This window comes from Rhodobacter sp. NTK016B, from assembly GCF_017303295.1.
Lineage (GTDB): Bacteria > Pseudomonadota > Alphaproteobacteria > Rhodobacterales > Rhodobacteraceae > Pararhodobacter.
Window position 1 is genome coordinate 1 of record NZ_JAFKOK010000001.1, and the last position, 54,973, is coordinate 54,973.

Genomic DNA, 54,973 nt, shown 5'->3' on the forward strand with positions numbered 1-54,973 from the left:
CGGCGCCGCAGCGGCGGGCGCGGGCTGGGCCGCCGGCGGCTCGGCCGCGGGTTGCTGGGGTGCAGGGGTGGCGGCAGGCTCGCTGTCGCCGGTGGTGCGGCTCGACAGCCCCAGCCGGTGGACCTTGCCGATCACCGCGTTGCGGGTGACCGAGCCAAGCTCCTTGGCGATCTGCGAGGCCGATTTCCCCTCGGCCCACATCTTCTTGAGCAGTTCGACGCGTTCGTCGGTCCAGGACATTCGGTAGGCTCCGCAAGAATGATGACGGCACAATTACCCGGATCGGAGACTTCCGCCGGGGGGCTGGCCATCGTTGTTCCCTATTCTATCTGGCAGCGGGTGAGATACAAGCGGGTGCGGGCAAGAACAAGGGCCGTGGGCAAGGCCATGCCACCCAATCCCGCCCAAGCCCCCTTTCGCCCCGTCACCGGGTTCCGCGAACAAGAATGGAGTTAACCATGGACCAGACCGCGCAGCACGCCGGCACTTCCACCCCAGCCGAGCGCATCACCGCCGTGCGCGAGATGGGCGCGCGCCGTTTCGGGCGCACCAACTGGCGCGGTTGCGCCGCGCTGGCCAAGCGCGAGTCGCAGCGCTTTCTTGCGATCTGGCAGCAGACCATCGCTGCACCGCTGGTCACCGCGGGGCTGTTCATCGGTGTCTTCTCGCTGGCGATGGCGGGGCGGCCGCCGGTGATGGGTGTGCCGTTTCTGCATTTCCTCGTCCCCGGGATCCTGATGATGTCGGTGATCCAGAACGCGTTCGGCAATACCTCGTCCTCGTTGGTAGGCGCGAAAGTGATGGGCAATATCGTCGACACGCTGATGCCGCCGCTTTCGCCCGGTGAACTGGTCGCGGGCTATCTGGCAGGCGGCGTTGCGCGCGGCGTGGTGGTGGCGCTGGTGATCGTGATGGGCGCGGGTCTGGCGCTGGGGGTGTGGCCCGCGCATCCGCTCTGGCTGCTGGTCTTCGTGGTGATCGGCGGCGTGCTTCTGGGCGCGCTGGGGATCGTCGCGGGCGTTCTGGCCAACAAGTTCGACCAGATCGCGGCGATGACAAACTTCGTCGTCACGCCGCTCTCTTTCCTGTCGGGCACCTTCTATTCGGTCGAGGCGATGCCGCCAGCGATGGCGATGCTGAGCCATCTCAACCCGTTCTTCTACCTGATCGACGGGGCGCGCTATGGCTATCTGGGCACGTCTGACAGCAGCGTCTGGCTGGGACTGGGGGTCACGGTGTTCGCCACTACGGCGCTGGTTCTGTTGTCGTGGAGCTGGTTCAAACGCGGCTACCGGCTGAAGCCCTGAGCGCTTCGCTAACAGGCAAGATCACCGGCAAGATCGGGGGGCAGGCAACGGACAGGCCCGCCCTTTCCGTCTGTGACAAATCGCTGCATTCCCTAGACCCGAGCCCCCCGGACGTCATATAGCGGAACAAGCCAACCGCGTGGCCTCAAGGCCCCGCAAAGCCGGAGGACCCCGATGAAACACACTCTGATCCTTGCCGCTGCCGCGCTGATGTCGCTGGGCGCAAGCGCCGCCTTCGCCGATGACCACGCCACCGCCGCCAGCGGTGACCCGGAAGCCGGTGAAGCGCTGTGGCGCGGCTGCCGCAGCTGCCACTCGATCGTTGCCGATGACGGCACCGTCATCCAGCGCGGCGGGCGCACCGGCCCGAACCTGTACGGCGTCGCCGGTCGCCAGCCCGGCACGCAGGCCGATTTCGGTCGCTACAGCGAGTTGATGACCAGCTTCGGCGAAACCGGCGTCGTCTGGGACGAAGAGCATTTCGTCGAATATGTCGCGAACCCGGTCGATTACCTGATGCATCACGGCGGCGAAGGCAGCCGTCGCGGCACGATGTCCTTCCGTCTGGCCAACGGCGCGGAAGATATGTGGGCCTATCTGGTCAGCGTCGGCCCCGAAGGCGAAGGCGACAGCGAGTAAGCGCCGCCGCGCTGTGCCCTGGCAATCCCGACGCCCCGCCCCACCGGCGGGGCGTTTGCGTTACAGCGGCCCCGGATCGCGCAGCGCGTGATGGCGCAACGCCGCCATCCGCGCGAATTTCAGCGTCAGCGCCTTGCGCCGGGCGCCGGCAAGCGGGGTCTCACCCGGCATTGTGACGATCTCGCCACCATAATCATCGGCGACGATCAGACCCGCCCCGTCGCCGACCGGCAGGATCTCGGACGGGAAATCGGGCGGCACCGCCCAGAAAAACCGGTCGCACCATTCCAGATAGCCCTGCCATTTGCGGTCCGACTGGTAATCTGCGCGGCTCGATTTGCACTCGACCACCCAGATCTCGCCTTTCGGTCCCAGCGCCATGACGTCGACGCGCAGACCCGGCTTCGGCACCACCTCTTCAAGGCAGGCGAAATCGTGGCTGCGCAGCAGGCGACTGACGCCGCGCGCGATCCTTTGGCCGGGCATGAGCAGATCATCGGGCATGCGGTTAGAATAAACCATGAACAACTTACGTCCAAGCCCATAAACTCCGGTCGTACGGACAAGAATATCAAGCACTTGCGCACCCGGGGTGCCGTTGACTTGTCGCGCCCGGCAGAGGATCCGGAAGCGGTGCAAACTGAAGCAATCCGGGGATCGCGCGATGCTGACTGACAGTCTGGTTCGTTCGGGACACTTCCTGTTCCGCTGGCGCAGCTACGTCCTGCTGATCTTCGCGCCGTTGTTCTTCCTTGCGGCCGCGCAAGGGGAGAGTATCGAGACGCAATACGGCCCGTGGGCGGGCGAAACGCTTGAATGGCTCGCCATTGCCTTGGTCGTGCTGGGCGAAACCATCCGCATCGCCACGGTGGGCTTCGTGCCCGTGGGCACGTCGGGGCGCAATACCGACAAGGGCCAGATCGCCACGCGGCTGAACACGACCGGGTTGTATTCGGTGACCCGCAATCCGCTCTATCTGGGCAATTGCCTGATGTATCTGGGCGTGGCGCTGTTCACCCAGCATCTGGCGCTGACCGCGCTGCTGGGCCTCACGCTGGCGCTGTATTACGAGCGCATCATCGCCGCCGAGGAAGACTTCCTGTCCGGGGAATTCGGCGCGCCCTATCGCGACTGGGTGGCGGTGACGCCGGCCTTCTGGCCGCGCCTGTCGCGCTGGGAAGCCCCTGATATGGCGTTTTCGCTGCGCACGGTGATCCGGCGCGAACATGTCTCGATCCTCGGCGGAGTCCTGGCGCTGTATCTGGTCGAGCTGGGCCTGCACCGGCTGCCCGAAACCGCCGACGTGATGGACGCGGGATGGCACTGGGTCGCCGGGGCCGTTTTGGCGCTGGCTGTGGCTGCCAACCTTGCCAAGCGCGCGGGTGTGCTGCGGGTCGCCGGACGCTGACACTGGCGGCTGACAATCGCTGAGGGCGCCCCTTGAAGCAGCGCCTGCCCGGCCCTAGATTGTGCAGCGGCGGGTTCTGCTCTTCTCGTGGACGGCACTTTTCCAGTGGCCGATAAGCATTTCCGAGGGGGCTGGCTCTGTCGGGGTCCTGGCCTCGATATCTGGCTCCCACCTGATAACTCAGGCTCTCGGGAATTTTCGCCTGATACGGTCGCTGCGGGCCCGCCACTTTTCCCTCTTTGCTGACGAAGAATCCCCGCCTCGGCTTTCGGGGCGCCCCGCCCTGCCCGGTAGCGTGCGGGTCAGCGCCCGGTTGTCACGCGCAGGGGAATCGGTTGGGCGTGACGAACGCTTTGACGATGGCCACCCTTGGGCCCCTGATCGTCCTTATCCGCCATCCGCATGATCGAGATGGCGAATTGCACGCCCGCAAAAACGAGGCCGTTAAAGAAGAAAAGCAGGAAAGCCGCGATATAGCCGCCCTGCGTCGATGCCATCAGGCCGCGCAGATTGGCAACGTTGAAGCCGATGAGCAGCCCCACGAACACGGCGGACAGGCCGAAACCGATGGCGACCTGCCGGATATACAGCCGCACGAGCTTGGGCAGGCCGGTTTCGGGCGCGGGATCGGGCATCATGGTCATGGCGAAGATCTCCTTGCCCTTTAGAATAGGCGTCCGCGCGCGGAAATCCAGCGTGGCGGCTTGTCACGGGCCACGGCAGGCGCGGCCCGCGGGATCAGAGGCGGGACGAAGCGCTAAAGGCTCTCGTCGGGGCCAAGAATCTGGCTGGCGGCCGTGGCGATGATGGCAAGCGCCAGCGCGCGCAGGGCCGAGTCGCTTTGCGGCTGCGGCTGGGTTTCGAGCCGGTCGAGCCGGTCGATCAGCGCCGTGAGATCGCGCTGTGCCTCGGGATCCTGCAGGCGCGCCATGGCCTCGGCGGCGCTGGTGCGGGCGGCGTCGATCTGCGGCGCGAGCGTCGCGATCTCGGCCCGCAGGCCAAGACGCAGATCCTGCGTCAGGCCGCGCAATTGCCAGACCAGAAGCACACCCAGCAGCAGGATCAGCGCGACCAGCATCAGCGTGGCGTTGAGCAGCGCCGCACCGAGTTTGCGCCACGGGCCCGGCCCTGTCTCAGACGGCATTGGGCAGCGCCTTGCCGTCCTTGAAGGCGACCGCGTTGGCCACCGCCATCAGCCCCATCTCGGTCCGCACCTCGAGCGCGGCAGTGCCCAGATGCGGCAGCAGCACGACATTGTCGAGCGCGCGCAGGGCCTCGGGAACCTTGGGTTCGAATTCGTAGACATCGAGCCCGGCACCGCCGATCCGACGCTCTTGCAGGGCGGCGATCAGGGCGGCTTCCTCGACGATGTCGCCGCGCGCGATATTGACCAGATGCGCGTGGGGCTGCATCGCCGACAGCGCGGTTGCGTCAATCAGGTGATGCGTCTGCGGCGAGGCGGGCACGGCCACGACCACGACATCCGCCTGCCCCATCAGCGCGTGCAGATCCGCGACCGGCCGGGCGCCGGGAAGATCCGGCAAGTCCTTGGGCGAGCGGGTGAAATAGGCCACCTGCATGCCGAAGCCATGCATCGCGCGCTTGGCGATTGCCTGCCCGATCCGGCCCATGCCGACGACGCCCAGCACCTTGCCCGACAGATGCAGACCCAGCATCTGCGTCGGGTGCCAGCCCTCCCACTGACCGGCGCGCACCAGACGTTCGCCCTCGCCCGCGCGGCGGGCACTCATCAGCATGAGCGTCAGGGCGATATCGGCGGTGGCATCGGTCACAGCACCGGGGGTGTTGGTGACGGCAATGCCTGCGGCGCGCGCGGCATCGACCTCGATATGGTTATAGCCCACGCCGAAATTCGCGAGCAACCTGGCGCGTGGGTTGGGCACCGCGTCGAACACAGGGGCCTTGAACAGATCGCCCAGTGTCGGCAGCACGATGTCGTAATCGCGCAGCGCCGCGACCATCTCGTCTTGCGACAGCGGCGCGTTCGTCTCGCGCATCGTCACGTCGAAACCGGCGCGCGCGGCCTCGGCCACGGGATCGGGCATGGGCCGGGATACGAAGAGCTTCATCAGCACATCCTCGCGCCGTTGGGAACCGCGCGTTCCGGGCCGATCACCACCACATCATTGCCCGTGTCGTGAAGGCCCAGAACCAGCACCTCGGACATGAAGGGGCCGATCTGGCGCGGCGGGAAATTCACCACGCCCAGCACCTGACGTCCGATCAGATCCTCTTTGCCGTAATGCGCGGTGATCTGCGCCGACGAGCGCTTCACGCCGATCTCGGGGCCGAAATCCACCGTCAGTTTCCACGCGGGCTTGCGGGCCTGCGGAAAGTCCTCGACCTCGGTGATGGTTCCGGCGCGGATATCGACCTTCATGAAATCATCGAAACTGATCGTCATTGTCCAAGCTCCTTCGAGCGTTCCGCCGCGGCGGCGACCGCGCGCTGCATGAGGGGCGGCAGGCCGTGGTCTTCGTCCATCAGCACGCCCAGAGCAGCAGCGGTGGTGCCACCCGGCGAGGTTACGTTGATGCGCAGCTGTGCCGCGCTCTCATCCGATTGATGCGCCAGCTCGCCTGCTCCGCAGACGGTCGCCCGCGCCAGCTGCATCGCCATGTCGGCGGGAAGGCCCTGCGCAGCCCCGGCGGCGGCGAGCGCTTCGATCATGTGGAAGACATAGGCCGGGCCCGACCCTGACACGGCGGTGACCGCGTCCATCTGTGCCTCGGTTTCAAGCGTCACGGTTTCACCGACCGCTGCCATCAGCTCGCGCGCCAGCGAAAGCTGCGGGTAATGCACCTGATCGTTGCCGATGAGCGCGCTGATCCCCCGGCCCACGGCGGCGGGCGTGTTGGGCATCACGCGCACGACCCGGCTGCCCGCGCCCAGTGCGCCCTCGATCGCCCTGAGCGAGGTGCCTGCCGCGATTGAGATGAACAGCGTGTCCGACCCGCCCAGCGCCTGCAGCGCGGGCAGCGCCTCGCCCATCATCTGCGGCTTGACGGCCAGCAGCGCCACGGCGGGGGTTTCGGGCAGGCCCGCATTCAGATTGACGCCCGTGGCCTGCAGCCAGTCCGACGGCTTGGGTTCCAGCACCCAGATCGCGCTGGGGGGCAGCCCAGTGGCCAGCCAGCCTTCGAGCAGCGCCGAGCCCATCTTGCCGCAGCCCAGAAGCACCATGCCGCGCGCGGCGATATCGTCCATATTCATCGTGAAATTCCCGTGGTCTGGCCCTCGTCCCCGCGCACCCTAACCGTCCCTTGGGGGCGCGAAAAGCCCTCAACCGCCGGTTAACTCGGCGCCCAGCACCCGGTCCCAGTCGCCCTGCGCCCGGCGCATCTCGGCCAGAAGCCAGTCGCGAAAGCGCCGCACGGCGGGCTTGCGCGCGGATTGCGCGGTGGTGACGAACCAGAAGGCCTGTCCGCTGGCCACCCGCATGGGAAAAGGCGCGGCCAAGGTCCCGCGCGCCACGGCATCGGCAGCGACCGTTTCCCAGCCCATGAAAAGCCCCTGCCCCGTCATCGCCGCATCAAGGCACAGAGCCGCATCGCCATAGGTCGGCCCCGGTTGCAGCCCGTCAGCCTGTCTTCCCTGCGCGGCGAGCCATGTCTGCCAGCCCGACAGCGCGTCGTTTTCGCGGATCACCGGCAGACGGAACAGATCGTCGAGCGTGTCGATCCGCTCGGCCAGAGCCGGGGCGCAGACCGGGAACAGGCCCTGATCGACAAGGTGAATCGCCTCGACGCCAGCGCCCGGTTCGGTCGCCACGCGGATCGCCGCATCGACACCCGCCGCGTCCAGATCGATCCGCGCGACCTTGGGGTCGAGCCGCAGGTCGATCTCGGGATGTGCGTCGGCAAAGGCGTGCAGGCGCCAGATCAGCCAGCGGCTGGCAAAGACCGGCGCCACGGACAGCGTCAGAACCCCCGGCTCGCTGCCCCTGAGCGCGCCCGCAGCGGCATCGAGCCCGGCCATATGCCGGGTCAGACGCGGCAGGATCTCGGCCAAGGCCTCGGTCGGGGTCAGGCCATCGGGGTGGCGCGAAAAGAGGGGGCGACCCAGCGCCTCTTCGGCCTTGCGCAGACGTTGACTTAGCGCGCCGGGGGTCACACCCAGCTCGGCGGCGGCGGCGGTCAGGCTGCCAGCGCGCCCGGCGGCTTCGATCACGCGCAAAGCAGAAAGCGGAAGGACATTCAGGTGGCGCATTCAGGAAACCTAAAAGCCGCCGCTCGATTCGTCAATTTTTCAACGCACAGGGTTCAGGCAAGCTGACATCAGTCACAGGAGAACCCGATGTTCGGAAAACCCCGCTTTCACCCGCACCGCCAATGGTTTCGCGATCCGCTCAGCCATCCCGACATCGCCCGGATGAGCGAGCGCGAACGCGCGGACCTGCCATGGGAGCCGTCGCGTATCTGCCCCGAACCACAGCCGATCCCGGCGTCCAAAACGCCCGGCGCGGCTTGTCAGGCGCGGCCGTAAGCCTTGGTGATCGCCAATTTCAGCGCGTCCTCGGGCGCGCGGTCGGCCCAGGCGACAAGCTGAAAGGCTGGATAGAAGCGTTCGCAGGCATTGACCGCGCATTGGATCATCTGGTCGATCTGCTCGCTCGACGCGATCTGCCCGCCCGTCAGCATCAGTCCGTAGCGCCAGACCATCAGGTTCTGCTCGTCCCAATGGGTGAAGCCGCCCGACCAGACAAGGTCGTTGGCGCGGTTGATCACCTCGTAGAAGGCGGGCATGCGGGCGGCGGGCGGATCCATTTCGAAAGTGCAGATCAGCCTCAGCGTTTCGTCGCCGGGTTGCCACGCAAGGCTCAGGGAATAGCTGCGCCACTGCCCCTCGACCGCCATGGCAATCTGGTCATCGCCCACGCGGTCGAATTCCCACGCGCGATGTTCGGCCAATGTCTCGACGATGTCGATCGGGTGGATCTCATCGACAAGCTGCTCGTGCTCGGACAGAGTCATGTCCTGCTCTTTCCTGTTATAGCCCCAACAGGCGCCTGGCCCCCTAGGATTGCGAGACCCGGCAAGGTGCGGCGGTCTATCGCCACCGTCATTACAAGATATGGTGGTTAAATTCGGGAGTTGTGTAAAGGACCTTTGCCCGGCATTGCACGAGGAAATGCCGGGTTTTTCCGAAATAGATGTGGATAAGTGATCACTTAGGCGGGAGTGATCGCCTCGACGCCGCTCAATGCCGCCAGATCGGCCCATTCGGTAAGATAGCCCGCATCCAGCGCGTCGAGCCGCTGGCGAATCCATTCGGGCAGCGCCTGCGCCGGATCAGGCGGACTGGCCCGGCCAAAGCGGCGCGCAAATGCCGCGCAGAGCCTGCGCAACTGTCCGGCGCTTTTGGCGGCATGATCCGGGCGGGCGATGTAGCGCTCAAGCCGCAGCCTTGCCTCGGCGCTCAGATCGGCGGCCGCAAGGTCCAGAAGGCCCACGGGCGGCAGGGCCGCATCGGGACCCACCAGATCGCCCAGCACCTGCGGCCAGACGTGTGGCAGGTCTTCATGCCGCCAGACGCGCAACCGCGCCTGTGGCAGATGGTGGCGGATGGTCATCGCCAGCCGCGCCCATGGCAGCGTATCGTCCGACAGGATCGGCACGCAGGCTTCCTGCCCTGCCGGATCCGGGGGCAGCAGCGCGGGCAGCACGCGCGACGGCGCGCCCACCGCCATGAGCAGCGTGAGTTCGGCGGTCGGAAACAGCGTGCGCAGCGCGAAGAGCCGCCGCGCGACATCGCGGACATAGAACCCGTCAGCAGCAAGCGCGTCGCAGACCGAGCCCAGAAGCCCCGGCGCGCTGACAATCACCCGCCCCGTGTCCCCGTCCGCGCCAAGCGCCTGAAACAGCGCCGCCTCGCGCGTGACGGGATCTTCGTCGCGCCCGAGATCCAGCGCCTCTGACAGCCGGTCCAGAAAAAGCCGGGGCGGCGGTGCAAGAATGCCCGCCGCCCCCAGACTTGTTTCGTTGCGCGCGATCCACTGCGCGATCGCGCCGCTGTCGGTGCCATGCGCCCCGATGTGAAGGGCCAGCTTCATGCTGCGGGCGACACGGTTACAGCCCGCTCATGATCCCGCGCACGGACGCGAGCGCAGCACGGGTTTCATCGGTCGACAGCTCGTTATTGAGCCGGGTGAATTCCTCGAGCGCCTGCTGCGGCTGGTCGTTGTTGAGATAGGAATACCCCCGCAGCATCGCCAGATCGCGGCGCAGGTTGCCCGCAAGGGCCTGCAACGCGTTGAAATACGAAATCGCCTGCCCGTATTCACGCTGCAGATAGGCCCGCACGCCGCGCTGGTCGAGGATCGTGGTCTCGACCTCGAGCCGCTGGGTCTGCGTGAGGTTGGTCGACGCGGCAAGGCGCGCGGCCTCTTCGGTCATGTTGAGGTTGAGATAGGCCAGCATCATGCCGAACCGCGAATCCCGGGGTACATCGCTGCCCAGCGACCCGCCGCGTTGCGCTACGGCGGTAAAGCCCGCCAGCGCTTCGCCCGTGCGGTCGAGGTTATAGGCACACCACGCGCGCTCATAAAGCACGTCGAGCGAGCGCGGCGTGGCGGATTCGGCCAGACAGGCGCCCCAGTTTCCCTGTTCTTTCAAAGCGCGCACGCGCGACGCGCGGCCATCGCCCCGCAGCGGCAGGCGCGTCACCGGGATGCCCGCATTCGCCACCGGCGCGTTGGTGCTGGGCGCAGGCGCACGCGGCGCTGCAGCCGCTGCCGCCGTCGAGGTCGAAGCGCTGCCCGAGCTCGATGTGGACGAACGCCGCGCGGCGCTGCCGCCCCGTCCGGCGCGCAGACGCTCCTCAAGCTGATCGAGCGTCGCGCTGTTCGATGGCGCGGTCTGGCGCGCGACGGCGAAAAGCTGAAGCATCTCGTCCCAGCTCGCGACCTCGTTGGCCTTTTCCAGCGTCGAAACCGCATCCGCCGAGCGCGAGCACGAGCCCAGCACGCCGCGATAGGTCGTCACCGCGTTACTGTCCTGATCGGCATTGGCGTAAAGCTCGGCCAGCCGCCACGCATTGTTGATCCGGTCGCAGCGCATCAGCGCCGGTACCCGGCGCACCGCGGCGATGGCGCCGTTCAGGTCGCGCGCGGAATAGGCCGCGTCGAACGCCACCTGCTGCTCGCCCGTTTCCATCACGCGCAGCATCTCGGCATCGGGCGTCCACGAGGGCACCCGCGCCCGCGCCGCGTCGATCAGCGCCCGCGCGCCCGCGTAATCCTGACGTTCAAGCCGCGCCCAGATCGGCTGCACATCGACCGAGGCTGTCGTGGTCTGCCCCACCGCGCGCAGATCGGCCACGTCCGTGGGCGGCGTCCATTGCGGGAATTGCGCGCGCAGGCGGCGCATTTCGGCCTGAACCGCGCGCTGGTCGTTATGGTCGAGGTAATAGATCAGCGCGCGCAGATCGTCGGCACCCGGCACGCTCTGGGCGAGACCGGGGGCGGGAAAGGCGGCGCTCAGCGCAAGGGCCATGGCGGCGCAGGCGACCAGCGGGCGCAGACGCAGCCAGAAGCTCGGGCGGGGGGCGGGAAGGGTCAGATCGGCACGCATTCGGGGCTCACCTGGTTTGCGGCGATCATCGCGAACATCTGCAACGTCGCCGGGTAATACGGTTGGGACGGGTCGAACGGGGGCATGTCCGATCCGACGGCGCCGGTATCCCCGGCGCAGGAAACGAGCGCGGCCAGCGCGCGGTAGCCCGGATCGTTCGACGCTTCAAGCACGGTGCCCGACAGCGGATCGATACGGGTGGGCACCGGCACACCGGGCTGCACGGTACGGTCGTAGACGCGCATCATCTGCGTCACCGCCGGGTGCCGGTTGAGCCCCGACCACACAAGGTAAAGCGGCACACGCATCGCCTCGTAGCCCGCATCAGTCGAGAAACCCTCGGCCGGTGCGATACCGCTTTCGGTCATCTGCACCCAGTCGGGCACGGGACCCGAGGCGGCAAGACGGCTCAGCAGCGCCTCGGCATGTTGCGCGGTCTGCGCCAGTTCGACCACGCCGGTGGCCGAGGCGACTTCGCGCATGGCGAGCGGCATGATGTAGCTGGGATTGAAGACCACACGGTCTTCATGCACGAAGCCCTGCGCCGCCGGCAAAAAGACGGTGCCGCCCGCGCTGTCCATGGCGGGCGCGATACAGGTCTCGGCCAGCGCCCGCGCGACTTGCTGGGCGCGCACCAGATAGCGGCGGTCGTCGAAACGGGCCGCAGCCCGCACCAATCCCCACGCATAGAACAGGTCGCCGTCCGAGGCGTTGTTGAGATCGGGCACATGGACCGTCTCGTCAGGCAGGTAGCGCCATGCCAGAAGACCGTCCCCGCGCACGGCAAGGTTCGCCTCGCTCCACTGCACGATGCGGTTGAACGCCTCCTGATCTTCGAATTCGGTCGCCAGAAGCGCGCCGTAGCCCTGCCCTTCGGAATGGCTGGCTTCGCGTTGCAGCGTATCGACCACCCGGCCATCGGGTTGCAAATACGCGGTTTTCCACGCGTCCCAGACCGGCGCGGCGGTTTGCGACAGATCGCCCGTCGTCAGATAGCCCTGCGCCCCGGCCGAACCGCCCGAGGCCGCAAGGACCGGCATCGCGCCGAGAAGCGTCATGAAATCGCGTCGGTTCATACTCAGTGTTCCCGTGTTGCGATGACCAGTCTAAGCGCGAAAAGTGCCGAGACGAGGGCAAGGAAAAACAGCCCGGCAACGTAGCGGATCGGCATCGCCGAGACGATGTTGCCGACGACGTGGCGGATATTGCCCAAAGACAGGCTCTCGAGCAGGACGGGCTGGCGATCCGGCGCGACCCAGCTTTGCCAGTTGCCGCTCCGGTCAAGGACCGAGACCTGCCCGCGCGGGCCTTCGGCATTGGTGCGCGCGGCCACGAAGGCCGAGGCGATGGCGCTGACATCGCTGTCGGGCGCCCGCACCATCCAAAGCTGGTTCGGGCGCGCCGGATCGAGCTGGATCAGGATCGCCTGAGCGTCCTGCTCTTCCAGCCAGTTCTGCAGACGCAGGCCCGAGCGCGGTTGCAGCCAGTCCAGCGCACGCCAGAAGCCCTGTTGCAGCCATTCCCATCCCCGCGACAGCAGCGCGGTGTTCTGCTCGCTCTGATCACGGAACCGCAAGAGCGCGTGTTCCGGCTCGGTCTGCGGCGCGAAATTGGTGGCGACGGCATCATGCATCAGGGCCGCGTCAATTGCCTGACGGTTCAGCTGATAGCCGCCCATCGGCACCGTGCCCAGATCGTCGAGTGCCAGAAGGTGAAGCTGCGTGTTAAGCGCTGCTGCTTCCGGGCGGGCACCGGCGGTCAGGGCCGCGCGCAGCGTCACCACGTCATCGGCATCAAAAGCGCGCTGCGACATGTCGTTGGTGACGACGCTCGTGGGTGTCAGGCCGGCAAAGGCGATCTGCATGTCGGGCAGATACATCGACGGGCTGAACGGCACGGTCAGGGTCGAAGCCTGCCCGATACCCAGAATGGGCGTGTCGTTGAAGGCGCAGGGCATGTCTGCGGGATTGCCCGGGATCAGCACTTCGAAGCTGAGCGTGTTGATACCCGCGCGCAGGAACCGCGCTTCGAAACGGACCGGGAACTGCTCGATCAGCTCGCCGCCGCCGCGCCACAGCGGAAGCAGGCGCACATTGGTGTCGTTGATATGCAGCAGCAGTTCCGAGCCTTCGGGCAGGTTCGGCACGAAAATGTAATCGAGCGCGATCTCGGCCTTCAGGTTGGTCAGCACGACGTAATCGTCGGGCAGCCGGAAGCGCGTGTCGATGCGGGTGTAATGGTCATAGACCTCGGTCGTCTCGAACCCGAAATCCGAGAACGGCACAGGCGTCTGGGTGGCGATCAGCGTGGGCTGGGCCTGTTCGGCCAGACGCGGCAGAACGGTATCGAAGACCGGCAGCGCGCGCGGCCGTTCGCCGGGCACGAATTCCACCACCATCACATGCGCCCCGTCCCCCGCGATGCGGAAGGTCACGCGGTTGGCGGCGGACGGCAGGAAGGTAATGCGCGCGGCCGAGCGCGCGGCGCCCTGCACGCTCCAGTATTCAGAGAAACGAAACGGGATCGGGTCGCCGCCCAAAGCCCCGCTGATGCGCTGGGTGATGTCCGAAACCCACGCCTCGCGTTGCTCGCCAAGACCGGCGGCGCCCCGGATCTCGATCCCCGCGCCGGTCGCGGCGGCGGCGGCGAGCCCCATCATGAAGCCTTCCTGCCCCGAAATCCCCTCGGCCGAGGCCAGCACAGCGCCCGAATTGGCCAGATCGATATCCGACCACAGCGCGAACGAGGCTTCGGGCCCGCAATAGATCCGGTGATATTGAACCAGTTCGATGCGCACATCGTTCTGGCCGGGCATGACGCTTGCCTCACCCAGCGGAAAGTCGATGGTGCCGAAGCCGGTGAAGTTCTCAAGCTGCCCCTCGCCCACCATCGTGCCGTTCACATAGACGCGGTAATGCGAGCGCTCGGGCAGGACGTTGATCGACGACATGGTCGAGACCCGGATCGCGCGGACCTGATCGGGTTGGGGGATGAACAGCGCGAAATCCAGCGTGCGGCGCTCGCCGTCGAAACGGATCGCGCTGCCTGCCGGACGACCGCGCGCGGCGACAGGGCGAAGCGGGCTGACCACCGAGGGATCAAAGGCCAGATCCTCGACGAAATTCCCGCGATGGCGTTCGGCTTCCACGCGGTCCGAATTCAGCCGGTCGATTTCGGCATCCGAGATCACCGGGCTGCCATCCTCGGCCAGCGGAAGCGGGATGAAACCGTTATCCTGCGCGTGAAGAGGAAGGGTTCCAAGAGCGAGCACCAGTCCGGCTGCGCCCATCAGGCTGCGAAAGCTGGCCATCAGTAGCCCTCCCCGTGCCGATTGGGGCCGCCGGCAAGATGCGGGTCCTGTCCCGTTGTGTTCTGTGCCAGAGCCGCCTGCAGAAGCGAGATCGGCCGTTCGCCCGCGGGCGGATCGAAGGTCTCGCCAAAGGCCATGGCCTGGATCGGCTTGCGGGTGACGGCGACATCCTCGTTCTCGCGCGCCTTGGCACGGGCCAGCCGCGCGGGTTCCGCCGCAAGCGCGCGCGTCGTCGCGTAGATCCCGCCGAAAGACAGCTTGAGCACGTAATACATGCCGCGCAGCAGACCCATCTTCTTGTGACGGCTGGCGCGGATCGTCTCCCACGAGGCGCTGTCGCCGAAGATCATGTGAGCGATCGACTCGCGCACGCGCATCGGCTGGCTGGGATCGAACTTGACGCCCAGTGCGACGCTGTCGCCTTCGCGAGTGACCGACATGACCTGCACACGGATCGCGTTTTCCAGATGCGGCGATTTCGGGAATTCGGGGGTGAAGTAGAATGTGTCGGTGACGCGCGGGATTTCCGGGGAGACGCCCTCGGCATTGGGCTTGTTGCGCACGATCATACGGCACCCCGAGGTCGAGGCATCGACCACCGTCGCGCCCAGGAAAACCGGGTTCTCGGTGCCGAAGGCAACCATGGCGGGCACGTTGACCGGCACACGGGGCACCGCGCGGCGCTGCTGACGCTCGGCAATCGACCGCAGGGCGGCGCCGACCAGCAGGAAGTTGTAGATCGCCCAGCCGCCCACGACCATGATGATATTGTGGTCGCCCGGGAACATCACCCAGCGCACCGCCGCCGCGACAACCCCCAGCAGCGTCAGCGTGAAGATGAACACCATGGGCTTGTAGATCGGCGAGACGAAATCCTCGATCAGGACCTCGTCCTTGGCAGTCACGTTGAACTTCGCGCCGCGCGGGTTCCAGAAGGTCTTGAAGATCGCCGCCGCCAGATAGGGCGCCTGCGCGGTCTCGTAGATTTCAGAGATCAGCGGCCAGCGAACGCGCCCGTAAAGCGCGTTCTGGATCATGAAGTTCACCGCCATGTAGCTGGTCATGTAGACCGCGACTTCCTCGATCGTGGCGACGAAGATCTGCAGGCCGAAGAACAGGTACATCAGCGGCGCGATGATGAAGGTCATGCGCACCAGCGGGAACAGCCAGAACGTCATCGAATTCAGGTAGCACAGCTTTTGCGTGATGCTGAGGCCGCGGAATTTCAGCGGGTTCTTCAGGATCAGAAGCTGCATCATGCCGGTCGCCCAGCGGCCACGCTGTTCGATGAAGGACACGTAGGTTTCGGGCTGCAGACCGGCGATCATCGCGTGATCGACATAGATCGACTTCCAGCCGCGCGCGTGGATACCCAGCGCGGTCTCGGCATCCTCGGTGATCGTATCGCCGGCGAAACCGCCCGCCTCGTCCAGCGCCTTGCGGCGCAACAGCGCCGCCGAACCGCAGAAGAACGCCCCGCCCCAGCGGTCGAGCCCTCGGTGGGACAGGTGATAGAACATCTCGTTCTCGGGCGGGCAATCGGCGGCGAACCCCACATTCCGGTCGATGGGATCGGGGTTGAGAAAGAAGTGCGGCGTCTGCACGAGGAACAGCTTCGGATCCTCGACGAAATACCCCACCGTGCGCGCAAGAAAGTCGCGGGCGGGAACGTGGTCGGCGTCGAACACCACAACAAGGTCGCCGTCGAGCTTTTCAAGCGCCGCCGACATGTTGCCGGCCTTGGCGTGCACGTTCTTTTCGCGGGTCGAGTACATCACGCCCAGCTCGTTGCACAGTGCGATCAGGTCACGGCGGCGCTTGCGCGCCTTCTCGGCCAGTTCGGGATCGTCGCTGTTGCAGCGCTGGTCGGTGCCGCCGTCATCGCACAGCACAACCGTGCGCTTGTGGTCGGGGTAATGCATGTTCTTCGCCGCCGAGAGCGTCACCGCCAGCATCTCGGTGGGTTCGTTGTAGGACGGCACAAGGATATCGACGGTGGGCAGGTCGGCAGCAGCCACGCGCGGCGGCAGCGAGCGCTTGACCGGGTCCGCGGTCATGAAGGCCGACAGGAAGAATACGCCGATGGCGTAGGTTTCCACGATGAACAGCACCAGCGCGGGAACAAACGACACAACGTCGCTCACCGGCGGCAGCGTCTCGGTCGCGCGCCACGCCCAGTAGCGCAGCACCAGCGTCGAGGCGATGGCCATCATCGTGAAGCGCGCGACCATATTTTCCGAGGCGACGGGCTTGAGCATCGCCACGGCAATGAATGCCGCGATTCCCAAAGTCGCCTGAACCTGAATCGAGGTCGGAACGCTGACGAGCCCCGCAACCAACGCCAAAAGACCGAACCAGAACAAGAGGTTGGTACGGTCTTTCAACGAAAGTTTTCGTGTTCCGATCATTCTACTCATAATAAGATCCCTGCTGCACCGCGTACTCGTTAACCAGGAAAAATGTCCTTAATAGGTCAGCTCCGCGGCGCAGCATGGGGCGAAAGTGTGTAAACCGTGCCCTGAGCGCCGCCCACGGCCAGCGCGCGGTCACTCATCGGCGACAGGGCCTCTTCGACGCCGCCATTGACGCAATTGCGCATCACCACGTCCAGCGCCTGCGTGCCCCTTGGCAGCGGGCGCGCGCCCACGCCGATCCGGCGCAGGACCAGCACGCAGACCGCGCTCGGCCCGGCGCTTTCCGTGGCGTAGACGTAAGACCCCATCGAGTCGCTGCCCGAGGTCAGGCTCGATTCCGTCAGCCGCTCGAAAGGTGAGGGAAGGCCGCCGAACCGGGTCGAGATCTCGTCGAAATCCAGCCGCGTCAGCTCGGCGCTGCTGGCGGTCTGGGCGCGCACCAGAAGCACGTTGTCGCCGCGCACGGCGGTGTTGTTGGGCAGGACGATCCGCTGCTCCACCGCCGACCCCAGATTGCGCTCAAGCACGACCAGCGCCTGCGGGGCGTTGACCATTGCGCGGGACGGATCGACCACCGCGTATTGCACGGTGCTTTCGAGTGTCTCCATCCCCGGATTGCGGTCCGAGTTGAAGAACCGGTAAATGCCGCCCGCCGCCGCGTCGCCCGATTGCTGCGCGCAGCCCGCCAGCACGGCCAGCCCGGCCAGAGCGCCCAGCAGCGATGCGCGGGACCGCCCACGCTCGCCAGAAAACGCCGCACGACGAAGCGGGGCTTTCGCCCGAGAAATATCGATCATAATGCCTGCTCTGCCATTTGTGCGAAGCACGGACGGCCACGCACCCGACGACACCGCCTTCAGGGGCCGTCGTTGCCCGCGCGGCGCTTCTGCATCGCCGTCACGGATCGCGTTTCTGCCTGTGCCTCGGTTTTTTCTTTTGTGTTCAAGAGTAATAAATTGAGGCAAATCGCGCAATGCACTTTATCCCCAGCCCCACTCTGCGCCCGAAACGCGACATTCGCGCCACGCGCGAGTCCATAATTTGCGCCGCCAGCCGGATCCGGGGGCAGACCTTGTGCGCCAAACGGGCAGGTTGTGTTTGCCTGCGTCCGTTCTAACGCCGGAGCGCGGCAAAAAAGTCACGCAAGAGCTGCGCGGCCTCGCCCTCGGCGATGCCGTCATAGATCTCAGGCGCGTGGTGGCATTGGGGATGGGTAAACACGCGCGGCGCCTGTGCCACGCCGCCCGATTTGGGGTCCGACGCGCCGTAATACAGCCGGGCGATGCGCGCGAAACCGATGGCCGCTGCGCACATCGGACAGGGCTCCAGCGTCACCCACAGCGCATGATCGGGCAGCCGCTCGCCACCATGGGCCGCGCAGGCGCCGCGCAGGGCGAGAATTTCGGCATGGGCGGTCGGGTCACTCAACTCACGCGTGCGATTTCCGGCCTGCGCCACGATCGTGCCGTCGGGCGCCGTGATGACCGCGCCCACCGGCACCTCGCCGCGCGCGGCGGCGGCGCGGGCCTCGTCCAGCGCGACCTGCATCGGTGAGAAAAAGCCGGGCTTCATGGTCGGGAATACCGAGCCTTCATTGACATGACGCGCATGACGCGGTTGATGGGGTCTGGATGCCCGTTGAGGCGCAGCAACGCAAGAGGGCACGCCCCTCGCCCCCTTTCAGCCCCATACTGCAGGCTCGCCCCGGAAGGCCAGATGACCAAACCGCCCCACAAATCCCAAGCGACCGATCGGCCCGACACCAAGGCCCCGGCCAAGCCCGCCGAATCCCGCACCGGTGACCGCACGGGTGACCGCATCGCCAAGGTGCTGGCGCGTTCGGGCGTGGCCTCGCGCCGCGCGGCCGAGGCGATCATTGCCGAGGGCCGCGTGACGGTGAATGGCGAGCGTATCGACAGCCCCGCGCTGAACGTCACGCCGCGCGACAAGATCGCCGTCGACGGCAAGCCGCTGGGCGCCAAGGAACCCACGCGCGTCTGGCTTTATCACAAGCCCCTCGGGCTTGTGACAAGCGAGCGCGACGAAAAGGGCCGCACCACGGTTTTCGACAGCCTGCCCGAAGAGATGCCGCGCGTGATGTCGGTCGGGCGGCTCGACCTCAATTCCGAGGGGCTGCTGCTGCTCACGAATGACGGCGAGCTGAAACGCCGCCTCGAACTGCCCTCGACCGGATGGCTGCGCAAGTACCGCGTGCGCGTGAACGGCACGCCGACCGAAGCGATGCTCGCGCCGCTCAAACAGGGAATCAGCATCGACGGCGAACGGTTCCAGCCGATGCTGGTGACGATCGACCGTCAGCAGGGCGCGAATGCGTGGCTGACGATCGGTATCCGCGAAGGCCGCAACCGCGAAATCCGCCGCGCGATGGAATCCGTGGGGCTCAGCGTCAACCGCCTGATCCGCGTCAGCTACGGGCCGTTCCAGCTGGGAAATCTGGAACAGGGCGCAGTCGAGGAACTGCGCCCCCGCGTGCTGCGCGATCAGCTGGGCCTGTCGGCGGATGAAATCCCCTCGGGCCGTGCCGCGCCCCCTGCCCCGCCCGCCGGGAAAGTCGCTGGAAAACCCGCGACCGGAAAACCCGCGACTGGCAAGCCTGGCACCGCCAAACCGCCGCGCAAAGCCGCCGATGGCAAGCCCGAGCGCCGGTCCTGGGGATCGAAATCGCATGGCGGCGCGCGCAGCGACGAAGATCTGGAGACCCGCAAGCCGCGCTCGTGGGGCAGCAAATCGGCGCGCGGCGCCAGCGATACCAAAGGCGGCCCACGGGTCAGCAAGGACTCGCCCATGGGCGGAACGCCCCGCCCCGGCCCCAAGCGTTAGGACGCCTTCGGTTCTTCCATTTCGCGCCTGTCGTGTCTTATAGTTTCGCAAATCGCCTCTATATCGGGGCGAGACCACAGGAAGCCCTCCCGCCGAAACACCGCGCGGCGCTGCGGCATGGATGAGACGGGGACCACGACGTGACCGCAACCGGCCTTCAGAAAACCGCTTACGCGCTGCTTGTCGCGCTGATCGTGTATTCATGGATCGTGGGGGGCTGAGAGATGGCACGACGCTTTGGCGGCCCCAACAGCCCCGGCGGTGATCCTCGCCCCGTCACGGACCGCGCGCAGCCGTCACGCTCACGCTCGGTCCGCAGAAGGGTGATGCCTGCGGGCGCGCGGGTAAACCTGCTGTTCGTTCTGCCGTTCCTGTGGGCCTTCAGCGCCTTTTTCCGCGATCCCGCCGGAATGGCGCAGCATCTGGGCGTCTTCGCCCTGCTGATGCTGGCCGCATGGCTGACCCGCGAAGGGGTGATCGCGCAGGATGCCTACGATTCCCGCAAGGTCGCCCGCCGCCCCGCGATTCCGCGCAAGATCTTCGGCTCGGTCATCACCGGGCTGGGCCTTGCGCTGGCCGGGCTGGGCAGTGGCTTCGGGCTTGCAACACCGATCATTCTGGGCGTGCTGGGCGCGGGGCTGCATCTGGCCTCGTTCGGTCCCGACCCGCTGAGTGACAAGGGTATGGAGGGGATCGACGAATTCCAGACCGACCGCGTCGCCCGGGCCGTCGAGGGCGCCGAGGCCTATCTGCGCGCGATGTCCGACGCGATGCTGCGCGCGCGCGACCGCAAGCTTCAGGACCGGCTGAATTCGTTCCAGATCCACGTCCGCGAGCTTCTGCGCGCGGTCGAGGACGATCCGCAGAACCTGACATCGGCCCGGCGCTATCTGAGCGTCTACCTGCAGGGTGCGCGCGACGCGACCGTCAAGTTCGTCGATCTCTACGAGCGCAACCGCGACGAGACCGCGCGCGAAGATTACGTGGCGCTGCTCGACGATCTGGAACAGAATTTCATGCTGCGTACCGAGACGCTTCGCGATTCCGACCGTCAAGAACTCGATATCGAGATCGACGTGTTACGCGAGCGGCTTGAACGCGAAGGGGTTCGCCCGGCGATCCCTGCCACTCCGACACGCTGATATTTTCAAACCGTCTCTTTACCCGGGAAAGGATCCCTCCATGTCCGAACAGGTTCGCCAGCAGGCCACGCAACTGACCACCGCGATCGAAGAAGCCACGCTTGTGCGTCTGCCCGATCCGGGCGGCGAACTGGCCCCGCTCGATCAGGCCGACGAACCCGTGGCCGCTGATATCCGCACCCGGATGAGCGAAATCGACATGGAATCGACCAGCTCGATCATCGGCTTCGGCGCCCGCGCGCAGCTTGAACTGCAGACGATCAGCCAGGCGATGCTGAACGACGTGCGCAACAAGGATGTGGGCCCGGCGGGCGACAGCCTGCGCCAGATCGTCACCACCATTCGCGGCTTTTCGGTAAGCGAGCTCGACACCCGCCGCGAGCGCAGCTGGTGGGAGCGCCTGACCGGCAAGGCCGCGCCGCTGGCGAATTTCATGGCCCGCTACGAGACTGTGCAGGACCAGATCGACAAGATCACCGAAACCCTGCTGGGCCATGAGACGGTGCTGCTGAAAGATATCAAGTCACTCGACCTGCTCTACGAGAAGACGCTGAGCTTCTATCAGGAGCTGGCGCTTTATATCGCCGCCGGGGAAGAAAAGCTGAAAGAACTCGACGCCACCACGATCCCTGCCAAAGAGGCCGCGGTCGAGGCAGCCGCCGAGGATCAGAAGATCGTCGTCGCTCAGGAACTGCGCGACCTGCGCGCGGCGCGCGACGATCTGGAGCGCCGGGTGCATGACCTGAAACTGACGCGTCAGGTGACGATGCAATCGCTGCCCTCGATCCGGCTGGTGCAGGAAAACGACAAGTCTCTGGTGACCAAGATCAACTCGACGCTGGTCAACACCGTTCCGCTTTGGGAAACCCAGCTTGCGCAGGCGCTGACGATCCAGCGCTCGAAAGAAGCGGCGGAATCGATCAAGGCCGCGAACGACCTGACCAACGAGTTGCTGACCAAGAACGCCGAGAACCTGCGCGAGACGAACCGCACCGTGCGCGAACAGATGGAGCGTGGGGTGTTCGATATCGAGGCCGTCAAACAGGCCAACGACGCGCTGGTCGCGACGATTCAGGATAGCCTGCAGATTGCCGACGAAGGCAAGGCCAAGCGGGCTGCGGCCGAGCAGGAACTGCAGAAGATGGAAGGGGAATTGCGCGATTCTCTGGCAGCGGCAAAGGCGCGCGAAGACGGTGCGGCAGCGTAACGGCGTCCGGGCTTTCCGGGCAGGGTTCAGGGAAAAAAGCAGGGTGCGGCTCAGGACGCGCAGCTCTTCCGCGCTGGTTCTGACCGCCGCGCTGGCATCGGGCTGCGCGTTGCTGCCGCAGGACCCGCCGCCCGAGCCGCCGCGCTCTGCCCCCGGACGCCCGGTCGAAGTGCTGCCCGACGATCCCCTCTCGGACGATCTGCGGGCCTATTACGCCGAGATCGAAGACGACCGCATCGCCGCCCGGCTGATGCGCATTGATGACGGCGCGGATGACGTGGTGATCACCCCTGCCCGTCTGGCCGAAACCTATATCGATATCGCGCTGCACGAAGAGCATAGCGGCCCGTTCAACCGATCCGGACGCTCCAGCGTGCTCAGACGCTGGGAAGTCCCGGTGCGCTACCGGATGGAATTCGGTGCCTCCAGCAGCCGGCAGGCGCGGGTCGACGATTACCGCACGGTGCGCGAATTGACGGCGCGGCTGGGCACGGCATCGGGGCACGCGATCTCGGTCGCGCCGCTGGGCCAGTCCGAAGGCAATTTCCACGTCCTGACGCTGTCGGAAAGCGAACGCCGCGACGCGGGCGCGCGCATCCGGGAACTGGTGCCGGGGATCAGCGACGGCGCCGTGCGGCTGATCACCGATATGCCGCGCGAAACCTTCTGTCTTGTCATGGCCTTTTCGCGCGACGGCTCGGCCGAGTATTCCGAAGCGCTCGCCATCGTCCGCTCGGAGCATCCAGACCTAACCCGCGCGGCCTGCTATCACGAGGAACTGACGCAGGGTCTGGGCCTTGCATCCGATTCCAGCCGCGCGCGTCCGTCGATCTTCAACGACGATCAGGAATTCGCGCTTCTGACACCGTTCGACCTGCTCTTGCTGCGCATCCACTACGATCCCCGGTTGCAGCCCGGCATGACAGAACGTGAAGCCCGCCCGATCATCTTTTCCATTGCGTCCGAACTGGTCGCGGGTGCAAGTTGACCGCAGATTTTAGAAAGTTACTGCAGGAGTGAACCATGGTCTTCAATTTCCTTAAGGGCCAGTTCATCGATGTCATTGAATGGCTCGACGACAGCCGCGATACGCTCGTTTACCGGTTTGAGCGTTACGGCAACAACATCATGATGGGCGCCAAGCTGACCGTGCGCGAAGGTCAGGCGGCGGTGTTCATCCACGAAGGGCAGATGGCCGATATTTTCGGCCCCGGCCTGTACGAGCTTGAAACCAACAACATGCCGATCATGACCGCGCTGCAGCACTGGTCGCATGGCTTCAACTCGCCGTTTAAATCCGAGATCTATTTCGTCAACACGCGGCGCTTCCCGGGCCTGAAATGGGGCACGCAGAATCCGATCATGCTGCGCGATCCGGAATTCGGCGCGCTGAGGCTGCGGGCCTTCGGCAGCTACGCGATCCGCGTCACCGATCCCGGCAAGTTCATGACCGAGATCGTCGGAACCGACGGCGAGTTCACCGAAGACGAGATTTCCGGCCAGATCCGCAACATCGTCGTCCAGAAAGTCAGCCAGTCGCTGGCGGCCTCGGGCATCCCGGCGCTGGATATGGCGGCGAATACGGGCGATCTGTCGACAATCGTCTCGGAAGCCATCGCGCCCACGCTCAGCGATTACGGCCTGTCGATCCCCGAACTCTATATCGAGAACATCTCGCTGCCGCCCAATGTCGAGAAAGTGCTCGATCAGCGCTCGTCGATGGGGATCGTGGGCGACCTGAACAAATACACCCAGTTCTCGGCCGCGCAGGCGATGCAGAACGCCTCCGAGAGCGGCGGCGACAATGCGATGGGCGCCGGAATGGGCATGGGGATGGGCATGGGCATGGCGCAGGCCATGGCCAACGCGATGGGGGGCATGGGCGGCAACCAGCAACAGCCGCAGCAACCCGCCGCATCCGCACCGCCGCCTCCGCCCCCGCCGCCTGCGGCCCCGCAATTCCATGTCGCCAAGAACGGGCAGACCACCGGCCCGTTCAGCACGGCACAATTGCAGCAGATGATGGGACAGGGCCAGTTCGACCGCGACACGATGGTCTGGACGCAGGGCATGGCCGGCTGGGAGAAAGCCGGCGATGTGCAGGCGCTGTCGAGCGTCTTCGCGTCGATGCCCCCGCCGCCCCCGCCCGCGGGGTAAGCCGCTATGTGCCCCTCGGACCACACGCCGCCCCCGCCGCCAGGAACGCCCGCGGCTGCGCCGCCTATCCCGCCGGCCCCGCCGCACGACGCAGCCCCCGAGGCTGCGCTCAGCGAAGAGCATCGCTTTCCGTGCGAGAATTGCGGCGCGCAGCTGCGCTTTTCGCCCGGTCAGCGCAGCCTGACCTGCGAATATTGCGGCCATGAACAGGACATCCCGCATAGCGAGCAAGAACGCGACGCGGCGCTGGAAACCTATGATCTGCGCGAGGCGCTCGCCAATCACCTGCCGCCCGAAGCGATCGAGGAACACCGCCTGCTGAGCTGCAGCAATTGCGGCGCGCAGGTCGATTTCGATCCCGCCCAGCACGCCGCACAATGCCCGTTCTGCGGCTCGCCCGTGGTGACCGATACCGGCCTGCAGCGACAGATCAAGCCCGGCGCCGTTCTGCCCTTCAAGCTGGACGAAAAAGAAGCCCATGCGCAGATGCACAAATGGCTCAAGCGGCTGTGGTTCGCACCGGGAGAGCTGAAGAAATACGCGCGCTCGGACGGCTCGCGGCTTGACGGGCTTTACGTGCCGTACTGGGCTTTCGACAGCGACACACGCTCGCGCTATACCGGCGAGCGCGGGGACGCCTATTACGAAAACCGCACGGTGATGCGCGACGGCAAGAAGACGACCGAACGCGTGCGCAAGATCCGCTGGAAACGGGTCAGCGGTCGCACCGCGCGCGATTTCCGCGACGTGCTGATCATGGCCTCGCAATCGCTGCCGCGCAATTACGTGCGCGCGCTGGAACCCTGGATGCTGGGGGAACTCGCGCCCTACAGCCCGCAATTCCTGTCGGGCTTCCGCGCCGAAGGCTACACGGTCGAATTGCCCGAAAGCCACGAGATGGGCATCCAGCGCATGGACAACGTGATCCGTCAGGACGTGCGCCGCTCGATCGGCGGGGATGAACAGCGCATCCATTCGGTCGATACCGACCACGCGAACGAGCGTTTCAAGCATGTGCTGCTGCCGATCTGGATGGCGGCCTACCAGTATCGCGACAAATCCTATCGCTTCGTGGTGAACGGCCAGACCGGCAAGGTGCAGGGCGAACGCCCGTGGTCGAAATGGAAAATCGCCTTCGCGGTGCTGGCGGCAATCGTGGTGGTGGTCGGCGTCGCGCTGATCAACCAGAACCGCTGATGCGCGCGCTGGTTCAACGCGTGACCGCGGCCTCGGTCGCGGTCGAGGGCCGCGAGATCGGGGCGACTGGTCCGGGCCTGATGATCCTGATCTGCGCGATGCAGGGCGACGGCCCGGACAAGGCGCGCGCGCTGGCCGAAAAGATCGCCAAGCTGCGCATCTTCCGCGACGAAAGCGGCAAGACCAACCGCTCGCTTCTGGATGTGGGCGGCGGCGCGCTGGTCGTGTCGCAATTCACGCTCGCCGCCGATACCTCACGCGGGAACCGGCCCGGCTTTTCGGCCGCGGCCCCGCCCGAGGAGGGACGCGCGCTTTATGAGCTGTTCGCCGACCACCTCGCGGAGCAGGGCGTGCCGGTCGGGCGCGGCGAGTTCGGCGCGGAAATGGCCGTCTCGCTGGTCAATGACGGGCCGATGACGATCTGGATCGAAACCTGACCGCCCTGCTCTGCGCGCGTCGATCCCTTTTGGGCCCTGCGTGATCGGCAAGGCAGGGTTTCGCCCTCATCCCCCGCGCTGACGCCCGGGCGCTTCGCGCGACCGGGCGCGCCGCCTGCGGCGGCGCGCGGGGCGTTGCACCTTCACCGACGCCGCAATCGGGGTTCGGCGGGCAGTGGTCGGAGTGGGCAAGCATCGCCTTTTCCGAAAGGCCTACCAAGGATCGAAGCGTCGCGGGGGGCTCTGCCCCCACGGCGCTTACGCGCCGCTCCCCCGGGATACTTCCGGATTAAAGATAAGGACTGCGGCAGGGTCTTTATCGTCAGGGGGGCGATGCTTGGGGTTCGTCGGGTAAACGGCGCCGGTCAGGAGCGATGCGATGCGAATGCGCGGCGAGTTCACGGCTCTCGGTTTCTGAAATCCACAGGGTGAGGCGGCTGCGGCCACCATGTTTCGACGCATAGAGGGCGACATCGGCGCGCGCGAGGGCGGTATCGCCGGGTACCGGCGCACCCGCGGGCACGATGGCGGCCCCGATCGATAGCGCGACGTGGCAACGCTGCGCAGCGAAGGTAATCGGGTGCTCCATCTGAGCGAAAATGTCGTTGCCCAGCCGCGCAATCACGTCTGGCTCGGTAACACCGGCAATGAGCAGAACGAATTCGTCGCCGCCCACGCGCGAGACACTGTCGCCCGCACGCACGGCGTTGCGCAGGATGGCGGCGATGCTGCGCAGAACGTGATCGCCCGCGGCATGGCCCATCGTGTCATTGACCTGTTTGAAATAATCGAGATCGACATGCAGGATCGTGAAGCCCCCACCCACGGCCAGCAGACGGGCAAGGCTGTCTTCCATCGCGCGGCGATTGCCCAGCCCGGTCAGCGGGTCTGTGAAGGCCTGAATTTCGGCCCGCGCCTTGGCGGTTTTCAGCCGCTCGGCCGTTCGCCTGAGTTCGGCCATGACCGCGGTTTTCGCCTCATAGAGGTAGAGGAGTTCCATGGCGAGATCGGTGCCGGCGAAATCGGACGACGACAGGGCGTGATCACGAACCGCGTCGCGTAGCCCCACCCCGAAGGACAGGTTAATCAGCACGCCGCCGCTGCCCGCGATCGGGACCGGAACGCCCTTGAATGTGGTATGCGGCGAAGCACGCAGCGTCAGCAGCAGGCTGGGCCTTCGCAAGAGCGAGGCACGGGTGACCTTGAGCGGGCTGTGGCGCAGGAAGAACACCTCGTCTATGCGCTTTCCCATCGCGGCGGGGCCCAGCAACTTGGCGAGCGTCGGCCCGGCTTCGGACAGGCGACAGGCGGCGTCGAGAGACAAGAAAATCGGCATCAGCCGGCCCAGAGCATCGGGCGTAAGGGTGAACCCGGATGGACGCAGCTCACCGTCCATCAATAGTGTTCCGATGCAAGTTCGAACCGTTTGGCGGCCTGATGCGCCGGATCGTGGACCTTGATGGTGATAACCTCGAAACAGCTCCGGTTGGTGCGATGAACGCTGCAATCGTTTGTGTCGCAGTGTTCCAGCACCGCCAGCACGCCATAATCGTCGGCCATAGCGCGCAGAACGCCCAGCATCACATGCCCCAGCCCCGGCCAGCCCGGCCCACACGTGAGCGCAAAACTGTCTTCGGCATTGCAGGTGATCGACAGGACCGGCATTTCCAGATCGGGGACAGCGAGAACGCTTCGGCCCTGCAATTCATCGAGCGAATAGAGGAAGTCGGTGAAAGTCATACCGCCGAAGCGCAACAGACGGCGCAGCGGATTCATCCTTTCACTGGAAACCAGATATGTGCCCAGATCTTCGAGCAGTGAATCCACCGGGCGGCGCAGCGTGTCGCCCGCCGCGGCGAGGATTTCCTGCGTCCAGCTGCCGTCATAGCGGTTCATCGATTCGAACCCGTCGGGATCGAGCCGATGGACCAGACCTGCGCTGAGCAGAACCTCGTTCCAGGTCTCCTGACCGAACGAATCGCAGATGAAGTTCTGCAAGGCCTTGTTTATCAATCCGTGCATCGCCGCCGCCTGTGGTGCCCCGTGAGCGGAGCTTGGCGGCAAACTGCTAACAAATTGCAAACGCAAGCGGGCACGCGGGATAGGGCGTCCCCGTCAGGCGAGCGCCAGAAGCTCGGGCAGATGACCGATATCGGGACGCACAGCGTCGGCGAGATCTTCCAGATCGGCCTCGGTCGCGACGCCCGTGAGAACGGCGAGCGTGCGCATCCCTGCCGCGCGTCCGGCCAGCAAATCGTGACGCGAATCCCCGACCATCAGGATCTCGTCGGGCCTCAGCCCGCAATGCTCGGCGAAGGCCAGCAACATGCCGGGCGCGGGCTTGCCGCCATGGCCCGAATCGAAGCCCGCGATCAGATCGAAGAGATCCGCTTCGGCCGCAAGATGACGGCGGGCGACGGCCTCGTAATCATTGGTGGCGACGCCCAGACGCAGCCCCGACGCGCGCAGACGGGCCAGAAGCGGGCGCAACGGCACCGCCGGGACAAGCGGCGCCTCGGCGGCGGCGCCCGAGACCAGCGCCGACAGCGCCGTGCGGCTCATCCGCGCGTAAGGGGCGAGCAGATCGACCACCTCGTCGCCGGTGCCGGCAATCACCGGCGAGGCCGGGTCAAAGCGCCTTGAGGCCAGATCGAAGCGCAGCACCTCGGCCATGGCTTGCGCGCGGGCTGGATCCTCGCCCGCGAGACGGTTCAGAAGATCACGCGCCCAATTGCCCCAGGTCGCCTGAAAGTCGAACAGCGTGCCATCCTTGTCGAACAGAATCCCGCGCAGGCCCTGCATCGTCATGTCCAATGCACCTGTTCGCCGCCCGGCAGAGCGGCACGCGCCTGCCCCGGGGTTTCCGGCGGCACGCCCAGATCGGTACAGGCATCGAGCAACTGGCGCTCATCGCTCATCAGGAACTCGATCACGGCCAGAAGGAAGCCGGGATCGGTCATCCGCTCGCGCAAATTCGACGGCGATTCGCCCGACCAGGCGAGGAAAGCGGAAATCCGCGCATGGTCTTCGGCCAACCAGCCCAGAACCCGCGCGGCGAAAGCCTCGGCGGCCTCTTGCGATGACAACATTCTTCGCCGCCCCCCGGTTTCTGAAAGGTTTCGTTAACTAATCGATGTGCATTCTGATTAGCGTTCGCGGTGGATTGGGTTCAAGCGAAATCCCGTCACGCGCGGAGGCACAAAGAGCCAAGCGAGGCATAATAAAAAGAGCGGTACATGAGATGAACGGATGCATTCTTATTGTTGATGATCTCGCAACAAACCGGATCATCCTCAAGGTCAAGCTCAACGCGGCTTGCTATCAGACCCTTCAGGCCTCGACCGGGGCCGAAGCGTTGCGGCTTGCGCGCGAAAAGCAACCAAAACTGATCATGCTGGACATGGTCCTGCGCGATATTCCGGGCCTCGATGTCTGCCGCCAGCTTCGCGCCGATCCGGCCACACGGCATATCCCCATCGTCATCGTGACCTCGGCCCGGGACCGGGTGAGCCGTATTGCCGCGCTTGAAGCAGGGGCCGACGAATACCTCACCAAGCCGCTCAACGACGTGGTGCTGCTGGCGCGTATCCGGTCGATCATGCGTGCGCGTCAGAACGAGACCGAGTTGCAACTCCGGCTGGAAACCTGGGGCGAATTCGACCTGAGCGAGGGCGACACACCCTTCGTGCTGCCCGGCCGCGTCAGCCTGATCGCCGCGGACAAAGCGACCGCCGAGCGATGGCAAACATCACTGATCCCCTATGTGAGCGAGCAACTCGAATTCCTGTCGCCAGCGGAGGCGCTGGCGCCAATGGCCGATGGGCCGGTGCCGGACCTTTACCTAATTGCCGAGAATCTCGGCGCGTTCGGGTCCGGTCAGCGGCTGGTCGCGGATCTGCGGACGCGCCCGGCCAGCCGCCACGCGGCGATGGCGCTGGTCTTGCAGCGCGCCGATCCCGACGCGGCGGCGATGGCGCTGGATTTCGGCGCGACCGACCTGCTGAATGACCCGTTCGATCCGCAGGAAACCGCGCTCAGAATCGCGATGCATGTCAGCCGCAAGCAGCGCGCCGACAAGCTGCGTCGCGCGGTCAGCGACGGGCTGCGGCTGGCGGTGACGGATGCGCTGACCGGGCTCTACAATCGCCGCTACGCGCTGTCCTATCTCGACCGGCTGGCGCTGCGCGCCCGCGAAAGCGGCAAGCGCTTCGCGGTGATGGTGCTTGATCTCGACCGCTTCAAGACGGTGAACGATACGCTCGGCCATGCGGCGGGCGACCGGGTGCTCGAAATCGTCGCCCAGCGTTTGCGGGAGAATCTGCGCCCCAGCGACCTGATCGCGCGGATCGGCGGCGAGGAGTTTCTTGTGGCGCTGCCCGATGTCACGTTCGAGGCCGCGCGCAAGACTGCAGAGCGCCTGTGCCGGGCGGTCGGCGCGGACCCGGTGCAAATGTCGGGCCCGCATGAACCGGTGGACATCACGATCTCGGTGGGGCTGGCCATGGGCCCCAGCCTTGCCGCGCATGACAATGCCGAGATCGGGCGCGAGACGCTCGCACGCGCGGATGCCGCATTGCTGGCGGCCAAGACCGACGGTCGCAATCAGGTGACGATCGGCAGCGCGGCCTGAACGGCAAAAGGGGCACCGATTGTGCCCCTTTGCTTATCGAACGCAGCGATGCGCCCCTTCCTCAATCGTCGTCGTCATCCCGGTGATGGCGATTTTCCCAGATCTCGCTCAGGCGTTCGGCCATCGCCTGCCGCTCGGCCGGGCTCAGCGCTTCGAGCTGATGCGTGAAGGCAGCGTTTGCAGCGCCGAGCCGCTCTTCGATCATCGCCCGGTCGCCATCGAGCAACGCCACGAACGCTCCGGCGTCGAACGGCTCGCTGCGCAGCGCGGCGAGGATCCGCTCGTTGAGCTGACGACTGCGGGCGCGGCGTTCCTCACGGCTCAGACGTTCGCCACCAAAGCCGTGTTCACGCGCGGCTTCCCGCATCTCGCTGCGCATCGTGCCGGGCATGGCCCGCCACATCGCGCGCATATCGACTTGTCCGAACGACATCGACGGGGGCCTGTGGCGGATCGCCCCGCCCACCATCACGCCGATCACCAGCACGTTGACCATCACCGACACGATCAGCGCCAGTCTCATCCGGCGCAGCCGTTTTTCCGGCGGCAGCGGGCGCGGCGTGGGATTTTGCGAGTCACTCATCGCGGCCTCAATCCGTTTCGCTGTCGAGCAGCGTCAAAAGTTCGGCCCCGGCAAAGTCCAGCCCGGTTCCATCCGTATTCCATGCCGAGGCACCGGCGGTAACGCTGGACGCGCCCTGCCAGAACGAGGTGACCAGATCGGCGGTCGGCCCCGGCGCGGCAATGCCGATCCACAGCCCGGCAATCCCGGCAGCCCCCACCCCCGCAAGCGAAGGACCACCGCCGAAATCGGCCAGCATCCCGCGCAGACGGATCAGCCAGCCGCTGACCGGACGCTCTGGCTGAGCGGCCAATGCGGCACCGAGCAGCCGGTCGCGGAACTGCGCGGGCAGCGGCTCGGGCGCGTCGTCGCGCGCCTCGGCGAACAGCGCGTCGAGCTCCGCTTCCAAGCGGGCATCGAGCGGCATGTCGAACGGATCCTTGCTGTTCCTGTCTCGATCATCACTCATCGGTCATACCCCAGTTCATCCCGCCGCCCGGCCAGTAGCTGAGCAAGGCGACGTTTTCCGCGCGCAATCAGGCTTTCGACGGCCTCGACCCCGATCCCCATCGCCGCACCGATCTCGGGATTGGTCAACCCTTCGAGATGGCGCAGCACCACCGCGACGCGCTGCCGGTCTGGCAATTGCCCCAGAGCGGCGTCCAGTGCCTGCCGGCGGTCGGCTTCGATCATGCCCTCGGCCACGCCCGGTGTCGGATCGTCGGGCTCGGGGATGTCGTCGAGCGCCACGCCACGCCGCTTGCGCAGCCGGTCGGTCGCCAGATTGGCCGTCACGCGGTGCAGCCATGTCGAGGGCTTGGCACCGCCCGCCTGCCATTTCGGCGCGATCTGCCACAGGCGCAGCATGGCTTCCTGCGTGACGTCCTCGGCCTCGGCCTGATCCTGCAAGAGCCGGTAAGCGAGCCGCAGCACGCGCGGCGCCAGCCGATCCAGCAGCATCCGCGCCGCCGACGGATCGCCGTCGGCGTAACGAGCCAGAAGCGCGTCGTCGCTCAGGCCGTCGAGACCTGTTTCACCGGATCCCGTGCTTTGGGACGAGGTCATGCTGGCTGTCGTATCCCGTGGCATCAGAGGTCGAAGCTTGGCCGACAAGCGCGGCCCTGACAATGGGTTGGCCCGGACGCCGCCTGTCGCGATCATCCCAACGGGTAGCGCCCGGGCCGGGCTCATGCAACTCAGTTCCGACCGGGACGCTGCGCCATCCAGTTCAGCATTTCCTGGACATAGGCCAGCTCGTCGGGGCTGATCTCGCCATTGCGGTCGGCGTCGAGGCGGGCAAAGCCCATCATGCCGCGATCCCCGCCCATGCGATCCCCGCGCATCGGCCGGTCTCCCATCGGACCGTCGCCCCGGCCATCGGCCATGCGGCCCTCGCCCCGGCGGTCATGATCCCAGCGCCCGCCGCGATCATCACGGTCGCCACGCTCGTGGTCCCAGCGGCCATGATGCCCGCGCATCCCGTAGCCGCCGTCGTGGTCGCGCATCATGCCGAAGCGCCCGCCCATCCGGCGCTCACCGCGCATCGCACCGCGCTCATCGGCCATCGCGGTCATGCCCGCGATCATCTCGTCGCGGCTCAGCGCGCCATCGCCATCGGCGTCGGCGGCCTCGATCATCGCGTCGACGCGCGCCTCGATCCGTTGCGCGCGCATCCCGTCACGCAGGGTGGCAGCGTAGGCCGTCCATTCCTCGGCGCTGATCGCGCCCGAGCCATCGGCATCGGCGGTCGCGAAATCCAGCACCGGCGGGTTGGGGCGCGCCGCAGAACCGGCGCTCTGGGCAAAGCCCGCGACCGGCAGGGCGGCCAGGATCAGGGCGACGGCTGTCAGGGTCTTGGTGTTCATAGTGCTCTCCTTTTAATCAGAGCGCCTTGCGAGGTTACGAGGCATCGCCAGCGCTTCGATACCTGTCTAACGGGCGGCTCCGGACATTCCGTCGCAGCCTTTCAGAGGTTTTTTGCGTAGAGCTGAACTTGACCTGCATCTTTGCATCGCCCATCTTTGCGGCATTCACACAAGACTCTGCCCGGTCGGGCGTCTGCGCCCGACCCCGTGACGCCGCAACGCGGCAGACAGGCCCGCTATGACTATGACCGCCACAACGACCGAGACCGTCGACGACCGCCCGCTGGGCCCTGCCCTGCGTCGCGGCTGGATGCGTCGCTGCCCCCATTGCGGCACCGGACGGATCATGAAGGGCTATCTGAAGGTCGCCGACAGCTGCCCCGATTGCGGCGAGGATTTTCACCATCACCGCGCCGATGACGGCCCGGCCTATCTGACGATCCTTGTCGTCGGCAAGGTCATCATGGCGCTGTATCTGGCCGTGTTTCTGGCGTTCCGGCCCGAACCGTGGGTGATGATCGCGTTGTGCTGGGGCGTCGCACTGGCCATGGCGCTTTTCCTTCTGCCGCGCTTCAAGGGCGCGCTGGTCGCGCTGCAATGGTCGCGCCGGATGCACGGTTTCGGGGACCGCGTGTGAGCACTGACGCCCCGGCAATGACCCCGGCAAAGCCCGTCCAGAGCCCGCCGATCCGTGACGCCGCCACCATCGTTCTGGTGCGTGACGGCGATACGGCATCGCCGCGCGTTCTGATGGGTCAGCGGGGCGCCGGTGCGGCCTTCATGCCATCGAAATACGTCTTTCCGGGCGGCGCCATCGATCCGGACGACCGCAAGATCACGCTGGCAGCGCCTTTGCCCGCCACGGAAATCGCTCGGCTTTCGCAACAGCCCGTCACCGAAACCTGCCCGCCGCCCGAGGCCATGGCCGCCGCCGCCGTGCGCGAGCTGTGGGAGGAATCGGGGCTCAGGCTGGGCCGCCCCGGCACGTGGGCCGGACCGGTGCCCGAAGACTGGATCGACTTTGCCGAGACCGGGCTGGTGCCTGCCGCCGATGGTCTGCGCTTCATCTTCCGCGCGGTGACCCCGCCGGGCCGCACGCGCCGTTTCGATGCGCGTTTCTTCCTTGCCCGGGCCGAGGATATCGTCGGCGATCTCGACGATTTCTCGCGTGCCACGGATGAGCTGAGCCACCTGCATTGGATCCCGCTGGCCGAGGCTCGGGCGCTGGATCTGCCCTTCATCACCGAAGTCGTGCTGGCTGAAGCCGAGGCTCTGGTGCTCGAAGGGCTGCAAGATTCCGTGCCGTTCTTCGACAATTCCTCGGGCGAATCCGTCTTTCGCAGGCTCGCCTGACCCCCTGCGCGCGCGATGCGGGCGCAGGATCGGGACCGCTGCTTTACCGCTGCGTGTCAGTCAAGTATTTCAATCCCCTGACAAGCGGGTGAAGCCTCTTGCGCGAAACCCAAAGGCGCGAGAAAACCCTTTGGTTTTCAACCTTCGGGATTTTTCACGATGCCCATTTTTCCTCGCCGCGCCGTTTCGGCGCTTTCCCTGATCCTGTGCCTGCCCCTGCCGCTTTCGGCGCAGGCCCAGACCAGCCCCGTCACGCCCCGCACGATGATCGTCATGGACGGTTCCGGCTCGATGTGGGGCCAGATCGAAGGCGTGCCCAAGCTCGAGATTGCGCGTGACGTGGTGGCCGAGGTGCTGGCCGGCATGGACCCGGCCGCCACGATTGGCCTGATCGCCTATGGGCACCGCCGCCGAGGCGATTGCTCGGATATCGAAGTGATGGTCGAACCCGCGCCCGGCAGCGCGTCGGCGATTTCCGAGCGGGTCAACACGATGCGCTTTCAGGGGCGCACGCCGCTGACCGAGGCCGTCCGCCGCGCCGCCGAAGCACTGCGCGCGTCCGAAGATCCGGCGACCGTGGTACTGGTCACCGACGGGATCGAGACCTGCGAGGCCGATCCCTGCGCGCTGGCGCGTGAGCTGGAACAATCGGGCGTCGATTTCACCGCGCATGTCGTGGGTTTCGGCCTGTCCGCCGAGGAAGGCGCGCAGGTCGCCTGTCTGGCCGAGGAAACCGGCGGGCGCTATTTCCAAGCCGACGACGCGGCGGGCCTGACCGAAGCGCTGACGCAGACGCTTGCGCCCGCTACGCCTGAACCCGCCGCAGCACCGGAACCCGAGGTCACGCCCGCCCCGGTTCTCGACGAACAACCGGCGCCGACGCCCCGCCCCCTGCCCGAGGCCAGCCTGTCCGCGCCCGCCTCGGCCAGCGCGCTGAGCATCCTGAACGTCGAGGTGACCGGGCCGCTCAATCCCGGCGATTACATCGACATCATCGAAGAAGGCGGCGACCGCTTCAACGCCGTGCCCAGCTACACGATGCTCAGCGACGGCCTGCCCGCGCGGATCGAGGTGCCCGCCACGCCCGGCCGCTACACGCTGCGCTATATCGAGCAGGTCGAGGGCGAAGACGCCCGCGTTCTGGCCGCGCAGCCGCTTGAGGTGACCGCGCTGACCTATGCGCTCGACGCCGCCGAGACCGGCATGGGCGGCGCGCGGTTCTCGATCGGCTGGACCGGCCCGGCGGCCGAGGGCGATTATATCGACGTAATCGAGGCGGGCGAAACCCGCACCCATGCCGCCCCCGCCGATGCCTATGTGAGCGAGGGCAATCCGCTGTCGCTGATCTTGCCGCTCGCGCCCGGCGCCTACGAGATCCGCTATATCGTCGAAGGGGCCGAGGGCCGGGTCGTTGCCCTCACCCGCCCGCTGACCGTCACCCCGGCGCAGGGCACCCTCACCGCTCCCGAGCGGGTCGGCCCGTCGAGCGAGTTCACGGTCCGGTTCTCCGGCCCCAGCAACAACCAAAACTGGATCGACCTCAGCCCCGTAGGCAATCAGGACTTCTCGGGCGAGTTGAGCTATGCCTATCTCAACCCCGCGCGGCCCGAGGTGACGCTGAGCGCGCCCGCCGAACCGGGCGCCTATGAACTGCGCTTCGTGGCCGAGGATATGCGCGGCAACCGGCAGATCATCGCGCGGCGACCGATCACCGTGGTGCCGGGCGTGGTGCCACCTGCTCCCGCGGCGCCTGCTGCCGGGAAGTGACAAACGGGGCCGGCCCAGCACCGGCCCGCACCACTGCCACGCAAAACGCCGCCCTGTTACGGGCGGCGTTTTCAATCTGGCGTTTCCAATCTGGCGCGGCTGCGCGCTCAGCCGCGTCCCGGCACTTTCTGCAACAGCGGCATCAGCGTGCCCATATCCGGCCCGTGGCTCATCCCGGTCAGCGCCTTGCGCAGCGGCATGAACAGGCCCTTGCCCTTGCGTCCCGTTGCTTCCTTGACAGCGCCCGTCCAGTCCGACCACGCGGTCGGGCCGTATGGCGGCGGCGGCAACAGTTTCATCGCCTCGGCGATGAATTCGGCATCCTCGGGCGCGATCTCAGGCTGGGCGCCGTCGCGGCAAAGCGCCCACCACGCATCGACATCCTGCAGGCGCGTGACGTTCTCTTTCGCCACCGCCCAGAAGTCGGACGCGATATCGGCGGGCACGCCGATTTGCGACAGATGGTCTGCCACGGCCTCGTAAGGCAGCGCCTGGACATGCGCGCGGGTGAGCGGCCACAGATCCTCGGCATCGAACTTGGTGGGCGCCGAGCCGAATTGCGACAGCTCGAAACCCTCGGCGATCTCGTCAAGATTGGCGCGCAGCTCGACCGGCTGGGACGAGCCGAGGCGCGCCATCAGGCTGAGCAACGCCATCCGCTCGACCCCCTGCTCGCGCAGGTCGCGCAGGCTGAGCGTGCCCAGCCGCTTCGACAGCGCTTCACCCTGCGGGCCGGTCAGCAGCGAATGGTGGGCGAATTCGGGCGGCGTGCCACCGATAGCCTTGATGATCTGGATTTGCGTCGCGGTATTGGTGACATGGTCGCCGCCGCGCACGATATGGGTCACGCCCATATCGGTGTCATCCACCGACGAGGCGAAGGTATAAAGCACCTGCCCGTCCGCGCGGATCAGCACCGGGTCCGAGACCGAGGCCGCGTCGATGGAAATGTCGCCCAGAATGCCGTCGGTCCATTCGATCCGCTCAAGATCCAGCTGAAAGCGCCAATAGCCTTCACGCCCCTCGGCGCGCAGCTTCTCGCGGTCCGCATCGCTCAGCGCCAGAGCCGAACGGTCATAGACCGGCGGCTTGCCCATGTTGAGCTGCTTCTTGCGCTTGAGGTCTAGCTCGGTCGGGCTTTCGAAGCATTCATAGAACTTGCCCGCCGCGCGCAGCTGATCGGCCACCTCGGCGTAGCGATCCAGCCGCTCGGACTGACGCTCGACACGGTCCCATTCCAGACCCAGCCATTCCAGATCGCGCTTGATGCCGTCCACGTATTCCTGCTTGGAACGCTCGCGGTCGGTATCGTCCAGACGCAGGATGAACTGACCGCCCGTCTTGCGGGCGATCAGGTAATTGAACAGCGCCGTGCGCAGGTTGCCGATATGCAGATAGCCGGTGGGCGACGGGGCGAAACGGGTGACGGTCATCGTGAACTCCTGTTGGCGCTGTCTTGAACCAGCCGCCGCGATTTGTCCAGTTCGTCGCCCGTTCCTCGACGGTCTCTCAGTCGCGTCCGGCTTTCAGGATGCCATCCGCCAGCGCCTGCGGATCGGTGAAGCACAGCTCGTGACTGCCCGGGATCGCCACCAGCCGGAACAGGCCCAGCTTTTCCGACAGCCGGGGGTGCCAGCCAAGGCTCTGCGGCAGCGCCGTGTCCTCGGTACAGAACAGATAGGATTTCGGCAGCTCCATCTCGGCCGGATTCTTAGACAGCGCGATCTTGTCGGTGAACGTGGCATAGGGATGCGGGTTGAGCACCCCGTAAGCCCGCTCTGCCAGCGCCAGATCGGCATCGTTGATGAAAGCCTCGCGCCAGATCGGGAAGGGCAACATCACCGTGTTATCCGCGCTCGCCGCCGAGACGCCGTCGAACAAAGCCACGTAATGCGGCGGCACCATATCGTTGAGTGCCTCGCCGTTATTGGGCACGAAAGCGTTCCAGTAGACCAGCCGCCGGATCCGCTCAGCCGCGCGGTCGGCGACGCCGGTGATCACCATCCCGCCATACGAATGGCCCAGCAGCACCACGTCGCTCAGATCGTTGTCGGCCAGATACCCGACAATCGACGCAATCGCCGCATCCAGCCCCACATCCTTGCCCTCGCCGGGCCGGTTGCCCGCGATGGTCGGGCAATGGACGATATGGCCCTCGGCGCGGATGGCCTCGGCCACGGGTTCGAATTCGGCCCCGGTATGCCAAGCGCCGTGCACGAGCACATAGGTCGTCATGAGCGTTCCTCCCTCAGCTTTGACTGGACGCAAGCCTGCCTCACGGGGCATCATCGCGCCATGACCCAGCACGCCGCCCCCGTGACCGAAAGCGCCAGCCCACCGCGCGTGTGGGATACCCGCGATGTCGCCCCGGGCGAGGCGTTCGATTATTACCGCGAGGGGATTTGCGCGGCGTTCATGCCGCTCCGGCCCGAACTGGGCCGCGAAGCGCGCGCCACGTTCCGCGCGGGCGTGCATTCCCACGAAATGCCGGGCGGCGAGCAGGCGGGCGCGCTCAACATCGTTTCGGCGCGCAGCCATAGCGTGCTGCGCACCGGGGCCGAGATCGCCTCGTCGCCCATGCCCTGCTGGTACGTGAACCTGCAACTGGGCGGCCTTTGCGCCATCACGCAGGCCGGCCGCACCGTCGCACTGCATCCCGGCGAGGTCGGGCTGTTCGATTCCGACGCGCCCTTCACGCTCGACCATTCGCGCCGCTCAGGCCTGCGCGTGGCTTCGCTTATGGTGCCCAAATCCGCCATCCCGGCCCGCTTCGCCCCCGGGCCGCACCGGCTGTCCGATCATCCGGTCTACGGCGCGCTCTGCCTCGAAGCCGCCCGCGCGCTGACCGATACCGCCCAGCGGCAGGGTCCGCTCGCCGGTCTGCACGCGGTGTTTCTGAAGCTGGTCGGACTTGCGGCCGACGATGCCGGAACGCCATCGCCCGACGGGGCCACCTTGCGCATTCATGCGGCGATCCGGGCGAATGCCGCGCGGCCGGGCTGGTCGCTGGCCGATTGCGCCGCCGAGATCGGGCTGTCGGCGCGTCAGATCCAGCGCCTTCTCGCCGCCGAGGACGACGGTTTCGCCGCCGCGCTCAGCCGTGAGCGTCTGGCCCGCGCCGCCCGGCTTCTGCGCGCGCCGGGCCGCAGGCTTGGCATCGCCGATGTCGCTTTCGCCGTCGGCTACAGCGACCCCGCCCCTTTCGCCCGCGCGTTTCGCGCCGCCTATGGGCTCAGCCCCGGCGCGTGGCGACGTGGCGAAGGTTAGGCGCGCGCGTCGCTTCCTCCGTCCTTTTGCCGCAGGAACCCCTGCCCCCGCCCGGCGTATTCCCCTTATGAACGATCCCGAACCCCTCAAGACATGGCGCGGTCAGACCGCCCCCAGCCTCGACGAGATTGAGGCGCTGGCCGAGGCTGCGCTCGCAGACCTGCCCGCACCCTTCGCCGAGGCCGCGCGCGGTATCACCTTGCAGGTGGCCGAGATCGCGCCTGACGAGATGCTCGACGCGCTCGGCATCGACGACCCGCTGGAACTGACCGGCCTTTATGACGGCATCCCGCTGACCGAGAAATCGCTGATGGACGTCGCGGTACAGCCCGACATGATCTGGCTGTTTCGCGCGGCGATCCTCGACGAATGGTGCGCGCGCGGCGACGTGGCACTGGACACGCTGGTGACGCATGTCTTCGTGCATGAACTGGCGCATCACCTCGGCTGGTCGGACGCGGACATCGCCCGCATCGACCACTGGTGGGAATGATCGCACGGATCGCTATCCGCGATCCGGATTTCGGCTGCGCAGGCTGTGCAGCATGGATCGTAACGGTGCACAGGACGAGCAAGACAAGAGACGAAGCCGTTCGAGCGCTACGGGAAAGCGATTGCTCGCGCCGTCGCTTAAGGATTCCGTGTCGCTAGCACCTGCAGTCACATGCGTGTCTCGCCGCTAGCCCAGCCGCTCGCTTACGGCGCCCGGCGTCTGGTCCGGCGATACGCCGCGTAGCTCCCGCTAACGCTGCACACGGATGATACGCCAGATACCGGCTTGCCGTGAAAGCCGCGCGCCGTGCAGCGCTTCCCTTAACGAAGTCGGAGAATTCTACCGGTTCTGTTGTTGGCTGCGTTCGAAATAACACCAACCCAAACGGTGCCGCATCGGGCGGCTCCCACACAAACACCCCGATCCGGTCAGCCTCGCCGCACGGCCCGCACCCGCCTCAGAGCCTGCTCTCCCTTGCCGGACAAAGCCCCGTCAGCCCTGTTTCAACAGTCGGTTCCCGTTGTGGATCGCCCCGTCGCTCTCAACGCTGCACAGGATACCGCGCAGCCGGTGGCGGTGGTTTTCGGGGGCGTTGATCCAGTCTTTGGACGCGGCCCCGTAGCGCGCTTTCCATTTCACGCAGGCATCGTTGAAGACCCCGGACACGCGCAACACGGCACAGCCGGCCTGCAACAATGTACCCTCAGGCAGGTTGTCCATGCCCAGATCCATATCGACGATGAAGGTATCGCCCGGATGCACCACCGTCTCGCGGTCGCGCCAGACCAGATCGAGCACCCGGCGCGACAGGATGCAGACCTGTATCCCCGGATGCGGTGTGCCGTCGGGCAGCCGCAGCCAGGGTTCGCGCAGCCACCGTTCCCCGGGAATGCCCTGCTCGCGCGTCACCTCGATCCGGTCGACGAAACGGCGGGTGTTGCGTTCAGGTCTGAGGCAGAGCGCCCCGATCTCCGCGCCGTCCTTTGGCGCTGCCAGAATACCGGGCAGCGCCGCGTCCAGTTCGGCGCGGGTGGCGAAATTCACTCTTCGAGGACTTCGCCATCGTCGCTGCTGGTCATCTGGAAATCCAGACCATTGGCAGCGCGGATCTTGTCTTCGATAGCGAGAGCGATCTGCTGGTTGGCCTTCAGGTAGTTCTTGGCGTTTTCACGCCCCTGCCCGATCCGCTCATCCCCGTAGGAATACCACGAGCCCGATTTCTCGACCACGCCGGCCTTGACGCCGATATCGAGCAGCTCACCGGTTTTCGAGATCCCTTCGCCATACATGATGTCGAATTCGACCTGCTTGAACGGCGGCGCGACCTTGTTCTTGACCACTTTCACGCGGGTCTGGTTGCCGACCACTTCTTCCCGATCCTTGATCGAGCCGATGCGACGGATGTCCAGACGGACCGAAGAATAGAACTTCAGCGCGTTGCCGCCCGTCGTGGTTTCGGGCGAGCCGAACATCACGCCGATCTTCATGCGGATCTGGTTGATGAAGATCACCATGCATTTCGAGCGCGAGATCGAACCGGTCAGCTTGCGCATCGCCTGGCTCATCAGGCGGGCATGAACGCCGACGCTGGAATCGCCCATATCGCCTTCGAGTTCGGATTTCGGCGTCAGCGCGGCGACCGAGTCGACCACCACCAGCGACACCGCGCCCGAGCGCACGAGCGTATCGACGATCTCCAGCCCCTGCTCGCCCGTATCGGGCTGCGAGATCAGCAGTTCGTCCAGATTGACGCCCAGACGCTTGGCATATTGCGGGTCGAGCGCGTGTTCGGCGTCGACAAAGGCGCAGACGCCGCCCTTTTTCTGCTCTTCTGCCAGCACATGCAGCGTCAGCGTGGTCTTGCCCGAGCTTTCCGGCCCGTAGATTTCGATGATCCGCCCCTTGGGCAGACCGCCGATGCCGAGCGCGATGTCGAGACCCAGCGACCCTGTCGAGGTCGCTTCGATCTCGCTCACCGGGTTGTCGGCGCCGAGCTTCATGATCGACCCTTTGCCGAACTGCCGCTCGATCTGCGCCAGCGCCGAATCGAGCGCCTTCTGCTTTTCCTGAGAGCGTTTGTCTTGCATGTCGAGAAGGCTCGCGGTTGCCATGATCTGACCTCTTATTTCACAGCCCGCTCGGGGCAGCAATACTGCGTTTGTTCATATCTTGTTCTCACACTATATGCGCACGAAACAAGAACATTTCAAGCGTTATTCCGGGTGTTCCAACTTCGGCATTGATTGGTTAAAAAACCGTTCAGGACGACGATACGCGAGCCTCAATGCTAGTATTCTGGAAACAGCGGCTTGTGCTGCTGGCAACGCCGAAGACGGGCTCCACGGCCATTGAGGCCGCGCTGGGGTCTCTGGCCGCCCTGCCTGTGATGCAGCCCGCCGCGCTGAAGCATACCGATGCCCGCACTTGGCAACGCTACCTGCGTCCTTACCTGCGCGAGATGTCGGGCGGCGACTTCACCGCGCTGGCGCTGATCCGCGAGCCGGTGGACTGGCTGGGGTCTTGGTATCGTTCGCGTCTGCGTGAGGATATTCTTGACATGCCAGCCGGCACGCGCGGTCTGAGTTTCGCCGATTTTGCCGAGGCTTACCTGCATGAACCCCGGCACGCGCTGGCCGATGTCGGCTCGCAGGCCGAGTTCCTCAAGGGCTCTGACGGGACGGCTTGTGGCGTCGACCGGCTGTTTCGATACGAGGATATCGGCGGCTTCGTCACCTATCTCGAGGACCGGCTGGATTTCGCCATCGAGTTGCCCAAGGAAAACGTCTCACCCGAGGGCGACCGCGACCTGCCCGACGATCTGCGCGCGCAACTGGCCGAGCGTATGGCCGAGGATTACGCGCTCTACGACGCCATCGGCTGACGCAAGGGCCAGAGCCCGCCGGAATATCGCGCTATCGGGGAGATCCTGGAGCGGGTAGCGGGAATCGAACCCGCACCATCAGCTTGGAAGGCTGAGGCGCTACCATTACACCATACCCGCCAGGTTCCGCAGGGATACCGTCTTGCGCGTGCGAGGGCAAGGGGGAGAGACTGGTCCTGCAGCGCCGCTCTACGAGACCGATTATTTTCTTGTAGATTCTGTATTGTCTCGTCAATATTGCGGCTATGGATGATACAGACCGCAAAATTGTCGACCTTCTTGCCGCTGATGCGCGCCGCGCGCTGGCCGATATCGGCCAGCATGTGGGTCTGTCCACCTCGGCCGTGAACGACCGGCTGCGCCGTCTCACCGCGCAGGGGGCAATCCGCCGATTCACGCTAGAAGCCGATCCCGACGCTTTGGGCCTGCCGGTCCTCGCCTTTGTCTGGATCGCCCTGCCCGAACAAGCCGACGAGGCCGCCTTTCGCGCGCTTGCCGCCGCCGACCCTGCGATTCTGGAATGCCATCACGTTACCGGCGGCTGGTCATACCTGATCAAGCTGCGGACGCATTCGCTGAGCGGCCTTGAGGACTTTCTGGCTGGGATGAAGGCGCGCGGCATGGTCGCGCGGTCGGAAAGCGTACTGGCGCTGTCCTCGGCAGTGCCCGACACTTTCGTGCCGAAAGCCCCCTGACATGCTGTTCGTGAAAGCCCTGATCCTTGGCCTTGCCGTCGCGGCCCCGCTGGGGCCCATCGGTGCCCTGTGTATCGCGCGCACGCTGCAGGCCGGCTTTGCCGCCGGTTTCGCGGGCGGCTTCGGCACCGCGCTGGCGGACGCAGCCTATGCAGGTGTCGCAGCCTTTGGCTTCGCCGCGCTGGCAGGCGTTCTGGACAATGGCGCAGGGGTGGTGCGGATCGCGGGCGGATTGCTGTTGATCGTGCTGGCAGTGCGGGGCTGGCGTCAGGCCGGACAGCCGGCCCGCGCCGCACGCGCGGATGCCCGCACGCTGATCGCCACGGCGGCCACCACCTTTGCGCTGACCATCGCCAATCCGGCAACGATCCTGTCCTTCGTAGCGATGTTCGCAGGCCTTGGACTGGCCGAGGATCCGGGCATCGCGCAAGCCGCCATCGCCGTGGCGGGCGTCTTTCTCGGCTCGCTGGCATGGTGGGCCTTCCTGTCGGGCGCGGTCGCCGCCACACGCAGCCGCCTGCCCGCAGGCTTCGCGCTGTGGGTCGCGCGCGGCTCGGCGCTGATGCTGGCGGGGCTCGGCGTCTGGGCGCTCATCGGCGCGCTCTGAGCGCGGCGGGGACTGGACGGCTACCCGCCCGACGGGGGAAGGTACGGCGATGAAACGCCTCTTCGCCCTTCTGTTGCTTCTGGCCGCGCTCGGCGGCGGCGCCTACCTGCTCTCGAAAGCGCGCGGCTTTCAGCTTTTCGGCACCGTCGTCGCGCGGGTCGACACGGATCAGCCGCTTGTCGCGCTGACCTTCGATGACGGCCCGATGCCGGGCTATACCGAGCAGGTTCTGGGCATTCTCGCCGGTCGCGGCGTGCGCGCGACCTTCTTCGTCACCGGGCGCGAGGCCGAAGAGCACGCGGACGAATTGCACGCCCTCATCGCCGCCGGGCACGAGATCGGCAACCATTCCTTCAGCCATGAGCGCATGGTGCTGGTGCGCCCCGCATGGGTGGAAAACGAGCTCGCCCGCACCGACGCGGCGATTCGCGCGGCGGGCTACGAGGCATCGATCCTGTTCCGTCCGCCCTATGGCAAGCGGCTGGTGACGCTGCCATGGGTGCTGGAACAGCAGGGACGGATCACGGTTATGTGGGACACCGAGCCCGACAGCGACCCCAATGCCGGGGCCGAGCGCATCGCGCGCGCGGCCGTGGACTCTGCCGAACCCGGCTCGATCATCCTTCTTCACGCGATGTATGCCAGCCGCGACGCCACCCGCGACGCGCTTCCGCAGATCATCGACGGGCTTCACGCACGCGGTTTCCGGCTGGTCACGGTGTCGGAACTTCTGGACGCGGGCGACATTGCGCCCGGCCCGCGCCCACAATAAGTTGCCCCCTCGTTTCCAAACCACGGAGAAACCGATGCCCGCCCTACACGACCATATCGATCCCGGCGGACTCGACGAGTTCTCGGTCGTCTTCACCGACCGCTCGCTCAACCATATGTCCCAGCGTTTTCAGGGCGTCATGCGCGACATCTCGGCGATGTTGAAAGAGGTCTACAACGGCAGCGCCGTGGCGCTCGTCCCCGGCGGCGGCACCTATGCGATGGAATCGGTCGCCCGGCAATTCGCGCGCAGCAAGTGCCTCGTGGTGCGCAACGGGCTGTTCAGCTTCCGCTGGAGCGCGATCTTCGACGCGGGCCAGCTCAACAGCGATACCGAGGTGATGAAGGCACGCCCCGCCGGGAACGGCGTGCAGGCCCCCTTCGCCCCCGCCCCGATCGAGGAAGTCACCCAGAAGATCCTCGCCGAGAAGCCCGAAGCGGTCTTCGCGCCCCATGTCGAAACCTCGGCCGGGATGATCCTGCCCGACGCCTATATCAAGGCGCTGGCCACCGCCGCGCATGAAGTAGGTGCGCTGATGGTGCTGGACTGCATCGCCTCGGGCGCGGCCTGGGTCGATATGAAGGCGCTCGGCGTCGACGTGCTGGTCTCGGCCCCGCAAAAGGGCTGGAGCGCGTCGCCCTCGGCGGGCATCGTCGTCATGGGGCCGCGGGCGGAAAAGCGGCTCGAGGCCACCACCTCGGACAGTTTCGCGCTGGACCTGAAGAAATGGCGCGCGATCATGAAAGCCTATGAAGACGGCGGCCATGCCTATCACGCGACCCTGCCGACCGACGCGCTGGCCGGACTGCGCGACGCGATGGTGGAAACCCGCGAGATGGGCTTCGACGCGGCCAAGTCGGCGCAATGCGCGCTCGGCAAGGGCGCGCGCGCGCTGCTCGAAGCCTATGGCTACCCGCCGCTCGCTGCCAATGGTTTCGGCGCGCCGGGCGTCGTGGTCTGCCATACTGACCGCGCCGATCTGCAGAACGGCTCGGCCTTTGCGGCGGCGGGCTTCCAGATCGCAGCGGGCGTGCCGCTGATGGTGGACGAACCCGAAGGCTTCCGCACCTTCCGCATCGGGCTGTTCGGCCTCGACAAGCTCAAGGACGTGCCCGGCACCCTCGCTCGGCTCGACGCGGCGCTCAAGGCCGTGGCCGAGCCCGCAGCCGGCGCCTGAGGAAGCCCGGCGATGCGGCTCTTCGCGCTCTGTGCGCTGGTGATGACCGCCTTCGCCGCGAACTCGCTTCTCAACCGCGCGGCGGTCGGGGCGGGGCTGATCGAGGCCCTGCCCTTCGCCCTGATCCGCGTGGTCTCGGGCGCGCTGATGCTGGCGCTCGTGGCGCGCATCCGCAGCTCTGGCGCCGGCAAAGGCCTGCCCGGCCGCGCCAATCTGCTCCCCGCTTTGTGGCTCACGCTCTATCTCGTGGGCTTCTCGCTCGCCTATCTCGCGCTCGATGCGGGGATCGGCGCGCTCATCCTGTTCGCCGTGGTGCAGGTGACAATGCTGGGCGGCGCCGCGCTCGCCGGCGATCGCCCCAGCCCGCGCCGCCTCGCAGGCGCCGCGCTGGCGCTTGCCGGTCTCGCCGCTTTGCTGCTGCCGGGCACGAACGCCGTCCTCGCTCTCTGGCCCGCCGCAATGATGGCGGCCGCAGGGCTTGGCTGGGGTCTCTATTCGCTGGCCGGACGCGGCGCGCGCGACCCGCTCGGTGCCTCAGCCGCGAATTTCGCGCTCGCCACACCGATGGTCGCCCTTGCCTGTCTGGCCATGGGCATCGGCCCGATCACCCCCGGCGGCCTCGGGCTCGCGATCCTGTCGGGGGCGGCGACATCGGGGCTGGGCTACGCGCTGTGGTACGCGATCCTGCCGCAACTCGGCGCCGCGCGCGCTGGCATCGCGCAACTGACCGTACCGGTGATCGCCATCGCCGCCGGCGCCGTGACGTTGGGCGAGACGCTGTCGACCGGCGCTATCGTGGCCTCTGGCATCGTTCTGGCCGGCGTTGCGCTCGCCACCCTGACCCGGCGCCGGTCCTGAACACGCAAAGGGGGGCTGCGCGCCCCCCTTCTTTCTTGCGTACCCCCCCCCCGCGAGCAGCATCAGTACAAAGACGAGTCCCGCGCCATGCGGCCCCCTCATCTTTGATCCGGAAATATCCTCCAGGGGGTCCGGGGAATGGAAAATCCCCCGGTTTACAGCGTCATGATCCGCGCCGAGGCATTGGCGTAATCGTAGCTGCAGCGGACCTCGATCGTCTGTCCGCCGCGATCGACCTGCAGCATCACGTCGCGCGACGCCGCCATACCGTCCGCGCCGGAAACCTCGCGCGTGCCGGCCACGCCCTGCACGCTGAACCCGGCATCGCTGCCCGCGCGCATACAGGCGGTCTCAGCGTCGCTGGCGGCGGGGGTCGTGCCCATCGCGGGCGATGCCGGGGCGGCGGGGGCCGGTGTGCGGGCGTTCGAGCCGATCAGCGGCATGCCACGCCGGAAATCGCGGACCTCGCCGCAGGCCGACAGGGCCGTGATACCGACCAGAAGGCCCATTAACCAGATTTTGCGAGTCATAGCGCTCTCCACCTCAGGGGCCGTTGCGCCCCGTTATTCGTCCGCACCGATCAGGGCGCGGGCGGCGCCACGCGCCGCTTCGGTAATGGTATCACCCGAGATCATGCGGGCAATCTCATCCACGCGCTCATCGGCTGAAAGTGGCGTGACCCGGCTCAGGGTCTGCGCGTTCTCGACCCGCTTTTCGACCCGCCAGTGATGCGCCCCCAAAGCCGCGACCTGCGGCGAATGCGTCACCACCAGCACCTGCGCGCCCTGCGCCAGCGCGCGCAGACGGCGCCCCACCGCATCGGCGGTCGCCCCGCCGACGCCGCGATCGATCTCGTCGAAGATCAGGGTCTGGCTGCCCTCGTCGCCGGTCAGGCAAACCTTGAGCGCCAGCAGAAAGCGCGACAGCTCCCCGCCCGAGGCGATCTTGTTGAGCGCGCCCGCCGGCGCCCCCGGATTGGTCGCCACTTCGAAGGTTACCGCGTCGGCGCCGTCCGGCCCCGGCTCGGCGCGCGCGATCACTGTCTGGAACACCGCGCGCTCCATCTTCAAGGGCGCGAGTTCCGCCGCCATCGCGGTATCCAGTGCCTTGGCCGCTTTCTTGCGTGCCGCTGTCAGCGCCGCGCAGGCCGTGTCGTAGTCTTCCCTCGCCGCCGCTTCGGCCTGGGCGAGCTTCGCCAGACCGTCATCGCCCGCATCGAGCGTCTCAAGCCGCTCGCGCAAAGCCGCCGCATGGGCGCCCAGATCGTCGGGCAAGACGGAATGCTTGCGCGCGAGCCCGCGCAACGCGAACAGCCGTTCCTCGACCCGTTCCAGCTCGGCCGGGTCGAATTGCAGCGCATCAAGACAGCCATCGACCTCGGACGCGGCGTCAGAGAGTTCGGCCATCGCCCGACCCAGCGCCTCGATTGCGGCGTCAAGACGACCCTCAACCCCGTCGGCGGCATCTTCGAGCCAGCGCAGCGCATCCATGGCCAGACGTTCGGCTCCGTCCTCGCCCATCGCCTGACGCGCCCGCGCGACATCGCCCGCGACGCGTTCGGCGCCCTGCATCAGGCGGCGGCTGGTATCGAGTTCGGCCTCTTCGCCCGGCTGCGGATCGAGCTGGTCGAGTTCCTTGACCGCGTGGCGCAGGAATTCCTCTTCGGCCTTGAGAGCCTGCAGCCGGTCGGCGGCCCCTTCGCGCTGGCGACGAATGTCGGAGAGCTTGCGCCACGCGCTGCGGGTGGCGGCGATCAGCGGCTCGGTTCCGGCATAGGCGTCGAGCAGGTGGCGGTGGCCGCGCGGGTTCAAAAGCCCGCGATCATCGTGCTGGCCATGCAGCTCGACCAGCGTGTCCGAGAGCGCGCGCAGCACCTCGCCCGAGGCACGGCGATCGTTGATCCACGCGGTCTTGCGCCCCTCGGCGGTGTTGACACGGCGCAGGATCAGGTCGTCTTCGCAAGGGATGCCCGCCTTTTCCAAAACCTTGCGGCCGGGATGGTCGGGTGACAGGTCGAAGACCGCTTCGACCTCGCCCTGCTGGGCGCCCTGCCGCACAAGATCGGCGCGACCGCGCCAGCCCAGCACGAAACCAAGGCTGTCGAGCAGGATCGACTTGCCTGCCCCCGTTTCGCCGGTGAGCACGTTGAGGCCCGGCTGGAAATCGAGATCCAGCCGGTCGATCAACAACATGTCACGAATGGCCAAGCTGCGCAGCATGGCGAGCGTTGTCCCCGTCAGAGCCAGTCGCCGCGAACGGTCTGGCGGTAGATATCCACAAGCCAGCTCGAGCCTTCGGCCTGATCCGACAGACCGGCGGCGGTGAGCAGGTCGAAACTGTCCTGATAGAACGGGTTCGAGCGGAAGTTGTAACCCAGAATCGCGGCGGCCGTCTGGGCTTCCTGCCGCAGGCCAAGCGCGAGATAGCATTCGACCAGCCGGTGCAGCGCTTCGGGCGTATGGGTGGTGGTCTGGAATTCCTCGACCACGACGCGGAATCGGTTGACTGCGGCCTGATAATTGCCCCGGCGCAGGTAATAGCGCCCGATCTCCATTTCCTTCGCCGCAAGGCGGTCGAAGGCGAGGTCGAATTTCAGCACTGCCGAGCGGGCATATTCGGTGTTCGGATATTGCTCGATCACGATGCGCAGATGCTGCAGCGCCTGGAAGGTCAGGCCCTGATCGCGGCCCACATCCTCGATCTGGTCGTAATAGGTCAGCGCGATGATATAGGCGGCCCAGGCCGCATCGGGATCGCCGGGATATTGATCGAGAAAGCGCTGCGCGGTGGCGCGGGCTTCTTCGTAATCGCCGTTCCGGTGCATCGCATAGGCCTGCATCACGATCGCGCGACGCGCCCAGTCGGTATAGGGATAGATGCGCTCGACTTCGCGGAAATAGCGCAGCGAGGCATCGGCGCGGCGGTTGTTTTCCAGCACATACTCGCCGCGTGCAAAGATTTCCTCGGCGCTGAAGGCGTCGAGCGGTTCGTTATCGCCCACCTCATTTGAGCAGGCGGCCAGTGTCAGGACCAGTGCCCCCGTTACCAGCAGCGACGCCCCTTTGCGAAAGCCGGGCTTCTTGCCGCTGCCGACCATGCCGTGCCTCATTCCTGTCACGTCCCTGTTTCGTCGCGCCTGTGCGGTCACGTCCGTATGCTTACGGCCCGCACCGGGCCGAATCCGCGCCACCCGGGAAAGCGGGCGCGCGCCGGGGTCTCGTAGCACGTTTACCGGGCACACGCAAAACGCCTTTGCGCGGAAAAGTGCCGGGGATGGCGGGGGCTTGCAGGCCGCGCGACGAAGGCCACCGGCTGCCCGCTCTGGCTGAGGTTCGGGCTGTGGTTCTGGCGATTGCTCAGGCGGTAGCGAGCAGATCCTCGGCGCTGACACCGGCGCCGGGCATGGAATGCGCGCTGGCCCCGTCGACCACGACCCAGTCCCATGCCGAACGGTCGGCCAGCAGCGCCCGCACAAGGCGGCCGGTCAGGGTGTGACCGGCACGGTGGCCGACATAGCGACCGATGATTGGCGCACCCGCGACGGCAAGGTCGCCCATCGCATCAAGCATCTTATGGCGCACCGGCTCGTCCGAGCGACGCAGACCGCCGGGGCTGAGCACGGCGCCGCCTTTGACGACGACGGCGTTCTCATAGGTGCCCCCCAGCGCAAGGCCGTTGGCCCGCATCCGGTCGACATCTTCCTGCCGGCAGAAGGTGCGGCAATCGCTGAGTTCACGCACGAAGGCGCCGTTACACAGGTCAAGCTCACAGGTCTGGTGGCCGATGGCGGCGTCGGGGAAGTCGATCTCGAAGGCGATCGACAGATGCGAGGCGGGCTCAAGCCGGGCCCACGCGTCGCCCATGCGAACCTCGACGGGCTTGCGCAGCCGGATGGCGCGAAGCGGTGCGTTCTGTTCACGGGCGCCGACCGCAACAAAAGCGGTGACGAACGGGCGCGACGACCCGTCGAGGATCGGCACTTCCGGCCCGTCAAGCGTGATGCGCGCGTTATGGATGCCGCACCCGGCCAGCGCTGCCATCAGATGCTCGATGGTTGCCACGGTCACGCCGTATTCATTGCCGATCTTGGTGCAGAGATTGGCTTCGATCAGTTGCTCAGGCCCGACCTTCACGCGGCATTCGCGCAGCGGGCGGTCCAGATCGAGACGGTGAAACACCACACCATGGCCGGGCGCCGCAGGGTGCACGGTCAGGGCGACGGGCAGGCCCGAATGAAGGGCGGTGCCCTCGAAACGGACGGATGTCGACAAGGTGGTTTGCACGAAGGGTTCCTCGACGGGGACGGCGCCCGTTCGGGCTGCACAATTCATCTGCTCAGGTACTGAGGTTAATATGAACCGTCTTCGCGATCCTCAAGTCACGCTTTGTAACACGATGTAACAGAGGTCTCACGCATGCGCGAGTTTCCGCGCAGGCCAGACAAGGAGCACCTAAACCATTGCCACAAAAAGAAAAAGGGCCGGTTCGAAACCGACCCTTTTCCAATCATGTTACAGCGATGTGATCGCGGATTCCGCTCAGTTCGCCTGCCGGCGCAGGAAAGCGGGGATCTCGATCTGGTCCTGCGAATGCTGCTGGGCCTCATCCTCGTAATCGTGGCGCACGGCGCGGTTGCCGGAAACCGGCGCTTCCTGACGTGTGCCGCCCCCGTGGCCGACGCCCGCCATGCGGTGGATCAGGCCACCCAGGCCACGGCGCTGTTCGGGCTGCGGTGCGGGCTGCTGGCGCACCGGAGTCGGCGCGCGATGCGCGGCGGCGGGGCGCTCGGGCTGCTTGCTGACCGCTTTCTGCAGACGCTGCAGGGTCTCGGGGCTGGGCTCACCGGCGGTGCGGGGCTGACGGCCATAGCTTTCCGGCTGCGGCGCGGGCTGCACCATCTCGGGCGCGCGGTTCATGCCGCGGCGCGCGGGCTGGCGGGTTTCATCACCCAGCACGTCTTCGAGGAAGAAGTCTTCCTGAACCGGTTCCGGCTGCGGCGCGGCGCGCATTTCCGGACGCGGCTCGGCGCGGTGTTCCGCGCGAGGCTCATGCCGCATCTCGGGACGCGGCTCGCGATAGACCGGCTCGTTGTGCTGGGCATAGGTCTCGGGCGCATCGTAGCGCTGCGGGGCCGGTTGCGCGGCTTGCTGCGGCTCGTGCTCGTATTCGAACGAGTCGTCGTATTGCGCGGGCGCTTCGGCGGCCTCGTAGCTCTGGTAGCCGTTATTGTCGTAGCCGTGATCCTGCTGCTCGGCCTCGTAAACGGGCTCGGGCGCGGGTTCGGGCGCCGGCTGCTCGACCAGAAGCGGCTCGGCCAGACGGCGGCGCGGCACTTCGGCGGTGACAGGCTGGGCCTCGATACCGGTGGCGACGACCGAGACGCGGATCGCACCTTCCATCTCGGGGTCCAGCGTCGAGCCGACGATGATGTTGGCTTCGGGGTCAACCTTGTTGCGGATGAGGTTCGCAGCCTCGTCCAGCTCGAACAGGGTCAGGTCGTGACCGCCGGTGATGTTGATCAGAACGCCCTTGGCGCCATTGAGGCTGATTTCGTCCAGAAGCGGGTTGGCGATCGCCTTTTCGGCGGCCTGACGCGCGCGGTCTTCGCCCGCGGCCTCGCCGGTGCCCATCATCGCCTTGCCCATCTCGTCCATCACCGCGCGAACGTCGGCGAAGTCGAGGTTGATCATGCCCGGGCGGACCATGAGGTCGGTGACCCCTTTCACGCCCTGATACAGCACGTCATCGGCCAGTGAGAAGGCTTCGGTAAAGGTGGTGCGCTCATTCGCCAGCCGGAACAGGTTCTGGTTGGGAATGATGATCAGCGTATCGACGACCTTTTGCAGCTCTTCGACGCCGTTTTCGGCCTGACGCATCCGCTTGGCGCCTTCAAAGGCGAAGGGCTTGGTCACGACGCCGACGGTCAGGATGCCCATTTCGCGGGCCGCCTGCGCGATGATCGGCGCGGCTCCGGTGCCGGTACCGCCGCCCATCCCGGCGGTGATGAAGCACATATGCGCACCGGACAGGTGGTCCATGATGTCTTCAAGCGTCTCGGCGGCGGCATTCGCGCCGACCTCGGGACGCGCGCCCGCGCCCAGCCCCTCGGTCGCTTCGACACCCAGCTGAATGCGGGTCGAGGCCTTGGATTGCTGCAGCGCCTGCGCATCGGTATTGGCGACGACGAAATCGACACCTTCGAGGTTCTGGTCGATCATGTTGTTGACGGCGTTACCGCCCGCGCCGCCCACACCGAACACGGTGATGCGCGGCGTCAAATCTTGTGCCTGGGAAACCCCTAGTGTCAGAGCCATTGCCTGTCCGCCTGTTCTTGTTGCCGGATTTTCCGGTCAGATTTTCTGCTCGGTGCCATCCGGTCATTTGATGATTTGCCGAATTAGGACAATCCTAACCCGGCCCCGAGTCGGCGTCATCAAAAAAATTGCCTTCTCGCCCCGTAGTCCCTTATTTTTTCGCGGAAATTTGCCAATCGACTGACAAATGGCAAAGGGGTCAAAATAGGATTTTTTCTACATTCTCAGGCAGTTTTGCGGCGTTCCTAACACGGCCCGCCGCCCGTCACGAAGGGGTTACCAGTTGTCACGGAACCAGCGCATCGCGCGCTTGAGCGGGCGCGAGGCGAAGGCCTGCGCGGGCATGTCGAAATCCCACCATTCGTCCTGCGGATGGGCGGCATACTGGCACAGCCCGACGATGGCCGCGTATTCGGGCCCCGTCGCGGCCTGAGGCAGGCCCGGCACGCGGATCGGACGGCCCAGCCGCACCTGCGGCCCGAGGATCTTCGCCGCCAGCCGATCGAGGCCCGGGATCTGGCTGCCCCCGCCCGTCAGCACGATCTGCTGGCTGGGAAGATGATCGAACCCTGCCACGTCAAGCCGTGCGCGGACCTCTTCAAGGATCTCCTCGACGCGGGGCCGCATGATGCTGATCAGCGCCGAGCGCGTGACGGTGCGACGGTCCTTGTCCCAGTCTCCGCTGTCGCCGCCGATCTCGATATGCTGGCGGTCGTCCTGCCGGGTGGCCACCAGACCGCCATGGAAGGTCTTGATCCGCTCGGCGGTGGAGGACGGCACCTGCAGCGCGATGGCGATGTCCGAAGTGATATGCTCGCCGCCCAGCCGCACGCTGTCGGCGTAGATCATGTGCCCCTTGATGAAGATCGACAGCGTGGTCGTACCGCCGCCCATGTCGATCACGGCGGCGCCCAGTTCCTGCTCGTCCTCGACCAGGGCGGCGCGGCCCGCGACATAGGGCGCGGCGGCAAGGCCCGCGACCTCGACATCGCAGCGCTTGAGGCAATGGACGAGGTTCTGCACCACATCGGCCGAGACGCTGAGCATGTGCATGTCGCAGCCCAGCATCCGTCCCGACTGCCCGCGCGGATCGGCAAGGCCGGTGCGGTGGTCGAGCACGAAGTTCACGGGCTGGGCGTGCAGCGCTTCACGGTCATGGCCGATATCGGGCAGGATGCAGCTGTCGAGCACGCGGGCGATATCGCTTTCAGAGACGCGGTCGCCTTCCAGCTCGACCGCGCCTTCCAGCCCGTAGCTGCGCATATCTCCACCCGAGAAGGTCAGGATCGCGTGATCAACGCGGGTCTGCGCCATCTTCTGGGCATTCTGCAAAGCGGTGCGCACGGCACGCTCGGTCTCGCGCATCGCCGCGATCTCGCCGAACCGGACGCCGCGCGAACAGGTGGTGCCCGCGCCGATCACCCGAAATGCCGCCTGCCCCGCCATATTGCCCACGCCCGAGCCTTCGCGCGGCCCTTCCGAGACGCCGAATTTCAGGATCAGGCACGCCACCTTGTGCGACCCCACATCCATCACCGCGATCACCCCCCGCTGCATGGCCTGCTGGCGGAGGTTACGCTGCGCTCGTTGGGAATCGTAGAACACGGTCATCGGCGGGAGGCTCCGGTATTGAGGGCGGTGTTGGTGAGTTGTTCCAGCGCCGGCTCGGCCAGGCGCAGGGTCGGGCGGGAGGGCGTGCGCATATCCACGCTCACAAGGTCGCGAGACAGCAACTGCTGCACGCTGTTTTCGGTCATGGCGACCACACGGTCGAGCGCGGCGACCGCGCCCTCGGCGGGCAGAAGCACGCGCTGGCCCCGGTCAAGCACAAGGTCCCAGCGCCGCTCGCCCACCCGCACGAGGCCACGCACCCGTTGCCGGATCGGCGCGGCGGCGGCCCAAAGCTCGGCGGCCTCGGCAATCGCGTCGGGCGCACCCGGCCCCACGATCAACGGCAGGTCTGCGCGGGTCACGCGCGAGGCGACGCGGGCGACGCGATGGCCGGTCTCATCGACAAGGAACAGCTCCTGCCCATGACGCCAGACCATGGCCGGGACGCGTTCGACGATGCGGACCTCGAG

General features: G+C 66.3%; 58 protein-coding genes, 1 tRNA gene and 1 other RNA gene (1 of these 60 cut by a window edge). 24 read left to right on the plus strand and 36 right to left on the minus strand.

The genetic code is table 11. The annotated features are described in order from the left end of the window. A partial coding sequence (locus tag JI664_RS00005) for a GcrA family cell cycle regulator (RefSeq protein WP_286173708.1) occupies positions 1-240 on the minus strand: 240 nt, incomplete at its 3' end. A 284-nt stretch (positions 241-524) separates the two neighbouring features. On the opposite strand from JI664_RS00005, the gene JI664_RS00010 reads away from it, so the two are divergent. After that, positions 525-1,307, plus strand: coding sequence for an ABC transporter permease (locus JI664_RS00010; protein ID WP_207012073.1), 783 nt, complete (start codon positions 525-527; stop codon positions 1,305-1,307). Positions 1,308-1,481: 174 nt separating this feature from the next. Continuing rightward, a complete protein-coding gene (locus JI664_RS00015; RefSeq protein ID WP_286173709.1) occupies positions 1,482-1,946 on the plus strand; it encodes a cytochrome C in 465 nt (154 codons plus the stop codon). A gap of 60 nt (positions 1,947-2,006) precedes the next feature. Here JI664_RS00015 and JI664_RS00020 read toward each other — a convergent pair whose 3' ends face one another. After that, positions 2,007-2,450, minus strand: coding sequence for an MmcB family DNA repair protein (locus JI664_RS00020; RefSeq protein WP_207012075.1), 444 nt, complete (start codon positions 2,448-2,450; stop codon positions 2,007-2,009). Positions 2,451-2,610: 160 nt separating this feature from the next. On the opposite strand from JI664_RS00020, the gene JI664_RS00025 reads away from it, so the two are divergent. Both JI664_RS00025 and ssrS read left to right on the plus strand, forming a co-directional pair. Beyond that, positions 2,611-3,354: a methyltransferase family protein gene (locus JI664_RS00025; RefSeq protein ID WP_207011666.1), complete on the plus strand. Its 744-nt coding sequence runs from the start codon at positions 2,611-2,613 to the stop codon at positions 3,352-3,354. A gap of 70 nt (positions 3,355-3,424) precedes the next feature. Continuing rightward, positions 3,425-3,581: non-coding RNA, 6S RNA (ssrS, locus tag JI664_RS24295), on the plus strand. 75 nt (positions 3,582-3,656) lie between these two features. On the opposite strand, the gene JI664_RS00030 is transcribed toward ssrS, so the two are convergent. The 6 genes from JI664_RS00030 to JI664_RS00055 all read right to left on the minus strand — a co-directional run bounded on the left by JI664_RS00030 (position 3,657) and on the right by JI664_RS00055 (position 7,584). Continuing rightward, positions 3,657-3,998, minus strand: coding sequence for a hypothetical protein (locus JI664_RS00030; RefSeq protein ID WP_414707696.1), 342 nt, complete (start codon positions 3,996-3,998; stop codon positions 3,657-3,659). 113 nt (positions 3,999-4,111) lie between these two features. After that, positions 4,112-4,498 carry a hypothetical protein gene (locus JI664_RS00035; RefSeq protein WP_207011667.1) on the minus strand — a complete coding sequence of 129 codons (387 nt, stop codon included), beginning with the start codon at positions 4,496-4,498 and terminating at the stop codon, positions 4,112-4,114. Further along, entirely contained in the window at positions 4,488-5,444 is a 957-nt protein-coding gene (locus JI664_RS00040; RefSeq protein WP_207011668.1) for a 2-hydroxyacid dehydrogenase, read from the minus strand. The genes JI664_RS00035 and JI664_RS00040 overlap by 11 nt, the downstream gene beginning before the upstream one ends. Further along, entirely contained in the window at positions 5,444-5,779 is a 336-nt protein-coding gene (locus tag JI664_RS00045) for a tRNA-binding protein (protein WP_207011669.1), read from the minus strand. The genes JI664_RS00040 and JI664_RS00045 overlap by 1 nt, the downstream gene beginning before the upstream one ends. Further along, entirely contained in the window at positions 5,776-6,588 is an 813-nt protein-coding gene (gene proC, locus JI664_RS00050; protein WP_207011670.1) for a pyrroline-5-carboxylate reductase, read from the minus strand. Before proC ends, JI664_RS00045 begins: the two co-directional genes overlap by 4 nt. 69 nt (positions 6,589-6,657) lie before the next feature. Further along, positions 6,658-7,584 carry a LysR substrate-binding domain-containing protein gene (locus tag JI664_RS00055; protein WP_207011671.1) on the minus strand — a complete coding sequence of 309 codons (927 nt, stop codon included), beginning with the start codon at positions 7,582-7,584 and terminating at the stop codon, positions 6,658-6,660. 87 nt (positions 7,585-7,671) lie between these two features. On the opposite strand from JI664_RS00055, the gene JI664_RS00060 reads away from it, so the two are divergent. Further along, on the plus strand, positions 7,672-7,860 hold the full coding sequence (locus tag JI664_RS00060; protein WP_207012111.1) for a hypothetical protein: 189 nt from the start codon (positions 7,672-7,674) through the stop codon (positions 7,858-7,860). Here the strand turns inward: JI664_RS00060 and JI664_RS00065 are convergent. From JI664_RS00065 to JI664_RS00100, 8 genes are all read right to left on the minus strand, one after another. After that, entirely contained in the window at positions 7,845-8,348 is a 504-nt protein-coding gene (locus JI664_RS00065) for a YbjN domain-containing protein (protein ID WP_207011672.1), read from the minus strand. The genes JI664_RS00060 and JI664_RS00065 overlap by 16 nt on opposite strands. A 197-nt stretch (positions 8,349-8,545) precedes the next feature. Then, positions 8,546-9,427, minus strand: a complete 882-nt coding sequence (locus JI664_RS00070) for a hypothetical protein (protein ID WP_207011673.1) — start codon at positions 9,425-9,427, stop codon at positions 8,546-8,548. A gap of 16 nt (positions 9,428-9,443) precedes the next feature. Beyond that, on the minus strand, positions 9,444-10,946 hold the full coding sequence (locus JI664_RS00075) for a hypothetical protein (protein WP_207011674.1): 1,503 nt from the start codon (positions 10,944-10,946) through the stop codon (positions 9,444-9,446). Continuing rightward, positions 10,931-12,022: a glycosyl hydrolase family 8 gene (locus tag JI664_RS00080; RefSeq protein WP_286173710.1), complete on the minus strand. Its 1,092-nt coding sequence runs from the start codon at positions 12,020-12,022 to the stop codon at positions 10,931-10,933. Before JI664_RS00080 ends, JI664_RS00075 begins: the two co-directional genes overlap by 16 nt. A 2-nt stretch (positions 12,023-12,024) precedes the next feature. Further along, the gene (locus JI664_RS00085) at positions 12,025-14,256 is read right to left on the minus strand and encodes a cellulose biosynthesis cyclic di-GMP-binding regulatory protein BcsB (RefSeq protein ID WP_207011675.1); all 2,232 of its coding nucleotides are present in this window, start codon (positions 14,254-14,256) and stop codon (positions 12,025-12,027) included. Then, on the minus strand, positions 14,256-16,640 hold the full coding sequence (gene bcsA / locus JI664_RS00090; protein WP_286173711.1) for a UDP-forming cellulose synthase catalytic subunit: 2,385 nt from the start codon (positions 16,638-16,640) through the stop codon (positions 14,256-14,258). The genes JI664_RS00085 and bcsA overlap by 1 nt, the downstream gene beginning before the upstream one ends. 89 nt (positions 16,641-16,729) lie before the next feature. Beyond that, positions 16,730-17,467 carry a cellulose biosynthesis protein BcsN gene (bcsN, locus tag JI664_RS00095; RefSeq protein WP_207011676.1) on the minus strand — a complete coding sequence of 246 codons (738 nt, stop codon included), beginning with the start codon at positions 17,465-17,467 and terminating at the stop codon, positions 16,730-16,732. Between the two features lie 316 nt (positions 17,468-17,783). Next, positions 17,784-18,242, minus strand: coding sequence for a nucleoside deaminase (locus JI664_RS00100; protein WP_286173712.1), 459 nt, complete (start codon positions 18,240-18,242; stop codon positions 17,784-17,786). A 144-nt stretch (positions 18,243-18,386) separates the two neighbouring features. Between JI664_RS00100 and JI664_RS00105 the strand changes: the two genes are divergently transcribed. From JI664_RS00105 to dtd, 7 genes are all read left to right on the plus strand, one after another. Then, entirely contained in the window at positions 18,387-19,511 is a 1,125-nt protein-coding gene (locus tag JI664_RS00105; RefSeq protein WP_207011677.1) for a pseudouridine synthase, read from the plus strand. A gap of 326 nt (positions 19,512-19,837) precedes the next feature. Beyond that, complete coding sequence (locus tag JI664_RS00110) at positions 19,838-20,653, plus strand: 5-bromo-4-chloroindolyl phosphate hydrolysis family protein (protein ID WP_349768663.1); 816 nt, start codon at positions 19,838-19,840, stop codon at positions 20,651-20,653. 40 nt (positions 20,654-20,693) lie between these two features. Continuing rightward, on the plus strand, positions 20,694-21,860 hold the full coding sequence (locus JI664_RS00115; RefSeq protein WP_207011679.1) for a toxic anion resistance protein: 1,167 nt from the start codon (positions 20,694-20,696) through the stop codon (positions 21,858-21,860). A gap of 43 nt (positions 21,861-21,903) precedes the next feature. Further along, on the plus strand, positions 21,904-22,848 hold the full coding sequence (locus JI664_RS00120; protein ID WP_207011680.1) for a DUF2927 domain-containing protein: 945 nt from the start codon (positions 21,904-21,906) through the stop codon (positions 22,846-22,848). Positions 22,849-22,883: 35 nt separating this feature from the next. Then, positions 22,884-24,017: an SPFH domain-containing protein gene (locus JI664_RS00125; protein ID WP_207011681.1), complete on the plus strand. Its 1,134-nt coding sequence runs from the start codon at positions 22,884-22,886 to the stop codon at positions 24,015-24,017. 6 nt (positions 24,018-24,023) lie between these two features. Continuing rightward, on the plus strand, positions 24,024-25,214 hold the full coding sequence (locus JI664_RS00130; protein ID WP_286173714.1) for a primosomal protein N' (replication factor Y) - superfamily II helicase: 1,191 nt from the start codon (positions 24,024-24,026) through the stop codon (positions 25,212-25,214). Further along, positions 25,214-25,651, plus strand: coding sequence for a D-aminoacyl-tRNA deacylase (gene dtd, locus JI664_RS00135; RefSeq protein WP_207011682.1), 438 nt, complete (start codon positions 25,214-25,216; stop codon positions 25,649-25,651). The genes JI664_RS00130 and dtd overlap by 1 nt, the downstream gene beginning before the upstream one ends. A gap of 322 nt (positions 25,652-25,973) precedes the next feature. Here dtd and JI664_RS00140 read toward each other — a convergent pair whose 3' ends face one another. The 4 genes from JI664_RS00140 to JI664_RS00155 form a co-directional block, all read right to left on the minus strand. Continuing rightward, positions 25,974-27,047 carry a GGDEF domain-containing protein gene (locus JI664_RS00140; protein WP_207011683.1) on the minus strand — a complete coding sequence of 358 codons (1,074 nt, stop codon included), beginning with the start codon at positions 27,045-27,047 and terminating at the stop codon, positions 25,974-25,976. Further along, on the minus strand, positions 27,047-27,673 hold the full coding sequence (locus JI664_RS00145) for a heme NO-binding domain-containing protein (protein ID WP_207011684.1): 627 nt from the start codon (positions 27,671-27,673) through the stop codon (positions 27,047-27,049). The genes JI664_RS00140 and JI664_RS00145 overlap by 1 nt, the downstream gene beginning before the upstream one ends. Positions 27,674-27,766: 93 nt before the next feature. After that, positions 27,767-28,459 carry an HAD family hydrolase gene (locus JI664_RS00150; RefSeq protein ID WP_207011685.1) on the minus strand — a complete coding sequence of 231 codons (693 nt, stop codon included), beginning with the start codon at positions 28,457-28,459 and terminating at the stop codon, positions 27,767-27,769. After that, positions 28,456-28,740, minus strand: a complete 285-nt coding sequence (locus tag JI664_RS00155; RefSeq protein WP_207011686.1) for a DUF3572 domain-containing protein — start codon at positions 28,738-28,740, stop codon at positions 28,456-28,458. The genes JI664_RS00150 and JI664_RS00155 overlap by 4 nt, the downstream gene beginning before the upstream one ends. 152 nt (positions 28,741-28,892) lie before the next feature. Between JI664_RS00155 and JI664_RS00160 the strand changes: the two genes are divergently transcribed. After that, positions 28,893-30,281, plus strand: coding sequence for a diguanylate cyclase domain-containing protein (locus tag JI664_RS00160; RefSeq protein ID WP_207011687.1), 1,389 nt, complete (start codon positions 28,893-28,895; stop codon positions 30,279-30,281). Between the two features lie 61 nt (positions 30,282-30,342). Here JI664_RS00160 and JI664_RS00165 read toward each other — a convergent pair whose 3' ends face one another. From JI664_RS00165 to JI664_RS00180, 4 genes are all read right to left on the minus strand, one after another. Further along, a complete protein-coding gene (locus JI664_RS00165; RefSeq protein ID WP_207011688.1) occupies positions 30,343-30,864 on the minus strand; it encodes a periplasmic heavy metal sensor in 522 nt (173 codons plus the stop codon). Positions 30,865-30,871: 7 nt separating this feature from the next. Next, positions 30,872-31,312, minus strand: coding sequence for a hypothetical protein (locus tag JI664_RS00170; protein WP_207011689.1), 441 nt, complete (start codon positions 31,310-31,312; stop codon positions 30,872-30,874). Then, complete coding sequence (locus JI664_RS00175; protein ID WP_207011690.1) at positions 31,309-31,908, minus strand: RNA polymerase sigma factor; 600 nt, start codon at positions 31,906-31,908, stop codon at positions 31,309-31,311. The genes JI664_RS00170 and JI664_RS00175 overlap by 4 nt, the downstream gene beginning before the upstream one ends. A gap of 131 nt (positions 31,909-32,039) precedes the next feature. Further along, on the minus strand, positions 32,040-32,708 hold the full coding sequence (locus JI664_RS00180; RefSeq protein ID WP_207011691.1) for an EF-hand domain-containing protein: 669 nt from the start codon (positions 32,706-32,708) through the stop codon (positions 32,040-32,042). Between the two features lie 238 nt (positions 32,709-32,946). On the opposite strand from JI664_RS00180, the gene JI664_RS00185 reads away from it, so the two are divergent. The 3 genes from JI664_RS00185 to JI664_RS00195 all read left to right on the plus strand — a co-directional run bounded on the left by JI664_RS00185 (position 32,947) and on the right by JI664_RS00195 (position 35,828). Continuing rightward, positions 32,947-33,345 (plus strand): DUF983 domain-containing protein, encoded by a 399-nt coding sequence (locus JI664_RS00185; protein ID WP_207011692.1) that lies wholly within the window; start codon positions 32,947-32,949, stop codon positions 33,343-33,345. Positions 33,346-33,362: 17 nt separating this feature from the next. Further along, positions 33,363-34,061, plus strand: coding sequence for an NUDIX hydrolase (locus JI664_RS00190; protein WP_207012081.1), 699 nt, complete (start codon positions 33,363-33,365; stop codon positions 34,059-34,061). 159 nt (positions 34,062-34,220) lie between these two features. Further along, a complete protein-coding gene (locus tag JI664_RS00195) occupies positions 34,221-35,828 on the plus strand; it encodes a vWA domain-containing protein (RefSeq protein WP_207011693.1) in 1,608 nt (535 codons plus the stop codon). Positions 35,829-35,935: 107 nt separating this feature from the next. Here JI664_RS00195 and gltX read toward each other — a convergent pair whose 3' ends face one another. Both gltX and JI664_RS00205 read right to left on the minus strand, forming a co-directional pair. Further along, positions 35,936-37,261 carry a glutamate--tRNA ligase gene (gene gltX, locus JI664_RS00200; protein WP_207011694.1) on the minus strand — a complete coding sequence of 442 codons (1,326 nt, stop codon included), beginning with the start codon at positions 37,259-37,261 and terminating at the stop codon, positions 35,936-35,938. Between the two features lie 76 nt (positions 37,262-37,337). Further along, positions 37,338-38,063 carry an alpha/beta fold hydrolase gene (locus JI664_RS00205; protein ID WP_207011695.1) on the minus strand — a complete coding sequence of 242 codons (726 nt, stop codon included), beginning with the start codon at positions 38,061-38,063 and terminating at the stop codon, positions 37,338-37,340. A 60-nt stretch (positions 38,064-38,123) separates the two neighbouring features. Here JI664_RS00205 and JI664_RS00210 point away from each other — a divergent pair, with 60 nt between their 5' ends. Both JI664_RS00210 and JI664_RS00215 read left to right on the plus strand, forming a co-directional pair. Further along, the gene (locus JI664_RS00210; RefSeq protein WP_207011696.1) at positions 38,124-39,095 is read left to right on the plus strand and encodes a helix-turn-helix domain-containing protein; all 972 of its coding nucleotides are present in this window, start codon (positions 38,124-38,126) and stop codon (positions 39,093-39,095) included. 67 nt (positions 39,096-39,162) lie between these two features. Then, a complete protein-coding gene (locus JI664_RS00215; RefSeq protein WP_207011697.1) occupies positions 39,163-39,588 on the plus strand; it encodes a metallopeptidase family protein in 426 nt (141 codons plus the stop codon). A gap of 492 nt (positions 39,589-40,080) precedes the next feature. Here the strand turns inward: JI664_RS00215 and JI664_RS00220 are convergent, their stop codons facing one another. After that, positions 40,081-40,632 (minus strand): hypothetical protein, encoded by a 552-nt coding sequence (locus tag JI664_RS00220; RefSeq protein ID WP_207011698.1) that lies wholly within the window; start codon positions 40,630-40,632, stop codon positions 40,081-40,083. After that, positions 40,629-41,699 (minus strand): recombinase RecA, encoded by a 1,071-nt coding sequence (gene recA, locus JI664_RS00225; protein ID WP_207011699.1) that lies wholly within the window; start codon positions 41,697-41,699, stop codon positions 40,629-40,631. The genes JI664_RS00220 and recA overlap by 4 nt, the downstream gene beginning before the upstream one ends. A 173-nt stretch (positions 41,700-41,872) precedes the next feature. On the opposite strand from recA, the gene JI664_RS00230 reads away from it, so the two are divergent. Beyond that, positions 41,873-42,469: a sulfotransferase family 2 domain-containing protein gene (locus tag JI664_RS00230; protein ID WP_207011700.1), complete on the plus strand. Its 597-nt coding sequence runs from the start codon at positions 41,873-41,875 to the stop codon at positions 42,467-42,469. 46 nt (positions 42,470-42,515) lie between these two features. Here JI664_RS00230 and JI664_RS00235 read toward each other — a convergent pair. Then, positions 42,516-42,589 (minus strand) — tRNA-Gly (locus tag JI664_RS00235). 125 nt (positions 42,590-42,714) lie between these two features. Between JI664_RS00235 and JI664_RS00240 the strand changes: the two genes are divergently transcribed. The 5 genes from JI664_RS00240 to JI664_RS00260 are packed head-to-tail and all read left to right on the plus strand — an operon-like array spanning position 42,715 to position 46,578. Beyond that, positions 42,715-43,164, plus strand: a complete 450-nt coding sequence (locus tag JI664_RS00240; RefSeq protein WP_211201588.1) for an Lrp/AsnC family transcriptional regulator — start codon at positions 42,715-42,717, stop codon at positions 43,162-43,164. A gap of 1 nt (position 43,165) precedes the next feature. Further along, the gene (locus tag JI664_RS00245; RefSeq protein ID WP_207011701.1) at positions 43,166-43,771 is read left to right on the plus strand and encodes a LysE family transporter; all 606 of its coding nucleotides are present in this window, start codon (positions 43,166-43,168) and stop codon (positions 43,769-43,771) included. Positions 43,772-43,820: 49 nt separating this feature from the next. Then, positions 43,821-44,543: a polysaccharide deacetylase family protein gene (locus JI664_RS00250; protein WP_207011702.1), complete on the plus strand. Its 723-nt coding sequence runs from the start codon at positions 43,821-43,823 to the stop codon at positions 44,541-44,543. 34 nt (positions 44,544-44,577) lie between these two features. Further along, positions 44,578-45,720 carry an aminotransferase class V-fold PLP-dependent enzyme gene (locus JI664_RS00255; protein ID WP_207011703.1) on the plus strand — a complete coding sequence of 381 codons (1,143 nt, stop codon included), beginning with the start codon at positions 44,578-44,580 and terminating at the stop codon, positions 45,718-45,720. A gap of 12 nt (positions 45,721-45,732) precedes the next feature. Next, positions 45,733-46,578, plus strand: coding sequence for a DMT family transporter (locus tag JI664_RS00260; RefSeq protein WP_207011704.1), 846 nt, complete (start codon positions 45,733-45,735; stop codon positions 46,576-46,578). Between the two features lie 155 nt (positions 46,579-46,733). Here the strand turns inward: JI664_RS00260 and JI664_RS00265 are convergent, their stop codons facing one another. The 7 genes from JI664_RS00265 to JI664_RS00295 form a co-directional block, all read right to left on the minus strand. Continuing rightward, entirely contained in the window at positions 46,734-47,108 is a 375-nt protein-coding gene (locus JI664_RS00265; RefSeq protein ID WP_207011705.1) for a hypothetical protein, read from the minus strand. A gap of 33 nt (positions 47,109-47,141) precedes the next feature. Further along, on the minus strand, positions 47,142-48,797 hold the full coding sequence (gene recN / locus JI664_RS00270; RefSeq protein WP_207011706.1) for a DNA repair protein RecN: 1,656 nt from the start codon (positions 48,795-48,797) through the stop codon (positions 47,142-47,144). A gap of 17 nt (positions 48,798-48,814) precedes the next feature. Then, the gene (locus tag JI664_RS00275; RefSeq protein ID WP_207011707.1) at positions 48,815-49,675 is read right to left on the minus strand and encodes an outer membrane protein assembly factor BamD; all 861 of its coding nucleotides are present in this window, start codon (positions 49,673-49,675) and stop codon (positions 48,815-48,817) included. A gap of 259 nt (positions 49,676-49,934) precedes the next feature. Further along, complete coding sequence (gene lpxC, locus JI664_RS00280; RefSeq protein ID WP_207011708.1) at positions 49,935-50,861, minus strand: UDP-3-O-acyl-N-acetylglucosamine deacetylase; 927 nt, start codon at positions 50,859-50,861, stop codon at positions 49,935-49,937. Positions 50,862-51,116: 255 nt separating this feature from the next. Then, positions 51,117-52,892 (minus strand): cell division protein FtsZ, encoded by a 1,776-nt coding sequence (gene ftsZ, locus JI664_RS00285; RefSeq protein ID WP_207011709.1) that lies wholly within the window; start codon positions 52,890-52,892, stop codon positions 51,117-51,119. 276 nt (positions 52,893-53,168) lie between these two features. After that, positions 53,169-54,503 (minus strand): cell division protein FtsA, encoded by a 1,335-nt coding sequence (gene ftsA / locus JI664_RS00290; protein ID WP_207011710.1) that lies wholly within the window; start codon positions 54,501-54,503, stop codon positions 53,169-53,171. Continuing rightward, positions 54,500-54,973, minus strand: partial view of a cell division protein FtsQ/DivIB gene (locus tag JI664_RS00295; protein WP_207011711.1) — the final stretch only. The gene runs 966 nt beyond the window's last position; 474 of the gene's 1,440 nt are visible here — the last part of the coding sequence; its start codon lies off the right edge, out of view — the gene reads right to left on this strand; the stop codon is at positions 54,500-54,502. Before JI664_RS00295 ends, ftsA begins: the two co-directional genes overlap by 4 nt.

Excerpts from the sequence above, each read along its gene's own strand:
- JI664_RS00210 (WP_207011696.1), top strand. The coding sequence starts at position 38,124 with ATGACCCAGCACGCCGCCCCCGTGACCGAAAGCGCCAGCCCACCGCGC.
- JI664_RS00145 (WP_207011684.1), bottom strand. The coding sequence starts at position 27,673 with ATGCACGGATTGATAAACAAGGCCTTGCAGAACTTCATCTGCGATTCG.
- JI664_RS00260 (WP_207011704.1), top strand. The coding sequence starts at position 45,733 with ATGCGGCTCTTCGCGCTCTGTGCGCTGGTGATGACCGCCTTCGCCGCG.
- JI664_RS00275 (WP_207011707.1), bottom strand. The coding sequence starts at position 49,675 with ATGGTCGGCAGCGGCAAGAAGCCCGGCTTTCGCAAAGGGGCGTCGCTG.
- recN (WP_207011706.1), bottom strand. The coding sequence starts at position 48,797 with ATGCTGCGCAGCTTGGCCATTCGTGACATGTTGTTGATCGACCGGCTG.
- bcsN (WP_207011676.1), bottom strand. The coding sequence starts at position 17,467 with ATGATCGATATTTCTCGGGCGAAAGCCCCGCTTCGTCGTGCGGCGTTT.
- JI664_RS00055 (WP_207011671.1), bottom strand. The coding sequence starts at position 7,584 with ATGCGCCACCTGAATGTCCTTCCGCTTTCTGCTTTGCGCGTGATCGAA.
- JI664_RS00070 (WP_207011673.1), bottom strand. The coding sequence starts at position 9,427 with ATGAAGCTGGCCCTTCACATCGGGGCGCATGGCACCGACAGCGGCGCG.
- JI664_RS00160 (WP_207011687.1), top strand. The coding sequence starts at position 28,893 with ATGAACGGATGCATTCTTATTGTTGATGATCTCGCAACAAACCGGATC.
- proC (WP_207011670.1), bottom strand. The coding sequence starts at position 6,588 with ATGAATATGGACGATATCGCCGCGCGCGGCATGGTGCTTCTGGGCTGC.
- JI664_RS00205 (WP_207011695.1), bottom strand. The coding sequence starts at position 38,063 with ATGACGACCTATGTGCTCGTGCACGGCGCTTGGCATACCGGGGCCGAA.
- JI664_RS00150 (WP_207011685.1), bottom strand. The coding sequence starts at position 28,459 with ATGACGATGCAGGGCCTGCGCGGGATTCTGTTCGACAAGGATGGCACG.
- JI664_RS00265 (WP_207011705.1), bottom strand. The coding sequence starts at position 47,108 with ATGACTCGCAAAATCTGGTTAATGGGCCTTCTGGTCGGTATCACGGCC.
- JI664_RS00040 (WP_207011668.1), bottom strand. The coding sequence starts at position 5,444 with ATGAAGCTCTTCGTATCCCGGCCCATGCCCGATCCCGTGGCCGAGGCC.
- JI664_RS00025 (WP_207011666.1), top strand. The coding sequence starts at position 2,611 with ATGCTGACTGACAGTCTGGTTCGTTCGGGACACTTCCTGTTCCGCTGG.
- JI664_RS00045 (WP_207011669.1), bottom strand. The coding sequence starts at position 5,779 with ATGACGATCAGTTTCGATGATTTCATGAAGGTCGATATCCGCGCCGGA.
- ftsZ (WP_207011709.1), bottom strand. The coding sequence starts at position 52,892 with ATGGCTCTGACACTAGGGGTTTCCCAGGCACAAGATTTGACGCCGCGC.
- JI664_RS00130 (WP_286173714.1), top strand. The coding sequence starts at position 24,024 with ATGTGCCCCTCGGACCACACGCCGCCCCCGCCGCCAGGAACGCCCGCG.
- JI664_RS00245 (WP_207011701.1), top strand. The coding sequence starts at position 43,166 with ATGCTGTTCGTGAAAGCCCTGATCCTTGGCCTTGCCGTCGCGGCCCCG.
- ftsA (WP_207011710.1), bottom strand. The coding sequence starts at position 54,503 with ATGACCGTGTTCTACGATTCCCAACGAGCGCAGCGTAACCTCCGCCAG.
- JI664_RS00030 (WP_414707696.1), bottom strand. The coding sequence starts at position 3,998 with ATGACCATGATGCCCGATCCCGCGCCCGAAACCGGCCTGCCCAAGCTC.
- JI664_RS00010 (WP_207012073.1), top strand. The coding sequence starts at position 525 with ATGGGCGCGCGCCGTTTCGGGCGCACCAACTGGCGCGGTTGCGCCGCG.
- JI664_RS00035 (WP_207011667.1), bottom strand. The coding sequence starts at position 4,498 with ATGCCGTCTGAGACAGGGCCGGGCCCGTGGCGCAAACTCGGTGCGGCG.
- JI664_RS00020 (WP_207012075.1), bottom strand. The coding sequence starts at position 2,450 with ATGCCCGATGATCTGCTCATGCCCGGCCAAAGGATCGCGCGCGGCGTC.
- JI664_RS00255 (WP_207011703.1), top strand. The coding sequence starts at position 44,578 with ATGCCCGCCCTACACGACCATATCGATCCCGGCGGACTCGACGAGTTC.
- JI664_RS00250 (WP_207011702.1), top strand. The coding sequence starts at position 43,821 with ATGAAACGCCTCTTCGCCCTTCTGTTGCTTCTGGCCGCGCTCGGCGGC.
- JI664_RS00060 (WP_207012111.1), top strand. The coding sequence starts at position 7,672 with ATGTTCGGAAAACCCCGCTTTCACCCGCACCGCCAATGGTTTCGCGAT.
- JI664_RS00155 (WP_207011686.1), bottom strand. The coding sequence starts at position 28,740 with ATGTTGTCATCGCAAGAGGCCGCCGAGGCTTTCGCCGCGCGGGTTCTG.
- JI664_RS00175 (WP_207011690.1), bottom strand. The coding sequence starts at position 31,908 with ATGACCTCGTCCCAAAGCACGGGATCCGGTGAAACAGGTCTCGACGGC.
- JI664_RS00125 (WP_207011681.1), top strand. The coding sequence starts at position 22,884 with ATGGTCTTCAATTTCCTTAAGGGCCAGTTCATCGATGTCATTGAATGG.
- JI664_RS00165 (WP_207011688.1), bottom strand. The coding sequence starts at position 30,864 with ATGAGTGACTCGCAAAATCCCACGCCGCGCCCGCTGCCGCCGGAAAAA.
- JI664_RS00100 (WP_286173712.1), bottom strand. The coding sequence starts at position 18,242 with ATGAAGCCCGGCTTTTTCTCACCGATGCAGGTCGCGCTGGACGAGGCC.
- JI664_RS00110 (WP_349768663.1), top strand. The coding sequence starts at position 19,838 with ATGCCTGCGGGCGCGCGGGTAAACCTGCTGTTCGTTCTGCCGTTCCTG.
- JI664_RS00195 (WP_207011693.1), top strand. The coding sequence starts at position 34,221 with ATGCCCATTTTTCCTCGCCGCGCCGTTTCGGCGCTTTCCCTGATCCTG.
- JI664_RS00230 (WP_207011700.1), top strand. The coding sequence starts at position 41,873 with ATGCTAGTATTCTGGAAACAGCGGCTTGTGCTGCTGGCAACGCCGAAG.
- JI664_RS00085 (WP_207011675.1), bottom strand. The coding sequence starts at position 14,256 with ATGGCCAGCTTTCGCAGCCTGATGGGCGCAGCCGGACTGGTGCTCGCT.
- JI664_RS00170 (WP_207011689.1), bottom strand. The coding sequence starts at position 31,312 with ATGAGTGATGATCGAGACAGGAACAGCAAGGATCCGTTCGACATGCCG.
- JI664_RS00075 (WP_207011674.1), bottom strand. The coding sequence starts at position 10,946 with ATGCGTGCCGATCTGACCCTTCCCGCCCCCCGCCCGAGCTTCTGGCTG.
- JI664_RS00190 (WP_207012081.1), top strand. The coding sequence starts at position 33,363 with ATGACCCCGGCAAAGCCCGTCCAGAGCCCGCCGATCCGTGACGCCGCC.
- JI664_RS00180 (WP_207011691.1), bottom strand. The coding sequence starts at position 32,708 with ATGAACACCAAGACCCTGACAGCCGTCGCCCTGATCCTGGCCGCCCTG.
- JI664_RS00105 (WP_207011677.1), top strand. The coding sequence starts at position 18,387 with ATGACCAAACCGCCCCACAAATCCCAAGCGACCGATCGGCCCGACACC.
- JI664_RS00185 (WP_207011692.1), top strand. The coding sequence starts at position 32,947 with ATGACTATGACCGCCACAACGACCGAGACCGTCGACGACCGCCCGCTG.
- JI664_RS00015 (WP_286173709.1), top strand. The coding sequence starts at position 1,482 with ATGAAACACACTCTGATCCTTGCCGCTGCCGCGCTGATGTCGCTGGGC.
- JI664_RS00115 (WP_207011679.1), top strand. The coding sequence starts at position 20,694 with ATGTCCGAACAGGTTCGCCAGCAGGCCACGCAACTGACCACCGCGATC.
- gltX (WP_207011694.1), bottom strand. The coding sequence starts at position 37,261 with ATGACCGTCACCCGTTTCGCCCCGTCGCCCACCGGCTATCTGCATATC.
- dtd (WP_207011682.1), top strand. The coding sequence starts at position 25,214 with ATGCGCGCGCTGGTTCAACGCGTGACCGCGGCCTCGGTCGCGGTCGAG.
- JI664_RS00140 (WP_207011683.1), bottom strand. The coding sequence starts at position 27,047 with ATGGACGGTGAGCTGCGTCCATCCGGGTTCACCCTTACGCCCGATGCT.
- JI664_RS00240 (WP_211201588.1), top strand. The coding sequence starts at position 42,715 with ATGGATGATACAGACCGCAAAATTGTCGACCTTCTTGCCGCTGATGCG.
- JI664_RS00065 (WP_207011672.1), bottom strand. The coding sequence starts at position 8,348 with ATGACTCTGTCCGAGCACGAGCAGCTTGTCGATGAGATCCACCCGATC.
- recA (WP_207011699.1), bottom strand. The coding sequence starts at position 41,699 with ATGGCAACCGCGAGCCTTCTCGACATGCAAGACAAACGCTCTCAGGAA.
- JI664_RS00215 (WP_207011697.1), top strand. The coding sequence starts at position 39,163 with ATGAACGATCCCGAACCCCTCAAGACATGGCGCGGTCAGACCGCCCCC.
- JI664_RS00080 (WP_286173710.1), bottom strand. The coding sequence starts at position 12,022 with ATGAACCGACGCGATTTCATGACGCTTCTCGGCGCGATGCCGGTCCTT.